General features: G+C 74.0%; 39 protein-coding genes and 1 pseudogene. 25 read left to right on the top strand and 15 right to left on the bottom strand.

Annotated elements, in window-relative coordinates:
• The 3 genes from ABZ497_RS31390 to ABZ497_RS31400 all read left to right on the top strand — a co-directional run.
• On the top strand, positions 1–94 hold a 94-nt coding region (locus ABZ497_RS31390), incomplete at its 5' end, for an acyl-CoA dehydrogenase family protein (protein WP_132919430.1).
• A 276-nt stretch (positions 95–370) separates the two neighbouring features.
• Positions 371–1,594, top strand: coding sequence for a beta-ketoacyl-ACP synthase II (locus tag ABZ497_RS31395; RefSeq protein ID WP_359810157.1), 1,224 nt, complete (start codon positions 371–373; stop codon positions 1,592–1,594).
• A 100-nt stretch (positions 1,595–1,694) separates the two neighbouring features.
• A complete protein-coding gene (locus ABZ497_RS31400) occupies positions 1,695–2,195 on the top strand; it encodes a GNAT family N-acetyltransferase (RefSeq protein ID WP_359810160.1) in 501 nt (166 codons plus the stop codon).
• 145 nt (positions 2,196–2,340) lie between these two features.
• On the opposite strand, the gene ABZ497_RS31405 is transcribed toward ABZ497_RS31400, so the two are convergent.
• A complete protein-coding gene (locus tag ABZ497_RS31405) occupies positions 2,341–2,940 on the bottom strand; it encodes a hypothetical protein (protein WP_359810163.1) in 600 nt (199 codons plus the stop codon).
• Between the two features lie 179 nt (positions 2,941–3,119).
• On the bottom strand, positions 3,120–3,734 hold the full coding sequence (locus tag ABZ497_RS31410; RefSeq protein ID WP_329487942.1) for an NAD(P)H-dependent oxidoreductase: 615 nt from the start codon (positions 3,732–3,734) through the stop codon (positions 3,120–3,122).
• 256 nt (positions 3,735–3,990) lie between these two features.
• Between ABZ497_RS31410 and ABZ497_RS31415 the strand changes: the two genes are divergently transcribed.
• Positions 3,991–4,485, top strand: a complete 495-nt coding sequence (locus ABZ497_RS31415) for a peptidylprolyl isomerase (RefSeq protein WP_329487941.1) — start codon at positions 3,991–3,993, stop codon at positions 4,483–4,485.
• Between the two features lie 155 nt (positions 4,486–4,640).
• On the top strand, positions 4,641–5,468 hold the full coding sequence (locus ABZ497_RS31420; RefSeq protein ID WP_359810167.1) for an arylamine N-acetyltransferase: 828 nt from the start codon (positions 4,641–4,643) through the stop codon (positions 5,466–5,468).
• 132 nt (positions 5,469–5,600) lie between these two features.
• On the opposite strand, the gene ABZ497_RS31425 is transcribed toward ABZ497_RS31420, so the two are convergent.
• Positions 5,601–6,947 carry an LCP family protein gene (locus ABZ497_RS31425; protein WP_359810170.1) on the bottom strand — a complete coding sequence of 449 codons (1,347 nt, stop codon included), beginning with the start codon at positions 6,945–6,947 and terminating at the stop codon, positions 5,601–5,603.
• Positions 6,948–7,241: 294 nt separating this feature from the next.
• On the opposite strand from ABZ497_RS31425, the gene ABZ497_RS31430 reads away from it, so the two are divergent.
• The 4 genes from ABZ497_RS31430 to ABZ497_RS31445 all read left to right on the top strand — a co-directional run bounded on the left by ABZ497_RS31430 (position 7,242) and on the right by ABZ497_RS31445 (position 11,684).
• Positions 7,242–7,319 carry a putative leader peptide gene (locus tag ABZ497_RS31430; protein ID WP_359810240.1) on the top strand — a complete coding sequence of 26 codons (78 nt, stop codon included), beginning with the start codon at positions 7,242–7,244 and terminating at the stop codon, positions 7,317–7,319.
• A gap of 118 nt (positions 7,320–7,437) precedes the next feature.
• A complete protein-coding gene (gene ssuE, locus ABZ497_RS31435) occupies positions 7,438–7,992 on the top strand; it encodes an NADPH-dependent FMN reductase (protein WP_329487938.1) in 555 nt (184 codons plus the stop codon).
• Positions 7,993–8,316: 324 nt separating this feature from the next.
• Positions 8,317–9,099 carry an ABC transporter ATP-binding protein gene (locus ABZ497_RS31440; protein ID WP_359810173.1) on the top strand — a complete coding sequence of 261 codons (783 nt, stop codon included), beginning with the start codon at positions 8,317–8,319 and terminating at the stop codon, positions 9,097–9,099.
• A 14-nt stretch (positions 9,100–9,113) separates the two neighbouring features.
• Complete coding sequence (locus ABZ497_RS31445) at positions 9,114–11,684, top strand: FtsX-like permease family protein (RefSeq protein ID WP_359810176.1); 2,571 nt, start codon at positions 9,114–9,116, stop codon at positions 11,682–11,684.
• 112 nt (positions 11,685–11,796) lie between these two features.
• On the opposite strand, the gene ABZ497_RS31450 is transcribed toward ABZ497_RS31445, so the two are convergent.
• The gene (locus tag ABZ497_RS31450) at positions 11,797–13,344 is read right to left on the bottom strand and encodes an LCP family protein (protein ID WP_359810179.1); all 1,548 of its coding nucleotides are present in this window, start codon (positions 13,342–13,344) and stop codon (positions 11,797–11,799) included.
• A gap of 164 nt (positions 13,345–13,508) precedes the next feature.
• On the opposite strand from ABZ497_RS31450, the gene ABZ497_RS31455 reads away from it, so the two are divergent.
• The gene (locus tag ABZ497_RS31455; protein ID WP_359810182.1) at positions 13,509–14,549 is read left to right on the top strand and encodes a glycosyltransferase; all 1,041 of its coding nucleotides are present in this window, start codon (positions 13,509–13,511) and stop codon (positions 14,547–14,549) included.
• Between the two features lie 65 nt (positions 14,550–14,614).
• Positions 14,615–15,232 carry an acyltransferase gene (locus tag ABZ497_RS31460; protein WP_329487934.1) on the top strand — a complete coding sequence of 206 codons (618 nt, stop codon included), beginning with the start codon at positions 14,615–14,617 and terminating at the stop codon, positions 15,230–15,232.
• Positions 15,233–15,235: 3 nt separating this feature from the next.
• Here ABZ497_RS31460 and ABZ497_RS31465 read toward each other — a convergent pair whose 3' ends face one another.
• The 3 genes from ABZ497_RS31465 to ABZ497_RS31475 all read right to left on the bottom strand — a co-directional run bounded on the left by ABZ497_RS31465 (position 15,236) and on the right by ABZ497_RS31475 (position 19,246).
• Complete coding sequence (locus ABZ497_RS31465; RefSeq protein ID WP_359810185.1) at positions 15,236–16,903, bottom strand: LCP family protein; 1,668 nt, start codon at positions 16,901–16,903, stop codon at positions 15,236–15,238.
• Between the two features lie 213 nt (positions 16,904–17,116).
• Positions 17,117–18,418, bottom strand: a complete 1,302-nt coding sequence (locus ABZ497_RS31470) for an LCP family protein (protein WP_359810188.1) — start codon at positions 18,416–18,418, stop codon at positions 17,117–17,119.
• Between the two features lie 36 nt (positions 18,419–18,454).
• The gene (locus ABZ497_RS31475) at positions 18,455–19,246 is read right to left on the bottom strand and encodes a TIGR03089 family protein (protein ID WP_352289068.1); all 792 of its coding nucleotides are present in this window, start codon (positions 19,244–19,246) and stop codon (positions 18,455–18,457) included.
• A 104-nt stretch (positions 19,247–19,350) separates the two neighbouring features.
• Here ABZ497_RS31475 and ABZ497_RS31480 point away from each other — a divergent pair, with 104 nt between their 5' ends.
• Entirely contained in the window at positions 19,351–20,487 is a 1,137-nt protein-coding gene (locus tag ABZ497_RS31480; RefSeq protein WP_359810191.1) for a peptidoglycan recognition protein, read from the top strand.
• Positions 20,488–20,504: 17 nt separating this feature from the next.
• Here ABZ497_RS31480 and ABZ497_RS31485 read toward each other — a convergent pair whose 3' ends face one another.
• Positions 20,505–20,996 carry an SgcJ/EcaC family oxidoreductase gene (locus ABZ497_RS31485; protein WP_359810194.1) on the bottom strand — a complete coding sequence of 164 codons (492 nt, stop codon included), beginning with the start codon at positions 20,994–20,996 and terminating at the stop codon, positions 20,505–20,507.
• Between the two features lie 54 nt (positions 20,997–21,050).
• Between ABZ497_RS31485 and ABZ497_RS31490 the strand changes: the two genes are divergently transcribed.
• Positions 21,051–21,983: a DNA-3-methyladenine glycosylase 2 family protein gene (locus tag ABZ497_RS31490; protein ID WP_359810197.1), complete on the top strand. Its 933-nt coding sequence runs from the start codon at positions 21,051–21,053 to the stop codon at positions 21,981–21,983.
• A gap of 287 nt (positions 21,984–22,270) precedes the next feature.
• Positions 22,271–22,459: pseudogene (locus tag ABZ497_RS31495) on the top strand (VapC toxin family PIN domain ribonuclease); the annotation flags it as partial.
• 3 nt (positions 22,460–22,462) lie between these two features.
• Here ABZ497_RS31495 and ABZ497_RS31500 read toward each other — a convergent pair.
• The 3 genes from ABZ497_RS31500 to ABZ497_RS31510 form a co-directional block, all read right to left on the bottom strand.
• Positions 22,463–23,755 carry a coenzyme F420-0:L-glutamate ligase gene (locus ABZ497_RS31500; RefSeq protein ID WP_359810200.1) on the bottom strand — a complete coding sequence of 431 codons (1,293 nt, stop codon included), beginning with the start codon at positions 23,753–23,755 and terminating at the stop codon, positions 22,463–22,465.
• Positions 23,752–24,711 (bottom strand): 2-phospho-L-lactate transferase, encoded by a 960-nt coding sequence (gene cofD, locus ABZ497_RS31505; protein WP_359810203.1) that lies wholly within the window; start codon positions 24,709–24,711, stop codon positions 23,752–23,754. Before cofD ends, ABZ497_RS31500 begins: the two co-directional genes overlap by 4 nt.
• Before the next feature lie 64 nt (positions 24,712–24,775).
• The gene (locus ABZ497_RS31510) at positions 24,776–25,414 is read right to left on the bottom strand and encodes a cysteine dioxygenase family protein (protein ID WP_352289044.1); all 639 of its coding nucleotides are present in this window, start codon (positions 25,412–25,414) and stop codon (positions 24,776–24,778) included.
• A 606-nt stretch (positions 25,415–26,020) separates the two neighbouring features.
• Between ABZ497_RS31510 and ABZ497_RS31515 the strand changes: the two genes are divergently transcribed.
• The 3 genes from ABZ497_RS31515 (at position 26,021) to ABZ497_RS31525 (ending at position 32,135) form a co-directional block, all read left to right on the top strand.
• Positions 26,021–26,293 carry a WhiB family transcriptional regulator gene (locus ABZ497_RS31515; RefSeq protein ID WP_148644569.1) on the top strand — a complete coding sequence of 91 codons (273 nt, stop codon included), beginning with the start codon at positions 26,021–26,023 and terminating at the stop codon, positions 26,291–26,293.
• 226 nt (positions 26,294–26,519) lie between these two features.
• Positions 26,520–30,431, top strand: a complete 3,912-nt coding sequence (locus ABZ497_RS31520; protein WP_359810207.1) for a glycosyltransferase family 2 protein — start codon at positions 26,520–26,522, stop codon at positions 30,429–30,431.
• A 6-nt stretch (positions 30,432–30,437) separates the two neighbouring features.
• On the top strand, positions 30,438–32,135 hold the full coding sequence (locus ABZ497_RS31525) for a DUF5719 family protein (protein WP_359810210.1): 1,698 nt from the start codon (positions 30,438–30,440) through the stop codon (positions 32,133–32,135).
• Positions 32,136–32,189: 54 nt separating this feature from the next.
• Here ABZ497_RS31525 and ABZ497_RS31530 read toward each other — a convergent pair whose 3' ends face one another.
• The gene (locus ABZ497_RS31530) at positions 32,190–32,642 is read right to left on the bottom strand and encodes a metallopeptidase family protein (RefSeq protein ID WP_359810213.1); all 453 of its coding nucleotides are present in this window, start codon (positions 32,640–32,642) and stop codon (positions 32,190–32,192) included.
• Positions 32,643–32,804: 162 nt separating this feature from the next.
• On the opposite strand from ABZ497_RS31530, the gene ABZ497_RS31535 reads away from it, so the two are divergent.
• The 6 genes from ABZ497_RS31535 to ahcY all read left to right on the top strand — a co-directional run bounded on the left by ABZ497_RS31535 (position 32,805) and on the right by ahcY (position 39,313).
• A complete protein-coding gene (locus ABZ497_RS31535; RefSeq protein WP_329487920.1) occupies positions 32,805–33,170 on the top strand; it encodes a DUF3499 domain-containing protein in 366 nt (121 codons plus the stop codon).
• A gap of 163 nt (positions 33,171–33,333) precedes the next feature.
• Positions 33,334–34,719: a phosphomannomutase/phosphoglucomutase gene (locus ABZ497_RS31540; protein WP_359810216.1), complete on the top strand. Its 1,386-nt coding sequence runs from the start codon at positions 33,334–33,336 to the stop codon at positions 34,717–34,719.
• 149 nt (positions 34,720–34,868) lie between these two features.
• On the top strand, positions 34,869–35,051 hold the full coding sequence (locus ABZ497_RS31545; RefSeq protein WP_329487918.1) for a Trm112 family protein: 183 nt from the start codon (positions 34,869–34,871) through the stop codon (positions 35,049–35,051).
• Between the two features lie 87 nt (positions 35,052–35,138).
• On the top strand, positions 35,139–36,389 hold the full coding sequence (locus ABZ497_RS31550; RefSeq protein ID WP_329487917.1) for an SIS domain-containing protein: 1,251 nt from the start codon (positions 35,139–35,141) through the stop codon (positions 36,387–36,389).
• A 181-nt stretch (positions 36,390–36,570) separates the two neighbouring features.
• Complete coding sequence (locus tag ABZ497_RS31555) at positions 36,571–37,545, top strand: cation diffusion facilitator family transporter (RefSeq protein ID WP_359810220.1); 975 nt, start codon at positions 36,571–36,573, stop codon at positions 37,543–37,545.
• A gap of 319 nt (positions 37,546–37,864) precedes the next feature.
• On the top strand, positions 37,865–39,313 hold the full coding sequence (gene ahcY / locus ABZ497_RS31560) for an adenosylhomocysteinase (RefSeq protein ID WP_329487915.1): 1,449 nt from the start codon (positions 37,865–37,867) through the stop codon (positions 39,311–39,313).
• Positions 39,314–39,379: 66 nt separating this feature from the next.
• Here the strand turns inward: ahcY and ABZ497_RS31565 are convergent, their stop codons facing one another.
• Both ABZ497_RS31565 and ABZ497_RS31570 read right to left on the bottom strand, forming a co-directional pair.
• The gene (locus tag ABZ497_RS31565; RefSeq protein ID WP_359810224.1) at positions 39,380–40,420 is read right to left on the bottom strand and encodes a hypothetical protein; all 1,041 of its coding nucleotides are present in this window, start codon (positions 40,418–40,420) and stop codon (positions 39,380–39,382) included.
• On the bottom strand, positions 40,417–40,929 hold the full coding sequence (locus tag ABZ497_RS31570) for a SigE family RNA polymerase sigma factor (protein ID WP_359810227.1): 513 nt from the start codon (positions 40,927–40,929) through the stop codon (positions 40,417–40,419). Before ABZ497_RS31570 ends, ABZ497_RS31565 begins: the two co-directional genes overlap by 4 nt.
• Positions 40,930–41,048: 119 nt before the next feature.
• On the opposite strand from ABZ497_RS31570, the gene ABZ497_RS31575 reads away from it, so the two are divergent.
• Positions 41,049–41,687 carry a hypothetical protein gene (locus ABZ497_RS31575; protein ID WP_359810230.1) on the top strand — a complete coding sequence of 213 codons (639 nt, stop codon included), beginning with the start codon at positions 41,049–41,051 and terminating at the stop codon, positions 41,685–41,687.
• A gap of 28 nt (positions 41,688–41,715) precedes the next feature.
• On the opposite strand, the gene ABZ497_RS31580 is transcribed toward ABZ497_RS31575, so the two are convergent.
• The gene (locus tag ABZ497_RS31580) at positions 41,716–42,654 is read right to left on the bottom strand and encodes an RDD family protein (protein WP_359810233.1); all 939 of its coding nucleotides are present in this window, start codon (positions 42,652–42,654) and stop codon (positions 41,716–41,718) included.
• A gap of 230 nt (positions 42,655–42,884) precedes the next feature.
• Here ABZ497_RS31580 and ABZ497_RS31585 point away from each other — a divergent pair, with 230 nt between their 5' ends.
• Positions 42,885–43,889 (top strand): stage II sporulation protein M, encoded by a 1,005-nt coding sequence (locus tag ABZ497_RS31585; protein WP_359810236.1) that lies wholly within the window; start codon positions 42,885–42,887, stop codon positions 43,887–43,889.
• Positions 43,890–44,296: the final 407 nt, after the last annotated feature.

Here is a 44,296-nt window from a genome sequence, read left to right on the forward strand (position 1 = left end):
GGTGGAGCGGATGATGCGGGACGCGAAGATCACGCAGATCTACGAGGGCACCAACCAGGTCCAGCGGATCGTGATGGCCCGCAACCTGCCGTAACCGGAGCCGGCGACCTGGGCACATGGCCCCCGAGCTCGTGCGCCCCGAGCTGGTGACCCGTGAGCCGGTGCCCCCTGAGCTGGTGACCCTGAGTCGGTGACCTGAGATCATGGATAAACCCTACAAAGAGCTCGTGGTCGAATCGGTTGCGCTGCACATCTGAATGACCATCAATGCCCTGGCACAGTGGCAGATGAGTCCGCGACTCCCCGTGCTCACCGGCGCGGGGAGTTGTGGCTCTCTCACAATCTCCACAACAAGCAGGGGGTTCGGTCGATGAGTGCTGACGACGACCGCGTGGTGGTCACCGGGCTCGGCGCGACGACGCCGCTCGGCGGGGACGTCGCCTCGACCTGGGCCGGGATGCTGGCCGGGCGGTCGGGCATCCGGGCGATCGAGGACGAGTGGGCGGCCGGGCTGCCGGTGCGGATAGCCGGGCGGCTGGCGGTCGAGCCGTCCGAGGTGCTGGACCGGGTGCAGGCCCGGCGGATGGACCGCTGCGAGCAGGTGGCGCTGATCGCCGCCCGGCAGGCCTGGGCCGACGCGGGCACGCCCGAGGTGGATCCGGAGCGGCTGGCCGTGGTGATCGGCACGGGTACCGGCGGCGCGCTCACCATGCTCGGGCAGGACGACGTGCTGGAGGCCTCCGGGGTCCGCAAGGTCTCCCCGCACACGGTGCCGATGCTGATGGCGAACGGCCCGGCGGCCTGGGTCAGCATCGAACTGGGCGCGCGGGCCGGCGCGCACACACCGGTGAGCGCCTGCGCGTCCGGCGCCGAGGCGATCGCGATGGGCCTGGACCTCATCCGGCTCGGCCGGGCGGACGTGGTGGTCGCGGGTGGCGCCGAGGCCTGCGTCTGCCCGCTCACGCTGGCCGGGTTCGCCCAGGCCAAGGCCCACTCCACCCGCAACGACGAGCCCGAACTGGCCTCCCGTCCGTTCGACGCGGGCCGGGACGGCTTCGTGATCGGTGAGGGGTCGGTGGTGGTCGTCCTGGAGCGGGCCGGGTTCGCCGCGGCCCGGTCGGCCCGGGCGCACGCCACGCTCGCCGGCGCGGCGGTCACCTCGGACGCGTTCCACATCACCGCGGCCGCGGCCGAGGGCCAGGTCCGGGCGATGCGCCGGGCGGTGGCCGAGGCGGGCCTGGCGCCGGCCGACATCGCGCACGTGCACGCCCACGCCACCTCGACCCCGCTGGGCGATCTGGTCGAGGCCGAGTCGGTGGTCGAGGCGATCGGGCTCCACCCGGTCGTCACGGCGACCAAGTCGATGACCGGCCACCTGTTCGGCGCGGCCGGGGCGATCGGCGCCCTCGCCGCCGTCCTCGCCCTGCGCGACGGCGTGGTCCCGGCCACCCGGAACCTCGACACCGTCGACCCGGCCGTGAAGCTGGACGTGGTCACCGGTGCCCCGCGCCGGGGCGCGCTGACCGCCGCGCTCACCAACTCCTTCGGGTTCGGGGGCCACAACGCGACGCTGGTCTTCACCCCGGCGCCGTGAGGTCCGGCGGGGGCCCCGGGAGGCCCGGCTCCGGGCAGTGGGGGGCGGGCCCGGCGAAACCCGGGAGACGGTTCGCCGGGCCCGACCTAGGGTGGTCGCCATGTCTACGTCATCGCCGACCCTCCGACTGGAGAAGGTCACCCCCGCCACCATCGACGCCGCGCTCGAACTGAAGGTGCGCCCGGACCAGGAGCAGCTGGTCTCGCCGGTCGCCAAGTCCCTGGCCGAGGCGTACGCGCACGGCGACACCGCCTGGCCCCGGGTGCTCTTCGACGGCGACCGCGCGGTCGGGTTCGTGATGGCGTTCTTCGACATCGCCTTCCGGCCCGACCGGCCCGGAGACCGGCTCCGCTCCGGTCTCTGGCGCCTCAACATCGCCGCCGACGAGCAGGGGCGGGGCTACGGCCGCTTCGCGGTCGAGCAGGTCTGCGCGGAGATCCGCCGCCGCGGCGGCGACCGGGTGACGGTCACCTACGTGCCCGGCGACCACGGCCCGGCCGCGTTCTACCGGCGCCTCGGGTTCCGCCCCACCGGCGAACTCAGCGGCGACCAGGAGGTGGCGGAACTCGACCTCTCCGGCGCCGAGCCCTCGGGCGCCTGAGGCCGGCGGGCGGAAGTCAGGCCCGCCGGTGCCCGCCGAGCCGGGGGGCGGGGGCCGGAGATCGGGCCGTCCGAGGTGTCCCCGTTAAGAGTGCGGAGCAGGAAGTCGGCCCGGCCGACTTCCTGCTCCGGCGGTGCGCGGGGCTTCAGCCCAGCAACAGGTACTTGGTGGACGGGACACCCTGGGTGTAGCTGCAGTCGGTGTTCTGGGTGCTCTGGCTGTACGTGAACCCGGACGGGACGGTGCACGCCCAGAGGCCGTTGACCGGCTTGCGGAGGTGGAAGGTGGTGGCCTGGACGCCGGGCTGGAGGCTGCACGCGCTCGTGTAGGTGATCCGGTCGTAGGTGAACGCCGGGGTGCCCATACAGGCGGTGAGGCCGTCCACCGGCGTCCGCAGGTGGTACGCGTTGGAGGTCACGCCGGGCTGCTGGCTGCAGGCGCTGCCCCAGGTGATGGCGTCGTAGACGAACCCGGGCGAGCTCTTGCAGGCGGTCAGTCCGTCGACGGGCGTCCGCAGGTGGAACTGCGGTGCGTTCCAGCTGCCGGAGCTGCACGTCCGGTTCATGGCCACCTGGTCGTAGACGTACCCGGCCGGGACGTCACACGCCCAGGCCCCGTCGAGTCCGGTGGTGGCCGCGGCGGCGGTGGTCGCGGTGGCGGCCCCGGTGAGCAGGAGCGCCAGGGCCGCGAAGGCGGCCAGGAGCAGGCGGATCGGGCCGGTGCGGGCGGTGCGTGCGGTGGACATGGGTCTCCCGGGGAAGCGGTCGGTGACATGGGATCGCACGGTGGCGCCGGGCGCGTGCGCGCCCGCTGCCGCCGCCGGTTCTAGCACGGACGGCCGCGCCGCCACCCCGGTACGGCGGCCCGGTCGGTCGCGGCGACCACCGCCGTCCACTCCGGCCCGTGTCGGGGCTCCGACCCGCCTCAGCCGATCAGCGCCGCCGCCTCCTGCCGCGCCTGGCGCAGCCACTGCGCGCGGACGGCGTCGGCCGAGTCCGTCACCGTGCGGAAGACGGTCCGCCGCACGTCCGTCACGCCGACGTAGGGCAGCACGCAGGCGGCCCAGATCCGCTCCAGCGGATCACCGAACTCGGCCCGCTCGCGTTCCTCCGGGGTGTCGGAGGTGTTCAGCACCAGGGCCCGCCCGGCCCGGAGCAGCCCGGCCGGCTCGCCGTCCGCCGTGCCGAGCTTGTACGCCACGCCGGGCACGAGCACCCGCTGCACCCACCCGGTCAGGACGGCCGGCGGCATGCCCCACCAGTTGGGGTGGATCAGGACGAGCGCGTCCAGGGTGGCCACCTCCGCCCGGTGCAGGGCCAGTCGCGGATCGGCCGGCTCCGCCGCGGCGTCGACCGTCCCGGTCTCCCCGGCGGCCAGCGCGGGTTCGAACCCCTCCGCGCAGAGATCGTGCGCGAGCACCTCGTGGCCGCGTCCGCGCAGTTCGTCCACCACGGCGTCGAACAGCGCGTGGTTGAAGCTGCCCGGTCGCGGGTGCGCCAGATAGACGCCGATCCGCCCCGTCTCCGTCGTCACGCTCATGTCCCGTTCCCCCCTTGTCGGTTGACCTGAGGGCGATGCTAGGGGACCGCCCGGCGGGGTGCGGGCCCGGGACCTGGCCGGACTCCCCGCGCGAGCGTGCCGCCGGGGACCGCCACCGCCATCGGGACCACCCCGGTCGCCCTGCCACCCGCCGCCGGCCCCTGTCGAGGCCGGTCCGGAGCCGCGGCACGCCCGGCGACCGGACGATTTACGGGGCCGTCGCGCGTACCGGGGGGCGGCATGCCATGATCCCTGCATGGGTTCCAACGTTTACTTCGACATCACCATCAACGACGAGCCGGCCGGGCGCATCGTCTTCAAGCTCTTCGACGACATCGTCCCGAAGACCGCCAAGAACTTCCGCGAGCTGGCCACGGGCGAGCACGGCTTCGGCTTCAAGGGCTCCTCGTTCCACCGCGTCATCCCGGGCTTCATGCTGCAGGGCGGTGACTTCACCCGCGGTGACGGCACCGGCGGCAAGAGCATCTACGGCGAGAAGTTCGCGGACGAGAACTTCACCCTCAAGCACACCAAGCCGGGCCAGCTCTCGATGGCCAACGCGGGCCGCAACACCAACGGCTCGCAGTTCTTCATCACCACCATCGTGACCGACTGGCTGGACGGCAAGCACGTCGTCTTCGGCGAGGTCGTCGAGAACCTCGACCTCGTGACGAAGATCGAGTCCTACGGTTCGCAGAGCGGCCGTACCTCGGCGAAGATCACCATCGCCGACTCGGGCATCGTGGCCTGAGGTCCGACCCCCTGACGAGCCCAGGAGCAGGAAGTCGGCCGGGCCGACTTCCTGCTCCTCGCACGTCCCGGCCCGGTACGACCGGCCGCGCGACCTGAGCCCTACGTCCAACGACCGATGGCCCGGCTCCCCGCCGGCCCGCTGGAATGGACACCGTGGATCACCCCCCGGCCGTCGACGGCCTCACCGACACCCAGGTGGACGCCTACCTGGCGCGGATCGGCCTGCCGCGCCCCGGCCGGCCCTCGCCCGCCGCCCTCGCCGAGCTGCACCGCGCGCACCTGGGCACCGTGCCCTTCGAGAACCTGGGCATCGGGCTCGGGGAGCCCGTCGTCCTCGACCCCGGCACGCTGTTCGCCAAGCTCGTCACCCGGCGCCGCGGCGGCTTCTGCTACGAACTCAACGGCCTGTTCGCCGAGCTCCTGAGGGCGCTCGGCTACCGGGTGGACCTGCTCGGCGCCCGGGCCTTCGACGGGGACCGGCCCGGCCCGCCGTTCGACCACCTCGCCCTGCGGGTCGACCTGGCCGAGCCCTGGCTGGCCGACGTCGGCTTCGGCCGGTTCAGCCACTTCCCGCTGCGCCTGGACGAGCGCGGCCCGCAGCGCGAACCCGGCGGCGAGTTCACCCTGGTCCCGCACGCCGACGACGAGCTCGACGTGCTGCTGGACGGCCGGCCGGAGTACCGGCTCGGCCTGCGCCCCCACCGGCTGGCCGACTTCGTGCCGACCTGCTGGTGGCAGACCACCTCGCCGGACTCCCACTTCACCCGCTCGTCGACCTGCTCGCGGCTCACCCGGGACGGCGGCCGGATCACCCTCGGCGGCGTCCGGCTGATCCGTACCGGCCCGGACGGCGTGCGCACCGAGGAGGACCTCGACGAGGCCGGCGCCCTGGCCGCCTACCGCGAGCACTTCGGCATCACCCTCGACCGCCTGCCGGTGCCCCCGGCGCCCGCCGCCCGACCGCGGCCGGAGGATACCTAGGCGGTGCCGCCCGGCCGCCTGGCGTCCTCCCGCAGCCCCAGGCGGTGACGGCGGCGGTGGATCAACGCGGTGACGAGAGACGTCCACTCATGGTGGCCGGCCCGTCGCAGCGCCTCACGGAGGCCGGCGGTGTCACTTCACGTCCGGTACGGCGGTGTCGTTCTTGAAGGCGTCGAAGACCTGCTTGGCCTTGGCGCTGTCCCACTTGACCGCCGACTCGCCGGTGTTGGTCCGGAAGTCCGGGTTGGCGATCGGGACGGTGATGCTCTTGCCGTCGCCGCCGTTGACGTCCTTCATGGCGAGGAAGAGCGAGCCGAGGTCGGTCAGGCCGGCGTCGTCGTCGACGATCAGGGTGCCGAGGCCGGAGTCCACCAGCGGGTAGAAGGTGAACGGGTTCAGCACGGTGGCGGGGGAGGCGGCCTGCTTGGCCAGCGCGCCGAGGAACTTCTGCTGGTTGCGCATCCGGCCGAGGTCCTGGTCGGCCATCTGGTGGCGCTGGCGCACGAAGGCGAGGGCCTGGGTGCCGGTCAGGCTCTGGCAGCCGGCCTTCAGGTCGAGGCCGGAGTCCTTGTCCTTGACGTCCTGGTCGATGCACATGTCGACACCGCCGACCGAGTCCACGATGCCCACGAAGCCGGCGAAGCCGATCTCGGCGTAGTGGTCGATGCGCAGGCCGGTGTTGAGCTCGACGGTCTGCGCGAGCAGCTTGCCGCCGCCCGACGCGAAGGCCGAATTGATCTTCGAGGTGGTCGCCTTGACCGGCTTCCCGTTGTCGCCGGTGTGCTCGGGGATCGGCACCCAGGAGTCGCGCGGGATGCTCATCAGGGTGTTCCCGCCGTCCCCGATGTGCAGGATCATCATCGAGTCGCTGCGCTTGCCGCCGGCGTGGCCGGTGTGCAGGTCCTCCTCCTGGGAGTCGGAGAGCCCGTTGCGGCTGTCGGAGCCGACGATCAGCCAGTTGGTGCCCTTCCCGGCGGCGGGGCGGCCGGGGTAGTCGGCGAGCACGTTCTCGTGGTTCAGCTTGGAGTCGGCCCAGAACCAGGTCGAGACGGCGGTGACCATGACGGCGATCAGGACGCCGAACACCGACCACTTGACGATCCGGCGCCGCGGCCAGCGCGAGGGCCGGGCGGCGGGCGGCTGGGTACCGCCCGGGGTTATCGGCCCGCCGGGCGCGCCGGGACCGCCGGGCGCCCCCTGGCCCTGCGCGGGCACGCCGGGACGGCCGCCCGGCTGCCCGTACGCCTGGGGCTGTCCGTACGACTGCGGCTGCCCGTAGCCCTGCGCGGACCCGTAGCCGGGCGCCTGGGCCGGCTGCGCCTGGTCGTACTCCTGCGGCCGTCGCGGCGCCGGGGCCCCCGGGCCGCGGGGGTTCAGCCCAGCCGGCAGCGGCGGCTCGGCCGCGTTGCCACCGCCGCGCCCGTACGCGCCGCCGCCGTTGCCACCGCCGCCCGGGCGGCCCTCCTGCCACGTGTTCATGTGGGAGAGAATGCCCGACGCCGGGTGCGGTGACTCCCCCCGGGGCCCCCACCGGGGCCCTTGTAGCAGTTTTGATGCACGCGCCGGATCGTTCCGCCGCACGTTCCCGCGCGGGTGCGCGGCGGGCTCACGGCGGGCTCACGGCCGACCCACGGAGGGTGGCGGACGGCGCCGCGCCGGCTGCCGCCGCCGCCCCCGTCCGACCGCCGCCCGTCTCACCATCCGTCTCACCCTGTGTTCACCAGCCGGAACGATCCTTGACCGGTTCGAACAGCGCGTGTTTGCATGACTGCCATGGATCAGCGATGGACCCTCACGCGTCGGCGGCACGTCGACCTTCAGCGTGTGTCCTGTTCGCTCTGTCGTGGCTGACGCGCGCCCGTCGAACCCTCTCCTCCCCGCACACCCCTCTCCAGCGTTTCCCGCCGCCCGCGTGGCGTGCTCTCCGCTGTCGTAGCGCCGTCCCCGCTTCCTGCCCCGAGGTGAACCCATGGCCACCGTCCTGTCCGTTTCCGGCTCGCCGTCCGCGACCTCCCGCACCACCCGCCTGCTGCGCCACGTCGACGCGCAGCTCGAAGCCCGAGGTCACCGGGTCGTCCCGTTCGAGGTGCGCAGTCTGCCCGCGCACGCCCTGCTCTCGGCGGACTTCTCCCATCCCGAGATAGTCGCCGCGCTGGAGCTCTTCGCCCGGGCGGACGGCGTGGTGATCGGCACGCCGGTCTACAAGGCGGCCTACTCGGGTCTGCTGAAGACCCTGCTCGACGTGCTGCCGCAGTACGCGCTGACCGGCAAGGCCGTCCTGCCGCTGGCCACCGGCGGCTCCACCGCGCACGTGCTGGCCGTCGACTACGCGCTGCGTCCGGTGCTCAGCTCGATGGGCGCCGGCCACATCACCCAGGGCTGGTTCGTGCTCGACCGTCACATCACCGTCCGGGAGGACGGTGCGACCGTGATCGAGCGCGAGACGGACGTGCTGCTCACGCCCGTGGTGGAGGCCTTCGCGACGGCGCTGGAGCGGCTCGCCACTCCGGCCTTCGCCGGCTGACGGGGCCTGCGGCACGGTCCCGTACGGGCCGACCCCGAGAAGGGTGGCGGCGACCCCTAGGGGGAGGGGCGCCGCGCCCCGTACAACTACGGTTGGGCCGCTTCATACCGGCGGATGACGAGCGGTTCGCTCGCCGCTCCTAACGTGGATCACATCCCCGCTCGTGCGGATCAGGACCGAGGTTCCGGTGAACCGGAGGGTCCTGGACACACCGGGTGGGTGGGGCTGACTACCGGTCAAGAACGCTCTCCTGCACCATTTCGCGGGCAGGTGGGAGCGACGAGGCTGGAGTCAACGGGTGGGCCCACTTCTGAGGAGAATCCAGTGACGACGGCAGCAGCAGCCGTGTACAACCCCCAGCTTCCCGGCGGCGCCGTCGCCGCCTCGGCCCGTCAGGTGACCAAGGCCTACGGCACGGCCGAGACCAGGGTCACCGCACTGAACGCGGTGGACGTCGACATCCAGCGCGGCCGCTTCACCGCGATCATGGGCCCCTCGGGCTCCGGCAAGTCGACCCTGATGCACTGCCTGGCCGGCCTGGACACCGTCACCGACGGCCGGATCTGGATCGGCGACACCGAGATCACCGGCCTGAAGGACAAGCAGCTCACCAGGTTGCGCCGGGACAAGATCGGCTTCATCTTCCAGGCGTTCAACCTCCTCCCCACGCTGAACGCGCTGGAGAACATCACGCTCCCGATGGACATCGCCGGCCGCAAGCCGGACACCGCCTGGCTGGACCAGGTCGTCGAGACCGTCGGCCTGGCCGGCCGCCTCAAGCACCGCCCGGCGCAGCTCTCCGGCGGCCAGCAGCAGCGCGTCGCGGTCGCCCGGGCCCTGGCCGCCCGCCCCGAGATCATCTTCGGCGACGAGCCCACCGGGAACCTCGACTCCCGGGCCGGCGCCGAGGTGCTGACCTTCCTGCGTCGCTCGGTGGACGAACTGGGCCAGACCATCGTCATGGTCACCCACGACCCGGTGGCCGCCGGCTACGCGGACCGCGTGCTCTTCCTCGCGGACGGCGTCATCGTCGACGAGATGCACGCCCCCACCGCCGACTCCGTCCTCGAACGCATGCGCCGTTTCGACGGCAAGCGCACGAGCTGAGCGGGGACCGGGACATGCTGCTCAAGACCTCACTGAGAACCTTCCTCGCCCACAAGGGGCGGATGGTGCTCTCGCTGCTCGCGATCGTCCTCTCGGTCGCGTTCGTGTCCGGCACGCTGGTGTTCTCCAACACCGCCACCAGCACCTTCGACCGGCTCTTCGCCTCGACCGCCTCCGACATCTCCGTCCAGCCCGCCAAGGCCGGGATCGACGGCGACGACGACGCCCCCGGCGGCAAGGTGGCGACCCTCCCGGTCGACACCGTGCAGCGGATCGCCGCCACCCCGGGGGTGCGGACCGCGGTCGGGCAGGTGTTCACCCAGGACGCCGTCCTGGTCGACCCGGCCACCAACAAGGCGATCGGCCCGACCAGCGGCGCGCCCACCCTGACGGGCAACTGGACGGAGACGCCGCGCAATTCGGTGGAGATCACCTCGGGGCACACCCCGCAGGGCGCCGACCAGGTCGTGCTGGACGCGGACACCGCCAAGAAGGCCGGCCTCGGCCTCGGCGGCAAGCTGCGGGTGATCGCCGGCAGCGGCAAGCACGACTTCACCATCGCCGGCATCGCGACCTTCAAGACCACCAACCCGGGCGCGGCGCTCGCCTTCCTGGACACCGCGACCGCCCAGCAGGTGCTGCTCGGCACCACCGCGTACACCTCGGTCGAGGCCTTCGGCGACGGCACCCGCACCGACGAGCAGCTGAAGGCGGACGCCCTCGGCGCGCTCGGCGGCGGCTACCAGGTGAAGACCGCGGCGGAGCAGAAGGCGGAGAACAACAAGGACGTCGGCTCCTTCCTCGGCTTCATGAAGAACGCGATGCTCGGCTTCGCGCTGATCTCCGCCCTGGTCGGCGGCTTCCTGATCATCAACACCTTCTCCATGCTGGTCGCCCAGCGCACCCGGGAGATCGGGCTGCTGCGCGCCATCGGCGGCAGCCGCAAGCAGGTGAACCGCTCGGTGCTGATCGAGGCGCTGATCCTCGCGGTGCTCGGTTCGACCATCGGCCTCGGTGCCGGCCTGGGCCTGGCGGCCGGTCTGATCCAGCTGATGAAGGCCATCGGCATGAACCTCAGCGCCGCGGACCTCCAGATCACCGCGGACGTGCCGATCGCCGGTTACGCCCTCGGCATCGTGGTCACGCTGGTCGCGGCCTGGTTCCCGGCCCGCCGGGCCGCCCGGATCGCCCCGATGGCGGCCCTGCGCGACCACGGCACTCCGGCCGAGGGCCGCTCCAACCTCGTGCGCACGGTGATCGGCCTGGTGCTGACCGCCGGCGGCGGCGGCCTGCTCGTCCTGGCCGCCAAGGCCGACAAGGCGGCCACCGGCGGGCAGTACCTGGGCCTGGGCGTGCTGCTCACCCTGATCGGCTTCGTCGTCCTCGGTCCGCTGCTGGCCACCAGCGTGGTCCGGGTGCTCGGCGCGCTGCTGCCGGCTCTGTTCGGCCCGTCCGGCAAGCTCGCCCAGCGCAACGCGATGCGCAACCCGCGTCGGACGGGCGCCACCGCCGGCGCCCTGATGATCGGCCTCGCGCTCGTCATCGGTGCCTCGGTCTTCACCTCCTCGGTGATCAAGTCCACCAACGAGCAGATCGACACGTCGGTCGGCGCGGACTACATCATCTCCGCCGGCCGCACCGGTCTCACCCCCGAGATGGTGAAGGCGGCCGAGAACACGCCGGGCATCGCGCACATCACCCGTCAGCAGTTCGTACCGGCGCTCCTCACCACCCCGGACGGCAAGACGGCCAAGGAGGGCGTGTCCGCGGTCTCGCCGAGCTTCACCGCGGACTTCAAACTCCCGGTCAAGTCCGGCAGCGCGGACGCGCTCGGCCAGGGCGCGATCGTGGTCGGGGAGACCTACGCCGCGGACCACGGTCTCAAGGTCGGCGACCGGATCGGCATCGACTACGGGAAGGGCCGCGCCCAGACCCTGCCGGTCGGCGCGATCCTGACCAAGGGCAACTCGCTCTTCGACGGCAACTACTTCATCGGCCTGGACACCCTCGGCAAGGCCGTCCCGGTCGCCGACCAGGGCAATGACGCGGTCGTCTTCGGCAAGGCCCGGCCCGGTTCGGACGTCGCCGGGACGCTCACCGCGCTGGAGTCCTCCTTCAAGGAGTACCCGCAGGTCACCGTGCGGGACCAGGCCGGCTACAAGGACCTCGTCCAGGAGCAGGTCAACTCCCTGCTCTACATCATCTACGGCATGCTCGGCCTCGCGATCGTGGTCGCGGTGCTAGGCGTCGTCAACACCCTGGCGCTCTCGGTGGTGGAGCGGACCCGGGAGATCGGCCTGCTGCGGGCGATCGGGCTCTCCCGGCGTCAGCTGCGCCGGATGATCCGGCTGGAGTCCGTGGTGATCGCCCTGTTCGGCGCGATCCTCGGGACCGGTCTCGGCCTGGCCTGGGGCATCACCGGTCAGCGGGTCCTCAAGGACCAGGGGCTGGAGACGCTGGCCGTCCCGACCGGCACGATCGTGGTCACGCTGGTCGCCTCGGTGGTCATCGGCCTGGTCGCGGCTCTCGTACCGGCCTTCCGGGCCGGTCGGATGAACGTCCTCGCGGCCATCGCGACGGACTGACCCCCGGATCGGGGGATCGGGGGAGGGCAGGGGCCGGGTGCGTCACAGCACCCGGCCCCTGCCGGCGTTCCCGGCGCCCAGGCCCGGCAGCACGAGACCCGGGCCTGCGGGCCTACGGGCAGACGATGTCGGACGCCTTCTCGGCCGCCACGGTGGCCGACGGGGTCGCGGCGGGCGCCGGGGCCGGGGGCGGCGGCAGCGGTGCGACGGTGGCCGCGGCCGGGCTCGCGCCCGGGGCGGCCGGGTAGTCCCCGCCCGCGTACACCTGGAGGGTGGGCCCGAGGCCGGGGACGGCGGTCGACTCGGCGCCCGGGAGCGCGGCGGCCAGCGTCCGGGCGGACTCGGTCCAGCGCGGGTCGTAGCGGACCACCGTCCGGCCGGGCGCCGTCCCCGCCGGGGCGTTCGACGGCGCGCCGGTGGTGGCGAAGCCCGCCCGCCGCAGGTCGCCGTCGACCCGGGCGCCCAGACCGGGCACCCCGGCCGCGTTGAACACCTGGACGTGCACCTGCTCGGGGGGCACCGCGGCCGGGGCGACCGGGGTCGCCGCGGCGCTCGGCGCGGTGGTCGCGGCGCCGGGGGAGGCGGCCCCGCCCGGTTCGGGCTCGTCGGCCGGGGCCGGGCCCGCCGCGCCCGCCGCGGCGTTCAGCGGCCGCCCGGCCCGCACGGCGTCGAACAGGGCCTTCGCCCCCGCCTGGTCCCAGAGCACGGTCGAGCCCCAGCCGGCCACCTGGTGGTCCAGCTTCGCCAGCGGCACGGTCGCGAAGTCCGCGCGCCCCGCCGAGAGCTCCCTCAGCCTGGACGCCAGGGTGATCAGGTCGTCGGTGGTGAGGTCCTTGTCCGCCTTCACCGAGCCGAGCAGGCTGTCCGTCAGCCGGGCCAGCCGGACGGGGTTGAACAGCGTGCCGCTGTCGGTCACCTGGTGCAGCAGCTGGGCGACGAACTTCTGCTGGCGGTGCATCCGGCCGAGGTCGGCGCTGCCGTCCACGTGCCGGGCGCGGACGTACCTGAGCGCGCCGGCGCCGTCCAGGGTGCTGGTGCCGGCCGGCAGGTCGAGGCCGGAGTAGTCGTCCTTGAGCGGCTTGTTGGTGCAGACCCGCACGCCGCCGACGGCGTCCACGGCGGAGACGAACCCGGCGAAGTTCACCTGGAGGTAGTGGTCGATCCGCAGCCCGGTGTTCTGCTCCACGGTGGCGACGGTGAGCTGCGGCCCGCCCATCCCGAACGCCGCGTTGACCTTCCCCTTGCCGGCCGGGACGTCCTTGCGGGTGACCTGGTCCCGGTGGGCGGGGATGTCCACGTAGGAGTCCCGGGGGATGCTGATCACGCTGGCCCGGGAGCCGTCCCCGGCGACCTGGACGATCATCATGGTGTCGGTGCAGTGGCAGGACTCGCCCCCGGCGTGCAGCACCTCCTTGAGCGTCTTCTCCGGGATGCCCTCCCGCTCGTCGGTGCCGACCAGCAGGAAGGTGGTGGAGCCGTCGTCGGCGGGCCGGGCCGCGTCGCCGCTGAAGGCGTCCACCCGGTCGATCGAGCCGAGGCCGTGCAGGACCGCCCAGCCGCCGCCGGAGGTGGTGAGGACGCCGAAGGCGATGCCGGCGGCCAGTCGGCGGGGCCAGGCACGGCGCCGTCCGGGCACGGCGGAACGGGGGGAAACGGGCATCTCTCGGATGGTAGGGGCGGCCCGCTCCGGGGCCGGTGAGGGCGCGCCGGGGGCGGAGAGTACGGTGGGCCCGAGCGGCGAATCGTTCCTTCGGCGCCGGGGGCGGCACGTCGCCCAGACCGGGACAAGACGGAGACCGGTCCGCACCGGTACGGTTGGCCCCGATGAACACCAAGGCTGCTGAGGAGCTGCCGGCGGTCTCCGTGATCATGCCGGTGCTCAACGAGGAACGACACCTGCGCACGGCCGTCCGGCACATCCTGGAACAGGACTACGCCGGGCCGATGGAGGTGGTGATCGCCCTCGGTCCGTCCTCCGACCGGACCGCGCAGATCGCCGCCGAACTGACCGCCGAGGACGCGCGGGTCAGGACGGTGGAGAACCCCACCGGCCGCACCCCCGCCGGGCTGAACGCCGCGATCCGCGGCTCCAGCCATCCGATAGTGGTCCGCGTCGACGGGCACGGCCTGCTGACCCCCGGCTACATCACCACGGCGGTCCGGCTGCTCGGCGAGATGGAGGCCGCCAACGTCGGTGGCATCATGCACGCCGAGGGCGAGACCGAGTGGGAGAACGCCGTCGCCGCCGCGATGACCTCCAAGATCGGGGTCGGCAACGCGGCCTTCCACACCGGCGGCCTGGCGGGCCCGGCGGACACCGTCTACCTCGGGGTGTTCCGGCGCGAGGTGCTGGAGCGGCTCAGCGGGTACAACGAGGAGTTCGTCCGCGCCCAGGACTGGGAGCTCAACTACCGCATCCGGCAGGCGGGCGGGCTGGTCTGGTTCACCCCGCAGCTGCGCGTCACCTACCGTCCCCGGCCCACCGTGCGGGCGCTGGCCAAGCAGTACAAGGACTACGGCCGCTGGCGCCGGGTCGTCACCCGCTACCACAAGGGCTCGGTCAACTTCCGCTACCTCGCCCCGCCGGCGGCCTTCCTCGGCGTGACCCTCGGGCTGGTGCTCGGCGCGGCCGTCCACCCGGCCTTCCTCGCGGTGCCCGGCGCCTATCTGCTCGGCATCGTCGGCGGTGCGCTGGTCGAGGGCCGCGGCCTCTCGGCGAAGGCCAAGGCGCTGCTCCCGGTGGCCTTCGCGACCATGCACCTCAGCTGGGGCTTCGGCTTCCTCACCTCGCCGCGTTCGCTGGCCCGCCGGGTGATCGCCAGCCGGTCCCCGGCGACCGCCGACGTGGTCGCCGAGGCCCGCTGACCCGATCCGGCCAATCCCCCCGACCCGCTCTCACCGCCCCCGCCCCGACGCTATCGTCGGGCGCCATGGGGACAGTTGAGGGCGGGTCCGTCGTCGGTGCCCGGGTCGAGGCGACCGCGGACGTGGACGGCCGGGCGGTGCTCGGCGCCGGGACGACCGTCTGGCACCTGGCCCAGGTGCGCGAGGACGCGGTGATCGGCGCCGACTGCGTCATCGGGCGCGGCGCCTACGTCGGCCCGGGCGTGCGGATCGGGGACCGGGTCAAGCTGCAGAACCACGCGCTGGTGTACGAGCCCGCGGTGGTCGAGGACGGCGTGTTCATCGGCCCGGCGGCCGTGCTCACCAACGACCTCTACCCGCGCTCCGTCGACGTCGACGGCCGGCTCAAGCGCGGCGACGACTGGCACGCCCGCGGGGTGACCCTCCGGGAGGGCTGTTCGATCGGCGGCCGCGCGGTGCTGGTCGCGGGGGTGACGGTCGGCCGCTGGGCGCTGGTCGCGGCCGGCGCCGTGGTGCACCGGGACGTCCCGGACTTCGCCCTGGTGGCCGGTGTCCCGGCCCGCCGGATCAAGTGGGTCGGCCGGGCCGGCGAGCCGCTGGAGCCGGACGGCGGGGACGGCTGGCGCTGCCCGCGCACCGGTGAGCGCTACCGTGAGACGGACGGCCTGCTCGCCCCGCGCTGAGGGTCACTTGGCGCAGACGTCGGTGTCGTCCGCCTGGACGCGCTGGAGGTCCTTGGGCGCCTCGGTCGGCGCGACGGACGGGACGGCGTTCGCGGCGGCCAGGACGTCCTTGCCGAGGACCACGGCCAGCCCGTCCCTGCTGCCGGCCTTCGGGTCCTCCCGGACCGCGTCGGCCGGCAGTCCGAGGGAGGCGGCCAGCGCGGCCGCCTCGGCAGCCTTGCCGGCCGGGTAGGACACCGAACTGCTGGGCGTGGCAGTCGCGTTGGGGGCGGTGGCGGCCTTCGCGAAGCCCTGGGCCCGGAGCTTGTCGACGGCCTGCTGGGCCTGCCCGGGCGTCCCGCTGCCGTTGTGCACCGCGACCCGGACGTTCTTGGCGTCCACCGCGGCGGCGGTGGCCGTCGGCGAGGGCGCGGCCGCCGTCGGCGCGGCGGCGGCCTCGGTGGCGCCGGCCCCGGGCGCGGCCGGGGCGGCGGCGTTCCCGGTCAGCGAGCGGTCCTGGGCGACCAGCGAGAACACCTGCCCGGCGTCCGGCTGCTTGAGCACCAGCCGGTCCTTGTCCTTCGGGTCGTCCAGCACCGGCGCGGTGGTGAAGGTGATGTTCTTGGTGTCGACCTTGCTGATGTCCAGCGCCAGGTCCTTCAGCTTGTCGACGCTGCCGATCCCGTCGTCCACGGTGAGCGCCTTGGTGGCGGCGTCGGCGAGCTTCCACAGCTTGGTCGGGCTGGTCAGGGTGTCACTGCTCTTGATCGAGCGGATCATCGAGCTGATGAACTGCTGCTGCAGCGGGATCCGGGTGAGGTCGCCGCCGAAGCCGACGGCGTGCCGGGTGCGGACGAAGGCCAGCGCCTCGTCGCCCTGGACGACGTGCCGGCCCTTGCTCATCCGCAGGTGCGAGTCCGCGTCGTTGATGTCCTTGGCCGCGCACACCTCGACCCCACCGACGGCGGTGGAGAGCGTTTTCACGGCGTCGAAGTTGACCATCACGAAGTGGTCGACCCGGATTCCCGTCGCCTTCTCGACGGTCTTCCAGGTGCAGCCCGGATCGCGGCCCTCCTGGCCGAGGCTCTCGTTGAACATGGCCCGCGCGGAACCGGGGATCTTCTTGCCGCCGGTGTTCTCGCAGTCGGGGATCGGCACCATCAGATCGCGCGGAATGCTGATCACGGTGGCGTTGCTGCGGTCCTTGGCGACGTGGAACAGCAGGGTGGTGTCCGCGTGTCCGGTGCTGCCCTCGTCGCCGTACTCGCGGCCCAGGCCCTCGCGGCTGTCGGTGCCGATGACCAGGATGTTGAGCGCGTCGCCGGCCGCCTTGGGCCGCTCCGCCTCGCTGCCCAGCTGCACCTTGACGGCGGTGATGTTGTTGTTGAAGTGCTGGTACGCGTAGTAGGCCCCGCCGCAGCCGGCCACCAGGACCAGCGCGCCGACGCCGGCGGTCCACTTCAGCACCCGCCGGCGCGGGCGCTCGGCGGCGGCCTGGCGGCGGCGGGCGGCCCGGCCGCCGGTGTGCGCGGCCCCGGGGGCGGCCTCGGCGGCGGCGCCGGGCGTCCGGCGGCGCTGGACCGGGATGCCCGCGGCCTGCTCGGACCGGGCCTGCTCGGACCGGTACGGCGCGCCGTGGGCCGGCGGGATCCACGGGTCGGCGGGGTCGGTCTCCTGGCTGTCCTGCTGCACGGGGTTCCCTCCCTCCGACCGGTCCTCGGGTGGCGCACGGGCTGCGCGCCGACCCGGACACACTAGACGAGTCGAGTACGGGAATTGTTCCTGGTGTGATCTCCGCCATGTTCGGGAACCGCAATTCACCAGGCACATCGTGTTCCGGTGAATTTCCCTCAAAGCCATTCCGGGTCATGATCTGTACACAAAAGGGTGACCCTGACCAGGTGGTCAATGGATCGCGCAGCCGTCCATGTCCGCGGTGCGTCCCTCGAACGAGGGCGCCGTGGTCGCGGTGGGTGACGCACCGGCGGCCCGGTCCGATCCGGCCTCCGCCGTCACCGCCCCCGAGGGTCCCGGGCTCGCGCCCGCCACCGCCGACGGGTCGGGGGAGCCCGGCGGGCGGACGGTGATCGAGCGGTCGTCGCGCAGCGCCGTGAACAGCTGGGTGGTCAGCGGCTGTACGAACTCGTCCCGGTCCGAGTCGAAGCGGTACGGGCGGCGCGGCGCGGTCAGGAAGACCGCGTCGGCGGACGGGATACCGCGCAGGTCCTGGGTCAGGTCGTAGAGCGCGCCGAGCGAGGAGAGGCCGCCGTCGGCCCGGACCGAGGAGGTCGCCGCGTCGAGCACCGGCCAGAGCCGGGCCGGGTTCAGCAGCACCCCCTGCGACTGGACCTTGCGGATCAGGGCGGCCAGGAACTGCTGCTGACGGCCCATCCGCTGGGTGTCGCTGCCGTCGCCGAGGGTCTCCCGGGCGCGGACGTAGCCGAGCGCCTGTTCGCCGCGCAGGGTCTGCCGCCCGGCCGGCAGGTCCAGCTTGGCGTCCTTGTCGTGGATCGCCTGCGGGACGCACACCTCGACGCCGTCCACGGCGTCCACCATCGTCTTGAAGCCGTGGAAGTCGAGGATCACGTAGTGGTCCATCCGGATGCCGCTCAGCTGTTCGACGGCCCGGATCGAGCAGGCCGGGCCGCCGGTCTCGAAGGCCGAGTTGAACTGCGCCAGCACCTGCCTGCTCCGGGTGCCGTCCGGCTTCTCGCAGACCGGCACGGTGACCATGACGTCGCGCGGGATGGAGACGGCGGTCGCGTGCTTCCGGTCCGCCGCCAGGTGCAGCAGGATCGTGGTGTCCGAGCGCTGGCCGCCGGCCTCGCCGTACGTGGCATTGGCACCGGTGCGGTCGTCACTGCCGATCAGCAGGATGTTCTCGGCGCCCTTGGCCCCCGCGGTGCGGCTGGGCCGTTCGGCCTCCAGCCGGGCCAGCAGCTGGTCGGTGGCGGAGTCGGTCCGGATGTTGCCGTCCAGCTTGCGGTAGGCGATCCAGAGCACGGTGCCGCAGGCGACCAGCAGGAGGGCGAGGACGCCGGCGGTGATCATCAGCCACCGCCGGCGCCTGCGCCGGGGCCTGGTCGGGAAGTCCGGGGCCGCGGGCTCCGGGTCGGGGGAGTCCCGGTCCGGGGAGCCCGCGGTCGCGCGGGCGTCCCCGGTCGGGGGGTTCTCGGTCGGGGGGTGCTCGGTGTCGTCCTCGGCCATGGCAGGGATGCCTACCCGCCGGGCCGGAGCCGGGGGTTAGCCGAGGCGCAGTGTCACCCGTTCGGACTCGGTCCGCTTCTCCCACTGCTCGGCGCTCAGGCCCTCCGAGTTGCGGCAGAGCACCACCGAGGCGCCGGCTGCCAGCGGCGCCAGCAGACCGGCCTCCAGGCCCGCCCAGTCCTGGTAGGAGAGGGTGGAGAGCACCCGGTCGCCGGCCGTGATGCCGAGCCGGGCCGCGCCCTCCCGGGCCAGCTGGACGGTCTGGTCGCCGGTCAGCTTCAGCGGCAGGCCGTCGATGCCGGTCTCCAGCGCGGGCGCGTCCGGGGTGACGGGGGAGTACGGCGCGAAGCGGTCGCCCTGGCCGGGCACCTCGGCGGCGTAGTCGAGGAAGCCGTCCGGGCGCTGGGGGAACCGGCCGCCCAGCGGACGCAGGGCGAGGGCCACCCGTTCGCCCTCGCAGGCCTGGGCGGCCTCCAGGCCGTCCGGTCCGCTGACCACCAGGTCGGCGTCGGCCGGGTCGCCGGCCGGCACCGCCGTCACACCGACCGACCAGCAGGCGAGCAGCCAGACGGCGCTCTGCCAGTGGGCGGGCAGCAGGAGGGCGGCGCGGTCACCCGGACCGGCGTTCAGCTCGTCCTGGAGCAGGTTGGCTGTCTTGGCCACCCAGTTGTCGAAGGTCCGGGCGGAGAGTTCCACCCGTTCGCCGGTGGCGTCGTCGTAGAAGGTGACCAGCGGAGCCGCGGGGTCGACTGAGGGAGTGCCACCTCGCAGGAATGCGTGCAGCAGCTCGACAGGGGTTCGGGCATCGGCAGCGAAAGGCGCAGTCATGGTGCGCCCCAGCCTACGGCCTTCGGGTGGGCGACCGGGAGGGGTGGCGGACCCTGCGCAAGGTGGCATGGCGGGTGCGGTGTTTTGCCCTGAACATCCCTTTTATGGGTATCTCTTTGCCGGCCGCCGCACTCGCCGGCTGCACCGCCGTCCTGCTCCTCCAGCCCGTTCCGGCCGCGGCCGCCGCCGATCCCGCCCAGCAGCGCCGCACCTCGGCCGGCGGCGGCTCGGTCACCTCGCTGCCGTTGGGCGCCGACCGCGCCCTGGCGCCGCGCGCCACCCGCCCCTTCGAGCTGCTCGGCGTCGGCTGGAACGGCCCCGCCCGCTCGCTCGACGGCGGCTCCGTCCGGGTCCGCACCAGGGACGCCGCCACCCACGTCTGGGGCGACTGGCAGGTGCTGGAGGCGGACGGCGAGGACGGACCGGACGCCCCGGGCGGCGGAGCGACGGCGCCGCTCTGGACCGGTCCGAGCGACGGCGTGGCGGTCCAGGTCACCGCCGGCCCCCGCGGCCTGCCGGACGGCCTGCGGCTCGACCTGGTCGACCCCGGCCAGGGCGCCGCCGGGGCCGCCGGCCGGACGCTGCCCGCCGAACCGCCGGACGGGCGCCGGGCCGCCCGGCCCGCCGTCGTCACCCGGGCCGGCTGGGGCGCCGACGAGTCCCTCCGGGACCCGCAGGTCGAGTACACCGGCCCGGTCCGGGTGGTCTTCGTCCACCACACCGCGACCGCCACCGAGTACGACTGTGCCGACGCGCCCCGGATGATCAGGGCGATCTACCAGTACCACGTGCGGAGCAACGGCTGGCGGGACATCGGCTACAACTTCCTGGTCGACCGCTGCGGCACCCTCTACGAGGGCCGGGCCGGCGGCGCCGAGCTCGCGGTGCACGGCGCGCACACCCTGGGCTTCAACACCGACTCGGCGGGCGTCGCGGTGCTCGGCACCTTCGTCACCGACACCCCGCCGCCGGCCGTACCGGACGGGCTCGCCCGGCTCGCCGCCTGGAAGCTCGGGCTGGCCGGCCAGGACGCCGGCGGCCGCACCCAGCTGGTCTCCGGCGCCGACGGCACCCGCTACCCCAAGGGCACCACCGCGACCTTCGACGCCGTCTCCGGCCACCGCGACGCGGTCGCCACCGAGTGCCCCGGCGCCACCCTCTACCCGCTGCTCCCCGCCGTCCGCACCCAGGCGGCCGCGCTGCAGAGCGCCGCCCGCCCGGCGGCCCCCTGGGCCCGCTGAACCCGCGAGCCCGGGGCCTACACCGGGCCGGGGACCCGGGGCACCAGCGCCCGCAGCTCGGCGGTCAGCGCCCGCGCGACGTCCGGCCGCAGGTCGTACCGGGCCGGGGTGTTCTGCAGCAGCGCGATCCGCCAGCCCGCGCCCGCGTTGACGGCGATCACCGTCTGCAGGGCGTTCAGGCCGGGATCGAGGTCCTCGGCGTCGTCCGGCACCAGACCGGCGACGGCGTCCAGCTCGGCCACCCCCGGGCCGAGCGCCCGGATCCGCCGCACCTTGGCGACGTACTCGGGGGTGGCGTGGTCCGCGAAGATCCGCCCCAGTTCGGCGGCGATCACCGACCGCCCCGCGTACCTCGTTCCGTCGAATCCGACCATCTCCCCGTCCTCGGCGAACGGTCCGGCGCACGCCGCGCCGTCCCGCAGGTTCCACCCGTCCAGGGTCCGGTGGTAGAGCGCCCGCACCGCGCCCTCGTCGGCGTGGGACAGCTCCGGCAGCCGCGTATCGTTCATATCCCCATGGTCGGCGAAGGCGGTGGAGCCGGACAGCGGAGGAGGCGCGGGGCGGTGTCGGACGAGGCGGCGACCGGTGCGCGGGTGCGCCTCTGGCGCCCGGGCTTCCCGCTGGACGTGGCCCGCACCCTGCTACCGCTGCGGCGCGGCCCGGCCGACCCGGCCTACCGGACCACCGGTGACGGCGCGGTCTGGCGGGCCTCCCGCACCCCGGCCGGCATCGGCACGCTGCGGGTACTGGCCAGGCCGGCCGCCGGCGAGGTCGAGGCGCGGGCCTGGGGCCCGGGGGCGGAGTGGCTGCTGGACCGGCTGCCCGCGCTGCTCGGCGCCGAGGACGACCCGGCCGCCCTGGTGCTGCCGCCCGGCCCGCTGCGGGAGGCCCAGCGGCGTGCGGCCGGCGTGCGGCTCACCCGGACCGGGCTGGTGCTGGAGTCACTGGTGCCCGCGATCCTGGAGCAGAAGGTGACCACCGACGAGGCGTACCGGGGCTGGCGGACGCTGCTGCGCGACTTCGGCGCCCCGGCGCCCGGCCCGGCCGAGGGCATGCGGGTGGCGCCGTCGGCCCGCGAGTGGGCGCTCGTCCCCAGCTGGGAGTGGCACCGCGCGGGGGTGGACCCGAAGCGCTCCGCCACCGTGGTGCGCGCCGTCCGGCTGGCCGCCCGGCTGGAGGAGGCCTCGGTGATGGACCACGCCGAGGCGCTCGCCCGGCTGACCTCCGTGCCCGGCATCGGGATCTGGACGGCCGCCGAGACCCTGCAGCGCAGCAACGGCGACCCGGACGCGGTCTCGGTCGGCGACTACCACCTCCCCAACCTGGTCGGCTGGGCCCTGGCCGGCCGCCCCCGCAGCGACGACACCCAGATGCTGGCCCTGCTGGAGCCCTACCGCCCGCACCGCCACCGCCTCTGCCGCCTGCTGCTGAGCACCGGCACCCACGCCCCGCGGTACGGCCCCCGGCTGACCCCCAACGACCACCGGCGGCGGTGAACTACGGCGTAGTTTGGCGGCATGGAAGCAACCATGCGGGAGCTGAACCAGCAGACGGCCAGAGTGATAGGCGCCGTCTAACGCGGAGAGACCGTCACGGTCACCAAGGACGGCCGCCACGTGGCCACGATCGTGCCGCCGGAGCGCGCCGAGCCCGTGTACCCGTTCAGGACCGACCCGATGGGTGACGAGGTGGACGACATGCCGTCGTTCGAGGGCCACCGGGTGTGATCGACAAGTGTGCCGTGGGGCGCTTCGAGGTCCCGGAGGTCGCGTCCCGATTCAGTGCGGCCCGGGTGGTGATGCGCCGTTACCCGGCGTTGGACATCGGGCTGACGGACGCGGTCAACGTCGCGCTGGCGGCCGAGTTCCGGACCGCGGCGGTGCTGACCGTCGATCGCCGGCACTTCCGTGCGATCAGGCCGCTGACGAACCACGAGTCCTTCCGGCTGCTGCCGGACGATCTGGGGCACTGACCCCTACCGCACCTCGATGAAGGCGTCCGCGCCGCGGGCCGGGCGGTCGCGGGGCGGTTCGGCGGGGCGGCCGACCGCGACGGCGCCCATCGGGTCCCAGCCGGCCGGCAGGTCGAGGGCCGCGCGCACGGTGTCGCGGCAGAACATGGTGGACGAGACCCAGGCCGTGCCGTAGCCCTCGCCGGCCAGGGTGACCAGCAGGTTCTGCACGGCGGCGCCGATGGCGACGGTGAACATCTCGCGTTCGGCGGCGGCGCGGCGCGCGTCGGGGTAGTCGTGCGAGCCGTCCATCACCAGGCAGGGGACGACCAGGTAGGGCGCGTCGCGCAGGACGTCGCCGCGGGCGGTGCGCCGGGCGATCAGCGCGTCGTCCCAGCCGTCCAGCTCGCGCAGGTCGCGCTGCCAGGCGGCGAGCATCGCGTCCAGCAGCCGGGTGCGGACCGCGGCCGACTCCAGCAGGACGAACCGCCAGGGCGTGGTGTGGTGCGGGGCGGGCGCGGTGACGGCGGCGGCGACGGCGCGGCGGACGGCGCCCGGGTCGACCGGTTCGGGGGTGAACGCGCGGATGGTGCGGCGCAGGGTGACGGCCTGCCGGACCGCCTCGGAGGTGCCGAGCCGGAACATGTCGTCCGCGGCGGCGCGCACCAGTGGGCGGGTGCCCGCGCCGTCCTCGGCGGTGACCAGGTGGCCGAGGCCCCGGACCACGGCGACCGGGGTGCCGGTGGACTTGCCCTTGACCAGGTCGGCGGCGGCGGCGAGTTCGTCGGCGGTGGCGGTGACGGTCATCGCCAGTTCGTTGCCGTGGCTGTCGGTGCGGCCGCGGTGGTCCTCCAGGACGGGCAGTCCGGCGGCGCCGATCGCGACGTCGGTGAGGCCGTTGCGCCAGGGCCGGCCGAAGGTGTCGGTGACGACGACGGCCAGCCGCAGCCCGGTCAGCTGCTGGAGGCGGGCGCGCAGCGCGCGGGCGGACGCGTCCGGGTCCTCGGGCAGCAGCAGCACGGTGCCGGCGGCGGTGTTGGAGACGTCCACCCCGGCGGCGGCCATCACCAGGCCGTTGCGGTTCTCGACGATCCGGACCGGGCCGCGCCGGGCGACCACCCGGACGGTCTCGGCGTCGATCGCGGCCTCGCGGTCGGCGGCCCGCAGCACCCGGCCCTCGGCCTTGCTGACGATCTTCGAGGTGACGAGCAGGATGTCGCCGTCCTGGTACGTCCCGGCCTTGGCGATCAGCGCGGCAAGGTCGGCGCCGGCGTCGATCTCGGGCAGGCCCGGGACGGGCAGGACGTGCAGGGTCACGCCCGCACCAGCTCGGCGAGCGCCAGCGCGGCCCGGGCCATCTCGGCGGTCGCCGCGACGTCCGTCATCAGCAGCGGCACGGCCCGGCAGGCGATCCCGCCGGCCTCGACCGCGCCGACCGAGGCCTCGTCGGCGGTGTCCAGCAGCCAGCCGTCCAGCAGGTCGGCGCCGTAGTCCAGGGCGACCGCCGCCGCGGTCGCCTCGACGCCGACGGCGGCCAGCACCTTGTCGGCCATGCCGCGGACCGGGGCCCCGCCGATGATCGGGGAGAGCCCGACCACCGGCGCCGCGGCGGCGGCCACCGCGGCCCGGATGCCGGGCACGGCGAGGATGGTGCCGATCGAGACCACCGGGTTGGACGGCGGGAACAGGATGACGTCGGCGGCGGCGATGGCCTCCAGCACACCGGGCGCGGGCTTGGCGGTGTCCGCGCCGACCGGGACGATCGCCTCGGCGTCGACGGCGGCGTGCAGCCGGACCCAGTACTCCTGGAAGTGGATGGCCCGGGTGCCGTCCGCGTCGGTGATCCGCACGTGGGTCTCGACCCGGTCGTCACTCATCGGCAGCAGCCGCACGCCCGGCTGCCAGCGCACGCAGAGCGCCTCGGTGACCTGGCTGAGGGTGTACCCGGCGGTGAGCATCTGGCTGCGGACGAGGTGGGTGGCGAAGTCGCGGTCGCCGAGCCCGAACCACTCGGGCCCGACGCCGTACTCCTTCATCTCGGCCTTGATCGACCAGGTCTCGTCGGTGCGGCCCCAGCCCTGCTCCTCGTTGATGCCGCCGCCGAGGGTGTACATCACGGTGTCGAGGTCGGGGCAGACCTTCAGGCCGTAGAGGTGGATGTCGTCGCCGGTGTTGCCGATGACGGTGATCTCGTCCTGCGGGCCGAGGGCCTCCTTGAGTCCGCGCAGGAAGCGCGCCCCACCGATTCCGCCTGCCAGTGCCACGATGCGCATGCGCCCATCCTGCCACGGCCCGACTGGCCGTCAGCCCGGTCCGCGGGCCGCCGCCCGCCCGTCGTCAGCGGGCCTCGGCCTGCTCCTGCGGGTGCTGCTCGGGGACGGTGGCGCCGCCGCCGTACTGGTTCATCTCGGTCAGCCCGGGCGTGTAGAGGTGGATGGAGACGGCGGGCTCCAGCGCGCCGTTGACCACCTCGTGCAGGTACCCGGAGGAGAACACCCGCTGCCCGCCCGGGCGCAGGGTGCGGGCACCCTCGCCCGCGTGCGTGAGGGAGCGCTCGATCAGCTCGCCCCGGACGACGCTCATCACCCCGGAGGAGACGCCGTGGTCGTGGAAGCCGCTGCTCTGGCCGGGCAGCCAGCTGAGCAGCCAGACCTCGTAGCCGGGGCCGGTCTCCAGCCGGGCGTACCAGCGGGTGAGCGCGTCGTAGCGGACCAGCGGCTCCCAGCGGGCGCGGTCGGCGGCGATCTCGCGGACCAGCCGGGCGTAGCCGGCGACGGTGGTGGGGTGGCCGGGCAGGTCGGTGCGGGCCAGGTGCGGGAAGGCCAGCGGGTCGCCGGCGATGGAGACGTCGCTCAGTCCGTCGGCCCAGCCGCGGGCGGGCCGGGCGGCCGCCGGGGGAGGCGTGGTGGGCGCGAGGCCACGGCGGGTGAGCTTGTTGCGGTCGCGGTTCCGCTTGCGGATGCGGTTCATGCGCACGGGAGTCGTCCTCGGAGTACGGCTGGTTCGACAGGGATCAGCCGGATCCGGGATGTCCTGGGGCGGGAATCGCGGGCGGCCTCTGTGCTTCCTGGGCGGCGCGCGGTGGGACAGCGGGCGCCTAGATACAGGAACAGAGGCGACAACAGGGGTTCACGGCACGGCGGAGCGCGGAACCGCTCCGGGGGCGAGTGAACTCTGACATGTGGGAAAGGAGACCGCATCGAGCGCTCCGGTGTCAACTCATGAGCCGGGGCAATCGGGCGGGATAGGCCATGAACTACCCGATGGGGTGATAAATCACCCTCTAGGTTTCGATGAGAAGATCGCCGGGAAGGCAGGCCGATGACCGACCTGTGACGATGACTGCGCGTCACGTGGTGGAGGGTTGCAAGGGTTCGACGGGATCCGGGCTGTTAGTCCGATGTGTCCAGATATGTACACTATTCGTAACGGCTTGGTGCCGGGGAGTGAATCCTGGCCCCAATACCAGAGCTCGGCTTGACTGGGCCAGAGTGACGCAACTGTAATTTCTCTCGTGTCGTCCGCCGCACGAGGCAACGGCAACCACGGGGACGCCAAATAGGGGCAGAGGAGGCGCGCCACATGAGCGAGCTCTTTGAGCTGTTGATCGGTGACGGCATCGAGGAGGAGGAAGAAGAACTCGGTTGGCAGGAGCGCGCGCTGTGCGCCCAGACCGACCCCGAGTCCTTCTTCCCGGAGAAGGGCGGCTCCACCCGCGAGGCCAAGAAGGTCTGCCTCGCCTGCGAGGTCCGCTCCGAGTGCCTGGAGTACGCCCTCGCCAACGACGAGCGGTTCGGCATCTGGGGCGGCCTCTCCGAGCGCGAGCGCCGTCGGCTCAAGAAGAGCGCGGTCTGACCGGGGCGGCCCCTGGCCCTGCTGACCCTCCGACAACCGCACAGCTCGACGGGCGCCTCACCGCGACGGTGGGGCGCTTCCGTGTTTCCGGGCCCTTGCGCGACCCGGTGCGCACAGCTCCTCCACGGCCCGCGGACGGCGGCGCCATCCGGAGCCGTTAGTGTGGTGCGCCATCCGGTTGCCGTTCACCGGCTGTGTCCACCGAGAACTGGGGCCCGCGCACTCGATGACCGTCTACAGCCACCAGAGCGGCTTCACCGCTGCCAGGCCGCCCGCCTATCCGCGCCACCTGGTCACCGCGGTGATCGTCTCGCACGACGGGGCCCGCTGGCTGCCACAGGCCCTCGCCGGCCTGCTCGGCCAGGACCGCCAGGTCCAGCGGGTGCTCGCCGTCGACACCGGCTCCACCGACAGCTCCCCGCAGTTGCTCGCCGACACCCTCGCCGACTGGCTCCCGGAGAGCGGCCCGATCGTCCTCGGCCGCCGGGCCGGCTTCGGCACCGCCGTCGGCGAGGCCGTCTTCAACAGCCCGCCGCTGCGCCCCGAGGACCTCCCCTACCGGCTCGACCCGTCCGGCTACGACCCGGTCACCGGCGGCTGGGACGACTTCGGCGACCCGCTCGGCCACGAGGACGACCTCGGCCGCGGCGGCCCCAGGGAGACCCAGCCGGTCGAGTGGCTCTGGCTGCTGCACGACGACTGCGAGCCGCAGACCGACGCGCTGCGCCGCCTCCTCCAGGTCGCCGACTCCACCCCCAGCGCCGCCGTCGTCGGCCCCAAGCTGCGCAGCTGGTACGACCGCCGCCAGCTGCTGGAGGTGGGCGTCACCATCGCCCGCTCCGGCCGCCGCTGGACCGGCCTCGACCGCCGCGAGCAGGACCAGGGCCAGCACGACCAGGTCCGCCCGGTGCTCGCCGTCTCCACCGCCGGCATGCTGGTCCGCCGCGACGTCTTCGAGGAGCTCGGCGGCTTCGACCGGGCGCTGCCGCTGATGCGCGACGACACCGACTTCTGCTGGCGGGTCAACGCCGCCGGCCACCGCGTCGTGGTCGCCCCCGACGCCGTGCTGCGGCACGCCGAGGCGGCCAGCCGCGAGCGCCGCGCGATCGACTGCGGCCCCTCCCACCCGCACCGGCTGGACAAGGCCGGCGCCGTCTACACCCTGCTCGCCAACTCCAAGGGCGCGCTCTTCCCGTACGTCCTGCTGCGGCTGGTGCTCGGCACCCTGCTGCGGGTGGTCACCAACCTGCTCGGCAAGGACCCGAAGCAGGCCTTCGACGAACTCGCCGGTCTCGGCCACGAACTGCTCCGGCTGCCCCGGCTGCTGGCGGCCCGCAAACGCCGGGCCCGGCTGCGGGCCGCCGACGCCCTGGACGACCGCTCGCTCTTCCCGGCGCCCGGAGCCACCGCCCGGCTCGCCGTCGAGGGCGTGATCGGCTCGCTCGGCATAGGGGGCGGCGACGACTCCGGGGCCGGCCGGCACGGTTCGGTCGAGGCCGGCCCGGGCGACGAGGACTCCGAGGACCTGGTCGTCGAACAGTTCACGCTGATCAAGAAGCTGGCCCGTCGCCCGGCGCCGGTCCTGTTCGCCGCGCTGCTGGTCTTCGCGCTGGTCGCCTGCCGCGCCCTGTTCGGCGCCGGCGCCCTGTTCGGCGGCGCGCTGCTGCCCGCCACCGGCGGCGCCGGCGGCCTCTGGTCGATGTACGCGGACGCCTGGCACCCCGTCGGCACCGGCTCCACCGCGGCGGCGCCGCCGTACCTCGCGGTGCTGTCGGTGCTCTCCTGGGCGCTGTTCGACCACGCCGACCTCGCGGTCACCCTGCTGGTCGTCCTCGCCGTGCCGCTCGCCGCCGTCAGCGCCTACCTGGTCTCCCGGCCGCTGCTCGACTCCAAGCTGGTCCGTGCCTGGGCCAGCGCCACCTACGCCCTGCTGCCCGCGGCCACCGGCGCGCTCGCCCAGGGCCGGATCGGCACCGCCGTCCTCGCCGTCCTGCTGCCGCCGCTGGCCCGCGCGGCCGCGATCTCCGCCGGCCTCGGCATCCGCGCCGAGAGCGCCGCCAAGGGCGCCCGGCCCGGCTGGCGCCCGGTCTGGATGACGGTCCTGCTGCTCACCCTCGCCACCGCCTTCGTGCCGCTGGCGTGGGCGCTGGCCGTGCCGCTGTGCCTGGCCATGCTCGCCGCCGCCGTGGTGCGCGGCGGGGCGTTCGGCTCCGGCGGGGCCGCGCTGCGGCTGCTCGGGCTGCGCGTGCTGGTGATCCTCGGCGCGCCGGTGCTGGTGCTCGCGCCCTGGTCGCTGCAGGTGCTCTCGCACCCCCAGCTGCTGCTGCTGGAGGCCGGTCTGCCCGGTCTGCACGGCGGCGGCGCGAACGCCGTCGGCCTGCTGCTGGTCAACCCGGGCGGCGCCGGAGTGCCGCCGGTCTGGCTGTCGGCGGGCGTGGTGCTCGCCGCGCTGGCCGCGCTGCTGCGCGCCGACCGCCGCCGCGCGGTGCTCGCCGCCTGGGGCGCCGCCGGCGCCGGCCTGATCTTCGCGGTCGCGGTGGCGGGCACCTCGGTGACCCCCGCCTCCGGCGGCCCGGCCGTGCCCGCGTGGGCCGGCCCGGCCTCGCTGCTCGCCGGCATCGCCCTGCTGGCCGCCGCCGCGATCGGCGCCGACGGCGCCAACGCCCGGGTGGCCGGCATCGCCTTCGGCTGGCGCCAGCCGGTCGCCGCCCTGGTGGTGGCCGCCGCGGTGCTCGCCCCGCTCGGCACCGGCGTCTGGTGGGCCGTCACCGGGGCCGACGGCCCGCTGCACCGGGCCCCGGCCGCCCAGGTGCCCGCGTTCATCGCCGAGGAGGCCGGTACCAGCGACCGGGCCCGCACCCTGGTCGTCACCGGCGACCCGAAGGGCGGCTCGGTCCGCTACACCCTGGTGCGCGGCGCCGGGGTGACGCTCGGCCAGGCCGAGTCCACCGTGGACCCGGCCACCGGCACCACCGAGCGCCTCGACAAGGTGGTCGGCAGCCTGCTGGCCGGCTCCGGAGCCGACCAGGCCGAGGCGCTGTCCGACTACGGCATCGCCTACGTGCTGGTCGACCAGCCGGCGATCGGCGCCTTCAAGGACGTCCTGGACACCACCCCGGGCCTGGTCAAGGCCAACCAGGACGGCGGCACCGCGCTCTGGCAGGTCAACGGCACGCCCGCGACCCGCGCCCTGATCACCGCCCCCGGCACCACCCCCGTGGCGGTGCCGTCCGGCGAGCGCGACCTCGACACCGCCGTTCCGGCCGGTCCCGAGGGCCGGGTGCTGCGCCTCGCCGAGGCGGCCGGCCCCGAGTGGAAGGCGACCCTCGACGGCACCGCGCTGGAGGCCACCACCGTCGACGGCTGGGCGCAGGGCTTCAAGCTCCCGGCCGCCGCCGGCAAGCTGGTGGTCACCCGTGAGGGCGGCCTGCTGCACACCGGCTGGATCTGGGCCCAGCTGCTGCTCGGCCTGACCGTCCTGGTGCTGGCGCTGCCCGGCCGCCGCAACCACAAGGACGACGACCTGCCCGAGGAGGTCGTCGCCGCCGCCGCGCTGGCGGCCGCCGCCCAGGCGCAGGCGCCCGCCCCCGGCAGCCGCCGGGCCCGCCGGATGGCCGAACGCGGCGAGGGCGGCGAAGGCGGCGACGGGGACGGCGAGGGCGGCGTGTACGAGGGCCGGCCGGGCGCGATCCCGCCGCAGCCCGCGGGCGAACCGCCGGTCGAGGCGGTCCAGGCGGCCGCGGCCGTCCAGGAGGCCGAGCAGTACGCCGACCCGTACCAGACGTACCAGCAGGCCGACCCGTACAGCTACGGCTCCTACCCGGCCCAGCAGCCGACCGCCGCGCCGTACGGCGGCGGCCAGGAGTACGGCGGCGACGGGTACCAGCAGCAGGCCTACCCGCAGGGCGGCCAGCAGGGCTACGACCCGTACCAGCAGGACCAGCAGGACCAGCAGTACGGCGGCTACGACCCCTACCAGCAGGACGGGCAGCAGCCGTGGGTGCCGGGGCAGCCGCAGGGCGAGCCCTACTACGACCCGAACGATCCGAATGACCCCAACAACCCCAACAACCCCAACAACCCCAACAACCCCAACGGGCCGGGCCGGTACCCGCACCACCACGGATCGGGGAGCTGACCCGCGATGAAGAAGCCCGCCTTCCCGAAGAAGTCCAAGGGCCGGACCGGCTCCGGGGCACCGGACGAGGCCGCGTTCGCCGCGGCCGGCCCCGCGGGGTCGTCCGGAGGGACGAAGACGACCCAGTCGCTGCTGGCCGCCGCCGCGGTGCTCGCCGTGGTGTTCGGGGTCGCCCAGGTGCGCCCGCCGGCCACCGCGGCCGGCCCGGACCAGGGCGGCGCCGCGACCTCGGCGCAGGTCGAGCGGACCGCCCTGGTCTGCCCGCAGCCGCTCCAGGGCCTGACCGGCTCGACCACCCTCACCGCCTACACCCCGCCCGGCACCGGCACCGGCACCGGTGGCGACGCGGCCGCCGGAGTCGGCTGGGTCGCCGACGCGGCGGCGCCCGCCACCGCGCCCTCGGCCCCCGCCGCCCCGGCGCCCTCCGCTCCCGCACCGTCCGCGCCGACGGCCGCCGCCTCCACCGCGCCGGTCGCGGCCAAGGACACCGCGCCCGGCGACGCCCGGCTGAACCTGACCAAGCCGGGCGCCCCCGTGGTCGCCCCCGCCGCCAACAGCGACAACGCCCCCGGGACCGGCGCGGTCGCCACCGGCGCCCTCGCGCCCGGCTTCACCGTGACCCAGACCACCACCGTCACCGAGCAGCGCGGCCAGGGCCTCTCCGGCCTCACCTGCACCCCGGCCGGTACCAGCTTCTGGTTCGCCGGCGCCAGCACCGCGGGCGACCGGGTCGACTACGTCAGCCTGGTCAACACCGAGGCCACCGCGGCCGTGGTCGACATCAAGCTGTACGGCGACAAGGGCCTGATCGAGAACGACGCCGCCAACGGCATCACCGTCGCCCCCGGCAGCTCGCAGTCGGTCCTGCTGCCCACCATCAGCAAGGGCCAGGTCGCCGACCTGGCGGTGCACGTCGTCGCCCGCAGCGGCCGGGTCGGCGCCGCCGTGCACGCCGCCGACGGCAGCAAGGGCGCCGACTGGGTGCCCGCTTCGGCCGCCCCGGCGCCCGTCCAGGTGCTCCCGGGCCTGCCCGCCGACACCGCCAACGCCCACCTGGTGGTCTGGGCGCCGCCGGAGGACGACGCGGACCTGAAGATCCAGCTCTCCGGCAAGAACGGCCTGTTCACCCCGGCCGGCAACGAGTCGATCCACGTCAAGGCGGGCATGGTGGCCGCCGTCGACCTCGGCAAGGTCACCCGGGACGAGGTGGCCGGCCTGCGCCTGTCACCCACGGACGACAAGCACCCCACCCCGGTGGTGGCCGGCCTGCGGATCGACCGGGTGGGCCAGAACGGCAAGTCCGACGCCGCCTGGCTGACCGGAACCGCCCCGGTCGGCGCCCGCGCCACGGTGGCCGACAACCGCGGCGGCGGCCCGACCACGCTCTTCCTCACCTCCACCGGTGAGGCCGCCAAGGTCAAGGTCACCGCCTCGGCCGGCAGCGGCGGGGGCACCCCGGTCAGCAAGGACGTCGAGCTGCCCGCCGGCGGCACGGTCGCCGTCCCGGCGCCCGAGCCCACCGGTCTGAACGGCGCCTTCGCGCTGACCGTGGAGACCGTCTCCGGCGGCCCCGTCGTCGCCGCCCGGATGCTGGCGATCCCGACCAAGGACGTCCCGATGTTCACCGTCCAGGCGCTCCGCGACGACCGCAGCAGCGTCAAGGTCCCGCGGGCCGCCCAGGACCCGGCGGTCGTGCTCCGCTGACCCGACGACGGAGGGGCGGTACCCGGCACCGGGTACCGCCCCTCCGTCGTCGGGTCATTCCTCGTCGTAGCGCGGGTCGATGGCGTCCGGCGACAGCCCCAGCAGCTCCGCCACCTGCTCGATCAGGATCTCGTGCACCAGGGCGGCGCGGTCCTCCCGCGACTTCGCCCGGATCTCCACCGGCCGGCGGTACACCACGATCTGGCTCTTGCGCCCCTGCCGGCCCGGCGACACCTGCCCCAGCGGCACGCCGTCGTCCGTGTCCGGCCCCTGCGCCTCGCGCAGCGGGACCTCCTGGACGGCGAACTCCACTTCGATCAGCTGTGGCCAACGCCGTTCGAGACGCTCCACCGACTCGCGCACGTAGTCGTCGAACAACTCGGAGCGGGTGAGCGAGATCGGCACCTGCGGAGGCGCCAGCGGGCCGCGCAGACCCCTGCCGTGCCGGTCGCGGTGGCGCGGGCGGCGCGAAGGTCCCGTCGATGACTGCGGTGCAGAGCTGTCCATATCACTGCCGAGGGTAGTCCTTGGACGGTCGGAAGTGGACCACCTCGACAGCGAACGGCCAGGGCGGCGGGTGCACGGACGGGCGCGCGGAGCACGACACGGCACGCCCTCCGGACAGGCGGTCTTCGCTCCCCGGCGAGGAGTGCGGTACCGTCCACCCTCGTGAGCTCTGTACGTCGTTGTTCGCGGACCGCGTGCGGCCGACCGGCCGTCGCGACGCTGACGTACGTCTACGCGGACTCCACCGCCGTCCTCGGCCCGCTCGCCACCTACGCCGAGCCGCACTGCTACGACCTGTGCGCCGAGCACGCCGAGCGCCTCACCGCCCCGCGCGGCTGGGAGGTCGTCCGGCTCGCCGCCGAGGCCGGCCCGCTGCGCCGCAGCAGCGACGACCTCGAAGCGCTCGCCAACGCCGTCCGCGAGGCCGCCCGCCCGCAGACCCCCCGTCAGGGCCGAGGCCCCGACGGCGAGTCCACCGAGGCCGGCCGCCGCGGCCACCTGCGCGTGCTGCGCTCGCCCGACAACTGACGGCCCGCCCCGCCCGCACCGGGCGAGGAGCGGCCACCCGGCCCCGGTACGCTGCCCGTCTACCGCCCGCCCGACGGCGCGGTGCCCCGACGTATCGTGACCCGGGGGCGGCCGGCCGCCCCGGGAAGCACACCGATCAGACAGAGACCAGGGTGGAGCCGCAGTGCGCGACCTCAAGCAGCTCGTGAAGGCGTACGACGTTCGAGGCGTCGTCCCGGACCAGTGGGACGAGAGCCTCGCGCGGGCCTTCGGCGCCGCGTTCGTGCAGGTCACCGGAGCGTCCTCGATCGTCACCGGCCACGACATGCGGCCGTCCTCCCCGTCGCTGAGCCGGGCCTTCGCCGAGGGCGCCGCCGCCTACGGCGCCGACGTGGTCGAGATCGGCCTCTGCTCGACCGACCAGCTGTACTACGCCAGCGGCAAGCTCGACCTGCCCGGCGCGATGTTCACCGCCAGCCACAACCCGGCGCAGTACAACGGCATCAAGCTCTGCCGGGCCGGCGCCGCGCCGGTCGGCCAGGACACCGGCCTCGCCGACATCCGCGAGCTGGTCGAGTCCTGGACCGGCGAGGACGACACGGTCACCGTGCCCGTGCGGGACGTCAAGCCCGGCGCGCTGTCCGCCCAGGACACCCTGCGCGGCTACGCCGACCACCTGCTCGGCCTGGTCGACCTGACCGCGATCCGTCCGCTCAAGGTCGCCGTCGACGCCGGCAACGGGATGGGCGGCCACACCGTGCCGACCGTCTTCGACGGCCTGCCGATCGAGCTCGTCCCGATGTACTTCGAGCTGGACGGCACCTTCCCCAACCACGAGGCCAACCCGCTCGACCCGAAGAACCTCGTCGACCTGCAGGCCAAGGTCCGCGAGGTCGGCGCCGACCTCGGGCTCGCCTTCGACGGCGACGCCGACCGCTGCTTCGTGGTCGACGAGCGCGGCGAGCCGGTCTCCCCGTCCGCCATCACCGCCCTGGTCGCGGTCCGCGAGATCGCCCGGGCCAAGGCGGCCGGCGAGGACGAGCCGACCGTCATCCACAACCTGATCACCTCCTGGACCGTCCCCGAGGTGGTCCGCGAGCTCGGCGGCAAGCCGGTCCGCACCCGGGTCGGCCACTCCTTCATCAAGCAGGAGATGGCCGTCACCGACGCGGTCTTCGGCGGCGAGCACTCCGCGCACTACTACTTCCGCGACTTCTGGCGCGCCGACACCGGCATGCTGGCCGCGCTCCACGTGCTGGCCGCCCTCGGCGGGCAGGACGGCACGCTCTCCGCGCTCACCGCCGAGTACGACCGCTACGCCGCCTCCGGCGAGATCAACAGCACCGTCGCCGACCAGGCCGACCGCTCCGCCGCCGTCCGCGCCGCGTACGCCGGCCTGGAGGGCACCACCGTGGACGAGCTGGACGGCCTCACCGTCGCCGGGCCGGACTGGTGGTTCAACCTGCGCGCCTCCAACACCGAGCCGCTGCTGCGCCTCAACGTCGAGGCCAAGGACCCGGCGCGGATGGCGAAGCTGCGCGACGGCGTGCTCGCCATCGTCCGCGGCTGACACCCGCCCGACGCACGCCCCCAGCGGGCGTCCCGAGGCGTGCGCCCGACGCACGCGCCTGACGCACGCCGCCTGTGCCCCGGCCGGTAGGGTTTCCTCCTGGCCGGGGCACCGCCGTGCCACCCCCGAGATCTGGAGCCCGACACCCCATGAAGCTCGAATCCTTCCTGCTGGAGATCCTGGTCTGCCCGCAGTGCCGGGCCGCGCTCACCGAAGGCGGCAGCGAGGAGCACCCCGAGCTGCTCTGCACCGGTGAGGGCTGCGGCCTCGCCTACCCCGTCCGGGACGGCATTCCGGTCCTGCTGGTGGACGAGGCCCGCCGCCCGGCCTGATCCTTGGGGCCAAGACCCGCAGGGGGCACGGACCCGTACCCGCCCCCGCTACCCCCAGCGCCCTGCCAGCAGCCGGAGGCCCGCCGCATGCTCGACGACACCCTGCTCGACGACCCGGCCGCCCTCCAGCGCGCCGACCGCGACCGCGCGCTGCTGGCCCTGGCCGGCGCCGGCGCACGGGTCCGCACCGCCCTGCGGCTCGCCGACGCGGCCGGCCTGGACCGGCTGCGCCCCGACGGCCGACCGCGCGCCGTGCTGGTGGCGGGCCACGGCAGCGCGCTGACGGCGGGCGAGATCCTCGCCGCGCTGGCCGGCACCGCCAGCCTGATCGCGCCGCTGCCGCCCACCGACGCGGCGGCGCCGCCGCGCACCGACCGGGCCAGCGCGCCGCCGGTGTTCGCCGACGGGCTGGCCTGGCAGCTCCCGGGCTGGGCCGGACCGCTCGACCTGCTGGTGATCAGCTCCGCCGACGGCGGCGAGCAGGGCCTGGTCGCCCTCGCCGAACAGGCCTACGCGCGCGGCTGCGCCATCGTCGTCACCGCCCCCGCCGGCAGCCGGCTGGCCGAGGCCGCCCTCCAGGTCCGCGCGCTGCCGCTGCCCTACGTGCCGTCCAACCTGCCCGACGACGGCACGCCCCCGGCCGGCCCGGGGGCCGAGCCCGACCTCCCGGCCGAGGACCCGGCCGCGCTCTGGGCCCACCTCGCCCCGCTGCTGGCGCTGGCCCAGAAGCTCGGCGTCACCCAGCTGCCCTACGACGCGCCGGCCGCCACCGCGGACCTGCTGGACGAGGCCGCCGTGCGCTGCCGGCCGGACGCGGCCGCGTACACCAACCCCGCCAAGAGCCTGGCCGCCCGGCTGGCCGGTACCGTGCCGCTGCTCTGGGCCGAGGGGCCGGTGGCCGGCGCGGCCGCCGCCCGGTTCACCACCCAGCTCGCCGAGCGGGCCGGCCGCCCGGCGCCGGCCGGCCTGCTGCCGCAGGTGCTGACCGCGCACCGCGGCATGTTCGCCGGCCAGCTCGGCGCGGGGGCCGACCCCGACGACTTCTTCCGCGACCGGGTCGACGAGCCCGACCCGCTGCACCTCCAGGTGCTGGTGCTGCGGCACCTCCCGGGCACGCCGGCCCCCGGCGAGGAGGACCGGGGCCCGGCCGAGGTCCCGGCCGACGACGAGCGTCCGCGCAGCTACCCGGTCACCCGGGGGCAGCGGCTGGCCGCCGCCCACGACGTCCGGCTCACCGAGTACGCCACCACCCGGCCCGACCCGCTGCACGCGCTGGCCGACCTGATCGCGCTGACCGACTTCGCCGCCGTCTACCTGGGGCTCGCGGCGCAGTCCTGAGCCCGCGGCGCGGCGCCCTCCCGGGCCGGGGCCGGGGCGCCGTCCCGACCCCGCGGCGCGGCGGGCCCGGTACCGTATGCGCTCGACGGACTCGGCCGGGGCGCGACCCGGCCGAGGCAGCACCCGACAGAGCAGAGCGCGGGCCGCCCGAGCGGCCCCCGGCGGAGGGATCCACACCGGCATGAGCACCGAAGGCGGTACCAAGGCCCTGGTCGCGGCCCTGGCGGCGAACCTGGGCATCGCGGTCAGCAAGTTCGTGGCCTTCGCGTTCTCCGGCTCCTCCTCGATGCTGGCCGAGGGCGTCCACTCGCTGGCCGACTCGGGCAACCAGGTGCTGCTGCTGGTCGGCGGCAAGCGCTCGCAGCGGGCGGCCACCCAGGAGCACCCGTTCGGCTACGGGCGCGAGCGCTACATCTACGCGTTCCTGGTCTCCATCGTGCTGTTCAGCGTCGGTGGCATGTTCGCCGTCTACGAGGGCTACGAGAAGATCGCCCACCCGCACGAGCTGGACAACTGGTACTGGCCGATCGGCGTGCTGGTGCTGGCGGTCGGGCTGGAGGCGTGGTCCTTCTTCACCGCCTACCGCGAAGCCGTCAAGGACAAGGGCGCGCACGGCTGGCCCGCCTACATCCGCCGGGCCAAGGCGCCGGAGCTGCCGGTCGTCCTGCTGGAGGACACCGGCGCGCTGATCGGTCTGGTGCTGGCGCTCTTCGGCGTCGGCCTGACCGTGATCACCGGGGACGGCGTCTGGGACGGTATCGGCACCCTGGCGATCGGCCTGCTGCTGATCGTGATCGCCCTCGTGCTGGCGTCGGAGACCAGGTCGCTGCTGATCGGCGAGTCCGCCCACCCGGAGGTGGTGGCCGAGATCCGCGACGCGCTGGTCGACCACGACTCCGTCACCCGCGTGATCCACATGCGGACCCTGCACCTCGGCCCGGAGGAACTGCTGGTCGCCGCCAAGATCGCGGTCAACGCGGAGGACTCCGCCGCGCAGGTGGCGCAGGCCATCGACGCCGCCGAGATCCGCGTCCGCCGGGCCGTCCCGATCGCCCGGGCGATCTACCTGGAGCCCGACGTGTACAGCGCCGAGAAGGAGGCGCAGGGCGACGACCCGTACGCCACGCCCGGTGGACCGGTGCCCGGCGCGCACTGAGCACCCGCACCCCCGGGGCGGCGGTGCGCGGGCTGAAAAACGGTCATAGCGAGCCGCCGTCCGGGCCCGCCGGTGTAGATTCGTCACCAGAGCCAGAACGTCGCTGCTGATGGCGGTCGATCGGTGGTCCGTCCCCTGGGGGCGCGTACCGGTCGAGGGAGAGAGGTCCTCCGACGGTTTGTGCTGAGCAGCAGGGAACCGGTCCCGCCGCGGATCCGGTGGCCCCGGCGTTGCCGCGCACCCGTGCGTCCCCGCCGTGCCGCGACGCACACCCAGGACCTTTGGCCTTGCCCCATCCCCATCAGCGAGGAGCAGACGCATGTCGACCGACATCACCGGTGACTTCAAGGTCGCCGACCTTTCCCTGGCGCCGTTCGGCCGCAAGGAGATCCAGCTGGCCGAGCACGAGATGCCCGGCCTGATGACGATCCGCGCCGAGTACGCCGCCTCGCAGCCGCTCGCCGGCGCCCGCATCACCGGCTCGCTGCACATGACCGTGCAGACCGCCGTGCTGATCGAGACCCTCACCGCCCTCGGTGCCGAGGTCCGCTGGTGCTCCTGCAACATCTTCTCCACCCAGGACCACGCCGCCGCCGCCATCGCGGTCGGCCCGGAGGGCACCCCCGAGAACCCGCAGGGTGTGCCGGTCTTCGCCTGGAAGGGCGAGACGCTGGACGAGTACTGGTGGTGCACCGAGCAGGCGCTGACCTGGCCGAACGGCCAGACCCCGAACATGATCCTGGACGACGGCGGCGACGCCACCCTGCTGATCCACAAGGGTGTCGAGTTCGAGAAGGCCGGCTCCGCGCCGGACCCGTCGACCGCGGACAACGACGAGTTCCGGATCATCCTGGAGCTGCTCAACCGCACCCTGGTCGAGACCCCGAACAAGTGGACCGAGGTCGCCGCCACCATCAAGGGCGTGACCGAGGAGACCACCACCGGTGTCCACCGCCTGTACGAGATGCACCGCGACGGCAAGCTGCTGTTCCCGGCGATCAACGTCAACGACTCGGTCACCAAGTCGAAGTTCGACAACAAGTACGGCTGCCGCCACTCGCTGATCGACGGCATCAACCGTGCCACCGACGTGCTGATCGGCGGCAAGGTCGCCGTCGTCGCCGGCTACGGCGACGTGGGCAAGGGCTGCGCCGAGTCGCTGCGCGGCCAGGGCGCCCGCGTCATCGTCACCGAGATCGACCCGATCTGCGCGCTCCAGGCGGCGATGGACGGCTACCAGGTCGCGACCCTGGACGACGTCGTGGAGACGGCCGACATCTTCATCACGACGACCGGCAACAAGGACATCATCATGGCCTCGCACATGGCCCGGATGAAGCACCAGGCCATCGTCGGCAACATCGGCCACTTCGACAACGAGATCGACATGGCCGGCCTGGCCCAGCTGCCGGGTGTCGTGAAGACCGAGGTCAAGCCGCAGGTCCACGAGTGGCGCAAGGAGGACGGCCGCACCATCATCGTCCTCTCCGAGGGCCGCCTGCTGAACCTGGGCAACGCGACCGGCCACCCGTCGTTCGTGATGTCCAACTCCTTCGCCAACCAGACGATCGCGCAGATCGAGCTGTTCACGAAGACCGAGCAGTACCCGATCGGCGTCTACGTGCTGCCGAAGCACCTGGACGAGAAGGTCGCCCGTCTGCACCTCGACGCGCTGGGCGTGAAGCTGACCACCCTGACCAAGGACCAGGCCGACTACATCGGCGTCCCGGTCGAGGGCCCGTACAAGGCGGACCAGTACCGCTACTGATCAGGTGACACGGCCGTGGCCGGCGCCCCTTCGCGGAGTGCCGGCCACGGCCGCGTCCGGGCCCGGTCAGCGCAGGACGTCGACCGTCCAGGCGCCCTCGTCGGCACCCACGGACCTGATCTTCGCCAGCAGCCCGGGGAGCCCGCCGATCGCCTCCAGCGCCGGGTTCGCCCCGGAGCGGGTCGACACGCAGATCCGCACGCCCTTGTCCACCTCGCACTCGCGCGGGTCGGCGCCCGGCGGAGCCACCGCGGGCTCGGCGGTCTCCGGCTGGACCATGACGTCGACCGAGAGCTTCTCGGCGGTGAGCGCCAGGCTGACCCGCCAGGGCTCGTCGATGACGGCCGAGGGCCGCAGCAACGACACCGCCGACACCTTGAACGCCGCCGGAAGCCCCGTCAGGTAGACCGGCAGCGGGAGGTCGGTCCGCCCGAAGCGGGCCCCGGCCGCGATCCGCAGCAGCGTCTCCTCCGGCTTGGCCTCCTTCGGCGCGTAGGCGTCCAGCTGCGCCCACCGGCCCGAGGCCGTCTCCCAGGACAGGGTCACCGGGTCGACCGGCAGCGGGTTCTCGGAGACCAGCCAGTGGGCCGAACGCCCGTCGACCGGGGGAGCCGGCACCGTGTGCCGGCCGACGTGCGCGGGCTCGGCGTTCCCCGGCGCGAGCGACAGCGAGAGGTTCGGCGTGGACTGCCCCTTCGTCCACACCTTGGCGGACGTGTGCTCGGCGCCCAGCGCGTCGGCGTAGCCGTAGCCGATGCCGCCCGCCGCGTTCAGCGAGTCCGGCAGCCAGCCGAACCGCGCCTCGGTGAAGAAGGGGTCGGTGCCCGTGCGCGCGGCGGACGAGACCTGGGGGGAGCTCGCGGCGACGAGCGTGCCCGGCGCCTCCGGCGTGGCGGTCCCGCCGGCCGGCCGGGTCAGCAGCGAACCGCCCAGGACCGCCGCCGCCGTCACCGCCGCCGCCGCGCCCCACGCGGCCCCGCGCCGGCGGCGAAGCCGCGACCGGCCGCGGACGACGGCCCAGGCGGTGTCGACGGCGGACGGCGGGGCGGGCTCGTCGGCCAGCGAGCTCAACCGCCCCGTGAGGTTCTGGTACTCGTTGTTCGTCATGACGTCCTCTCTGCGGTGGCGGGGCGGGCGGCGAGGGAGACGCGGAGCGCCTCCAGACCGCGCGAGGTCTGGCTCTTGACGTTGCCGGACGAGCAGCCCAGCACCTCGGCGGCCTGGTCGATCGTCAGGTCGCAGTAGTACCGGAGCACCACGGTGGCCCGCTGCCGCGGCGGCAGCGCGGCCAGCGCCTCGCGCAGGTCGAGGGAGGCGTCGAGGTCGACGCCCACGCTCGCCGTGTCGGGCGCCGTGCCGTTGCGCGTCGTCCGCCGCCACCAGGGTGACCGCTGCTCGGCGAGGAACGTGTTGACCAGCACCTTGCGGGCGTAGCCGTCGACGTTCTCGACCCGTCCGGCCCGTGGCCAGTTCACGTAGAGCTTGGTGATGCTCTCCTGGACCAGGTCGTCCGCGCGGTGCCAGTCCCCGCACAGCAAGTAGGCGACCTTGCGCAGCCAGCCGCTCCTGGACGCCACGTACTCGGTGAACTCCGCTTCGCGTGCCGTCTTCGCCATCCCTGCCCCCCTTCCGTAGTACCGACGGCGCCGAACCGCGCCGTCCACCCCCTAATGCGGGCACCCCCGCCGAACGTTGCATGCCGGACGGCCGTGATCGTCCACGTAGGCTCTCGGGCATGCCCAATGGCCGGTACTCGCTCCACGACACCCATGACCACGTCCTGCTCGGCGAGGAGCGGTTCAGCTGCGCGCCCGGTCCGGCCGGCTGGCGGTACGTCTCCAAGACGTACGGGCCGGAGGGCCGGGTTCTCGGCACCCTCGACCTCACGCTGGACTCCCGGGCCCGGCCGCTGCGGACGGAGCTGAAGGCGGGCGGCTGGCAGGTCCGCGGCGGGGCGGTCGACGGGGTGGCCTGGGTGCGCACCGACCCGGCCGACCCGGCCGGGGAGCATGCGGTGGAGGGGCACGACCGGGCCCACGGCTTCGCCGGGCGCTCGCCGGCCTTCCTGGTCGCCACCGCCCGGCTGCTGCGGCTGCGGGAGGGGGCGAGCGCCAAGGTGCGGCTGGTCGCGTTCACCGATCCGGTGCTGGCGCCGCGCACCTTCGACCAGGGCTGGCTGCTGGAGGCGGTGGAGACGCACGCGACGGACTCGGGGCCGCTGCTGGTCGAGCGCTACCAGGTGGCGGACCTGGAGACGGGCGAGCAGCAGGTGGTGCACCTGGCGGGGGACGTGGTGCTGGCCGCGGCGGGGGTGGAGCTGGAGGAGTTGGAGTCGCCGCCGAACGCCTGGCCGGTCGAGTTCGACGGCCGGTAGCGGGCGGTCGCCCGGGTTGTCCCGCGGGTCAGGCGGGCGGGGCGAATCCGGTGCCGGGGGCCGGCTGCGGGGCGGGGGCCGGCTGGGGCTGGGGTCGGGCCTGGGGCTGGGCTTGTACCGGGGGTGTCGTGGGCATCGCGGGTGCGGGTGCGGCCGGTGCCGTGGGCGGCTGGACGTGGGGCCGCGGCTGGTGCTGAAGTCCGTAGCCCTGGGCCCTGGTCCACTCCCGCCGCTGGCGCTCGGTCAGCACCGCGCCGAGGTACGCCGCCGGGTGCAGCCCGTACGGGACGGGGTGGCCGGTGCGCGCGGCGAGGTCGTCGGCGAGCCGGGCGGACATCCGGTGCGCCACCGCCGGGTCCAGCTCGCCGATCCGGCCGAGCAGCTGGCGGATCGCCAGCCAGAGCGGCTCCGGCACGGCGGAGAGGTCCAGGGCGACCAGCTCGCCGCCGATCGCCTGCAGCAGCTGCGGGTGCACCGGCGGCAGCGCGTTCGCCGCACCGCCGCCCCCGGGCACCCGCTCGCGGACCACCAGGGTCCCCGCGAAGACGTCGCCCAGCCGCTTGCCGTCGGCCGAGACCGCCGAACAGATCGCCGCCGGCACCCCGCTCAGCACGATGATCTCGAAGAAGCCGACCAGCCCGCGCACCAGCGAGTGCCGGAACCGCACCGGTCCGCCGTCGCTGCGCACCACCCGCAGGCCCAGCGCGGCCTTTCCGAGAGAGCGCCCCCGGGTGAGGGTCTCGACCATGACGGGCAGGCCGACCAGGAAGAACACCATCAGCCCGAGCAGGATGGCGGCGAGGGCCGCACCGTCGAGGTCGACCAGGGCGAAGCTCAGTACCAGGGACGTCACCACCAGTGCGGCGCCCTGTACGAGCAGGTCCAGCCCGGTCGCCAGCGCCCGGCTCGGAAGCTTCGCCGTGCGCAGGCCGAGGACGACCGCCTCGCCCGTCACCAGGTCGCTCAAGACACCCGTCCGTTCCCGTCGGTGGTTCATGGTCCGCGGTCCGCGGGGAGGGAAGGCCGTCGGATCGGCCCCCACGACCCCGTGATCTGCAGTCGTCAACATACGGGGCCGCGGACCCGCTCGGGAAGGGAGGTCCCGGCGGCCCGGGTGGCCGCCGCCCCTGGCATGCTGGGCCCACTTGTCCGCACCCCGCCTGCCCGCGCGCCCCGCGCCGACCATGGAGCTGCCGCATGGACCTGGACGTCTTCGTCGCCACCCACCAGGGGGAGTGGGCACGGCTGGACGCCCTCGCCAAGAACCGCCGGCTCACCGGCGAGGAGGCGGACGAGCTGGTCACCCTCTACCAGCGCGTCACCGGTCACCTGGCCAAGGTGCAGGCCGCCGCGCCCGACCCCACCCTGGAGGGCCGGCTCACCAGCCTGGTCTCGCGGGCCCGCGACGCCGTCACGGGCACTCGCACCAGCGGCTGGCGGGACGTCGCGCGCTACTACAGCGTGAGCTTCCCGGCCGCGCTCTACCGCTCGCGCCGCTGGTGGCTGCCGGTGGCCGTGCTCTCGCTGCTCGCCACCGCCGTGATCGCGTGGTGGGTCGCGACCCACCCGGAGGTCCGGAACAGCCTGGCCACGCCGGACACGCTCCGGGAGATGACCAGGCCCGGCGGCGAGTACGAGGCGTACTACTCGGACCGCCCGGCGAGCTCGTTCGCGGCCCAGGTCTGGACGAACAACGCCTGGATCGCCGTGCAGTGCCTGCTGTTCGGGATCGCGCTGGGCATTCCGGTGCTCTTCGTGCTGTGGAGCAACGTCCTCAACCTCGGCCTCGGGGTCGGGCTGATGGCCTCGGCCGGCCGGCTCGATGTCTTCCTCGGTCTGCTCATTCCGCACGGTCTGCTGGAGCTCACCGCCGTCTTCGTGGCCGGCGGGCTGGGCCTGCGCCTGGGCTGGACCATCATCGACCCCGGCCCGCGGACCCGGGGGACGGCCCTGGCGGAACAGGGCCGGTCCATCATCGGCATGGCCATCGGCCTCGCGACGGTGCTGGGGGTCTCCGGTGTCCTGGAAGCCTTCGTCACTCCCTCCGGCCTGCCCACCTGGGCCCGCATCACGATCGGTGCGCTGGCCGAGGTCGCATTCCTGTTCTACGCCCTCGTCCTGGGCCGGAAGGCCGCGGCGAATGGCGAGACCGGTGATCTGGACGCGGCCGATCGGGCGGACCTTCAGCCCGTCGCGGCCTGAGCCGATGTGATCGACATGCCGCTGACCTGCTACTCTTCTCGCATCCCGGTCAAACCATTGACGTGGCAAGAGCGGGCTAGTAGGTTTCAACGGTTGGGACTGGTTGGACAACATCCGGTCCGAGGCGTTAGTGTCTACGACACCGCCGAATCAGGGCGATCGCATTTCACGAAGTGCGCGCCCTTTGACGAGGTAAACCCCGGAACTGAGCACACCGAAAGCTTTGATAAGCTTCGGAGCGAAGTCGAGGGAAATCCCCCCAGCGGGAATTCAGATAAACAAGCGCCGGTAAGAACGGCCGCGAGGATCTGATAAGCTGGGAACACGAAAGAACGAAGCGCCCGGAGGGCCCGCTGGAAGGCGGTCCGAAGGAAGTGTCCGTTCCTTGAGAACTCAACAGCGTGCCA

This window comes from Kitasatospora sp. NPDC005751, assembly GCF_040630835.1.
Lineage (GTDB): Bacteria > Actinomycetota > Actinomycetes > Streptomycetales > Streptomycetaceae > Kitasatospora.

What these genes read in the sequence shown, in the direction of transcription:
- ABZ497_RS31395 (WP_359810157.1), top strand. Translation starts at nt 371, where the DNA reads ATGAGTGCTGACGACGACCGCGTGGTGGTCACCGGGCTCGGCGCGACG.
- ABZ497_RS31400 (WP_359810160.1), top strand. Translation starts at nt 1,695, where the DNA reads ATGTCTACGTCATCGCCGACCCTCCGACTGGAGAAGGTCACCCCCGCC.
- ABZ497_RS31405 (WP_359810163.1), bottom strand. Translation starts at nt 2,940, where the DNA reads ATGTCCACCGCACGCACCGCCCGCACCGGCCCGATCCGCCTGCTCCTG.
- ABZ497_RS31410 (WP_329487942.1), bottom strand. Translation starts at nt 3,734, where the DNA reads ATGAGCGTGACGACGGAGACGGGGCGGATCGGCGTCTATCTGGCGCAC.
- ABZ497_RS31415 (WP_329487941.1), top strand. Translation starts at nt 3,991, where the DNA reads ATGGGTTCCAACGTTTACTTCGACATCACCATCAACGACGAGCCGGCC.
- ABZ497_RS31425 (WP_359810170.1), bottom strand. Translation starts at nt 6,947, where the DNA reads ATGAACACGTGGCAGGAGGGCCGCCCGGGCGGCGGTGGCAACGGCGGC.
- ABZ497_RS31430 (WP_359810240.1), top strand. Translation starts at nt 7,242, where the DNA reads ATGGATCAGCGATGGACCCTCACGCGTCGGCGGCACGTCGACCTTCAG.
- ssuE (WP_329487938.1), top strand. Translation starts at nt 7,438, where the DNA reads ATGGCCACCGTCCTGTCCGTTTCCGGCTCGCCGTCCGCGACCTCCCGC.
- ABZ497_RS31445 (WP_359810176.1), top strand. Translation starts at nt 9,114, where the DNA reads ATGCTGCTCAAGACCTCACTGAGAACCTTCCTCGCCCACAAGGGGCGG.
- ABZ497_RS31450 (WP_359810179.1), bottom strand. Translation starts at nt 13,344, where the DNA reads ATGCCCGTTTCCCCCCGTTCCGCCGTGCCCGGACGGCGCCGTGCCTGG.
- ABZ497_RS31455 (WP_359810182.1), top strand. Translation starts at nt 13,509, where the DNA reads ATGAACACCAAGGCTGCTGAGGAGCTGCCGGCGGTCTCCGTGATCATG.
- ABZ497_RS31460 (WP_329487934.1), top strand. Translation starts at nt 14,615, where the DNA reads ATGGGGACAGTTGAGGGCGGGTCCGTCGTCGGTGCCCGGGTCGAGGCG.
- ABZ497_RS31470 (WP_359810188.1), bottom strand. Translation starts at nt 18,418, where the DNA reads ATGGCCGAGGACGACACCGAGCACCCCCCGACCGAGAACCCCCCGACC.
- ABZ497_RS31475 (WP_352289068.1), bottom strand. Translation starts at nt 19,246, where the DNA reads ATGACTGCGCCTTTCGCTGCCGATGCCCGAACCCCTGTCGAGCTGCTG.
- ABZ497_RS31480 (WP_359810191.1), top strand. Translation starts at nt 19,351, where the DNA reads ATGGGTATCTCTTTGCCGGCCGCCGCACTCGCCGGCTGCACCGCCGTC.
- ABZ497_RS31485 (WP_359810194.1), bottom strand. Translation starts at nt 20,996, where the DNA reads ATGAACGATACGCGGCTGCCGGAGCTGTCCCACGCCGACGAGGGCGCG.
- cofD (WP_359810203.1), bottom strand. Translation starts at nt 24,711, where the DNA reads ATGCGCATCGTGGCACTGGCAGGCGGAATCGGTGGGGCGCGCTTCCTG.
- ABZ497_RS31515 (WP_148644569.1), top strand. Translation starts at nt 26,021, where the DNA reads ATGAGCGAGCTCTTTGAGCTGTTGATCGGTGACGGCATCGAGGAGGAG.
- ABZ497_RS31520 (WP_359810207.1), top strand. Translation starts at nt 26,520, where the DNA reads ATGACCGTCTACAGCCACCAGAGCGGCTTCACCGCTGCCAGGCCGCCC.
- ABZ497_RS31525 (WP_359810210.1), top strand. Translation starts at nt 30,438, where the DNA reads ATGAAGAAGCCCGCCTTCCCGAAGAAGTCCAAGGGCCGGACCGGCTCC.
- ABZ497_RS31530 (WP_359810213.1), bottom strand. Translation starts at nt 32,642, where the DNA reads ATGGACAGCTCTGCACCGCAGTCATCGACGGGACCTTCGCGCCGCCCG.
- ABZ497_RS31545 (WP_329487918.1), top strand. Translation starts at nt 34,869, where the DNA reads ATGAAGCTCGAATCCTTCCTGCTGGAGATCCTGGTCTGCCCGCAGTGC.
- ABZ497_RS31550 (WP_329487917.1), top strand. Translation starts at nt 35,139, where the DNA reads ATGCTCGACGACACCCTGCTCGACGACCCGGCCGCCCTCCAGCGCGCC.
- ABZ497_RS31555 (WP_359810220.1), top strand. Translation starts at nt 36,571, where the DNA reads ATGAGCACCGAAGGCGGTACCAAGGCCCTGGTCGCGGCCCTGGCGGCG.
- ahcY (WP_329487915.1), top strand. Translation starts at nt 37,865, where the DNA reads ATGTCGACCGACATCACCGGTGACTTCAAGGTCGCCGACCTTTCCCTG.
- ABZ497_RS31565 (WP_359810224.1), bottom strand. Translation starts at nt 40,420, where the DNA reads ATGACGAACAACGAGTACCAGAACCTCACGGGGCGGTTGAGCTCGCTG.
- ABZ497_RS31570 (WP_359810227.1), bottom strand. Translation starts at nt 40,929, where the DNA reads ATGGCGAAGACGGCACGCGAAGCGGAGTTCACCGAGTACGTGGCGTCC.
- ABZ497_RS31575 (WP_359810230.1), top strand. Translation starts at nt 41,049, where the DNA reads ATGCCCAATGGCCGGTACTCGCTCCACGACACCCATGACCACGTCCTG.
- ABZ497_RS31585 (WP_359810236.1), top strand. Translation starts at nt 42,885, where the DNA reads ATGGACCTGGACGTCTTCGTCGCCACCCACCAGGGGGAGTGGGCACGG.